Origin of the sequence: Amycolatopsis sp. NPDC023774 (genome assembly GCF_040639695.1) — a bacterium.
Taxonomy (GTDB): Bacteria; Actinomycetota; Actinomycetes; order Mycobacteriales; family Pseudonocardiaceae; genus Amycolatopsis.
In genome coordinates this window covers 111,281-156,725 of sequence record NZ_JBFAAJ010000014.1, presented here as the reverse complement: position 1 = coordinate 156,725, position 45,445 = coordinate 111,281, and the positions used below count along the sequence as shown (strand labels likewise).

The 45,445-nt window shown below is 71.3% G+C and carries 48 protein-coding genes, 3 pseudogenes and 1 riboswitch (1 of these 52 only partly in view); of the genes and pseudogenes, 32 read left to right on the top strand and 19 right to left on the bottom strand.

All coding sequences use genetic code 11. The features are described from left to right. Window positions 1–124 precede the first annotated feature (124 nt). From AB0F91_RS26975 to AB0F91_RS26955, 5 genes and pseudogenes are all read right to left on the bottom strand, one after another. Entirely contained in the window at window positions 125–568 is a 444-nt protein-coding gene (locus AB0F91_RS26975) for a MarR family transcriptional regulator (RefSeq protein WP_360601710.1), read from the bottom strand. Window positions 569–781: 213 nt separating this feature from the next. Further along, window positions 782–1,875 (bottom strand): annotated as a pseudogene (locus AB0F91_RS26970) (GTP-binding protein). Further along, window positions 1,872–2,018, bottom strand: a pseudogene (rpmF, locus tag AB0F91_RS26965) (50S ribosomal protein L32); the annotation flags it as partial. The pseudogenes AB0F91_RS26970 and rpmF, both read right to left, overlap by 4 nt. Window positions 2,019–2,028: 10 nt before the next feature. Beyond that, a complete protein-coding gene (locus AB0F91_RS26960) occupies window positions 2,029–2,292 on the bottom strand; it encodes a type B 50S ribosomal protein L31 (protein ID WP_360601708.1) in 264 nt (87 codons plus the stop codon). Continuing rightward, window positions 2,289–3,548, bottom strand: coding sequence for a GTP-binding protein (locus AB0F91_RS26955; protein WP_360601706.1), 1,260 nt, complete (start codon window positions 3,546–3,548; stop codon window positions 2,289–2,291). The genes AB0F91_RS26960 and AB0F91_RS26955 overlap by 4 nt, the downstream gene beginning before the upstream one ends. A 78-nt stretch (window positions 3,549–3,626) precedes the next feature. Between AB0F91_RS26955 and rpmB the strand changes: the two genes are divergently transcribed. From rpmB to cobA, 6 genes are read left to right on the top strand one after another with little or no spacing between them, the layout of a single operon-like run. Further along, window positions 3,627–3,863, top strand: a complete 237-nt coding sequence (gene rpmB, locus AB0F91_RS26950; protein ID WP_360601704.1) for a 50S ribosomal protein L28 — start codon at window positions 3,627–3,629, stop codon at window positions 3,861–3,863. Next, on the top strand, window positions 3,864–4,031 hold the full coding sequence (rpmG, locus tag AB0F91_RS26945) for a 50S ribosomal protein L33 (RefSeq protein WP_360601702.1): 168 nt from the start codon (window positions 3,864–3,866) through the stop codon (window positions 4,029–4,031). Next, a complete protein-coding gene (rpsN, locus tag AB0F91_RS26940) occupies window positions 4,031–4,336 on the top strand; it encodes a 30S ribosomal protein S14 (RefSeq protein ID WP_360601700.1) in 306 nt (101 codons plus the stop codon). Before rpmG ends, rpsN begins: the two co-directional genes overlap by 1 nt. 5 nt (window positions 4,337–4,341) lie before the next feature. After that, window positions 4,342–4,578, top strand: coding sequence for a 30S ribosomal protein S18 (gene rpsR, locus AB0F91_RS26935; RefSeq protein ID WP_360601698.1), 237 nt, complete (start codon window positions 4,342–4,344; stop codon window positions 4,576–4,578). Between the two features lie 49 nt (window positions 4,579–4,627). After that, a complete protein-coding gene (locus AB0F91_RS26930) occupies window positions 4,628–5,020 on the top strand; it encodes an ankyrin repeat domain-containing protein (RefSeq protein ID WP_360601697.1) in 393 nt (130 codons plus the stop codon). Between the two features lie 28 nt (window positions 5,021–5,048). Further along, window positions 5,049–6,275, top strand: coding sequence for a uroporphyrinogen-III C-methyltransferase (cobA, locus tag AB0F91_RS26925; RefSeq protein WP_360601695.1), 1,227 nt, complete (start codon window positions 5,049–5,051; stop codon window positions 6,273–6,275). 10 nt (window positions 6,276–6,285) lie between these two features. On the opposite strand, the gene AB0F91_RS26920 is transcribed toward cobA, so the two are convergent. Next, on the bottom strand, window positions 6,286–7,161 hold the full coding sequence (locus AB0F91_RS26920; protein WP_360601693.1) for an alpha/beta fold hydrolase: 876 nt from the start codon (window positions 7,159–7,161) through the stop codon (window positions 6,286–6,288). A gap of 113 nt (window positions 7,162–7,274) precedes the next feature. Between AB0F91_RS26920 and AB0F91_RS26915 the strand changes: the two genes are divergently transcribed. Further along, entirely contained in the window at window positions 7,275–8,117 is an 843-nt protein-coding gene (locus tag AB0F91_RS26915; protein WP_360601691.1) for a crotonase/enoyl-CoA hydratase family protein, read from the top strand. A 34-nt stretch (window positions 8,118–8,151) separates the two neighbouring features. Further along, the gene (locus AB0F91_RS26910; RefSeq protein ID WP_360601689.1) at window positions 8,152–9,876 is read left to right on the top strand and encodes an AMP-binding protein; all 1,725 of its coding nucleotides are present in this window, start codon (window positions 8,152–8,154) and stop codon (window positions 9,874–9,876) included. 27 nt (window positions 9,877–9,903) lie between these two features. On the opposite strand, the gene AB0F91_RS26905 is transcribed toward AB0F91_RS26910, so the two are convergent. After that, window positions 9,904–10,410 carry a hypothetical protein gene (locus tag AB0F91_RS26905; protein WP_360601687.1) on the bottom strand — a complete coding sequence of 169 codons (507 nt, stop codon included), beginning with the start codon at window positions 10,408–10,410 and terminating at the stop codon, window positions 9,904–9,906. 322 nt (window positions 10,411–10,732) lie between these two features. On the opposite strand from AB0F91_RS26905, the gene AB0F91_RS26900 reads away from it, so the two are divergent. From AB0F91_RS26900 to AB0F91_RS26875, 6 genes are all read left to right on the top strand, one after another. Beyond that, entirely contained in the window at window positions 10,733–10,978 is a 246-nt protein-coding gene (locus AB0F91_RS26900; protein ID WP_360601685.1) for a hypothetical protein, read from the top strand. Window positions 10,979–11,212: 234 nt separating this feature from the next. Continuing rightward, entirely contained in the window at window positions 11,213–11,806 is a 594-nt protein-coding gene (locus AB0F91_RS26895) for a CDP-alcohol phosphatidyltransferase family protein (RefSeq protein ID WP_360601683.1), read from the top strand. A gap of 46 nt (window positions 11,807–11,852) precedes the next feature. Beyond that, window positions 11,853–12,236 (top strand): glycine cleavage system protein GcvH, encoded by a 384-nt coding sequence (gcvH, locus tag AB0F91_RS26890; protein WP_360601681.1) that lies wholly within the window; start codon window positions 11,853–11,855, stop codon window positions 12,234–12,236. A gap of 133 nt (window positions 12,237–12,369) precedes the next feature. Further along, window positions 12,370–12,837 (top strand): glycogen accumulation regulator GarA, encoded by a 468-nt coding sequence (garA, locus tag AB0F91_RS26885; protein WP_033287853.1) that lies wholly within the window; start codon window positions 12,370–12,372, stop codon window positions 12,835–12,837. Further along, window positions 12,834–13,592 carry a MerR family transcriptional regulator gene (locus AB0F91_RS26880; RefSeq protein ID WP_360601679.1) on the top strand — a complete coding sequence of 253 codons (759 nt, stop codon included), beginning with the start codon at window positions 12,834–12,836 and terminating at the stop codon, window positions 13,590–13,592. The genes garA and AB0F91_RS26880 overlap by 4 nt, the downstream gene beginning before the upstream one ends. A 218-nt stretch (window positions 13,593–13,810) precedes the next feature. Continuing rightward, entirely contained in the window at window positions 13,811–14,284 is a 474-nt protein-coding gene (locus tag AB0F91_RS26875) for a bifunctional nuclease family protein (protein ID WP_005150031.1), read from the top strand. Window positions 14,285–14,329: 45 nt separating this feature from the next. On the opposite strand, the gene AB0F91_RS26870 is transcribed toward AB0F91_RS26875, so the two are convergent. After that, window positions 14,330–14,965 (bottom strand): TetR/AcrR family transcriptional regulator, encoded by a 636-nt coding sequence (locus tag AB0F91_RS26870; RefSeq protein ID WP_360601677.1) that lies wholly within the window; start codon window positions 14,963–14,965, stop codon window positions 14,330–14,332. Between the two features lie 255 nt (window positions 14,966–15,220). On the opposite strand from AB0F91_RS26870, the gene AB0F91_RS26865 reads away from it, so the two are divergent. Next, window positions 15,221–15,802 (top strand): MerR family transcriptional regulator, encoded by a 582-nt coding sequence (locus tag AB0F91_RS26865; RefSeq protein ID WP_220240879.1) that lies wholly within the window; start codon window positions 15,221–15,223, stop codon window positions 15,800–15,802. A 41-nt stretch (window positions 15,803–15,843) separates the two neighbouring features. Next, window positions 15,844–15,944, top strand: a riboswitch (glycine riboswitch). A 332-nt stretch (window positions 15,945–16,276) separates the two neighbouring features. Here AB0F91_RS26865 and AB0F91_RS26860 read toward each other — a convergent pair. Next, complete coding sequence (locus AB0F91_RS26860) at window positions 16,277–16,639, bottom strand: nuclear transport factor 2 family protein (RefSeq protein ID WP_360601675.1); 363 nt, start codon at window positions 16,637–16,639, stop codon at window positions 16,277–16,279. A gap of 181 nt (window positions 16,640–16,820) precedes the next feature. Here AB0F91_RS26860 and AB0F91_RS26855 point away from each other — a divergent pair, with 181 nt between their 5' ends. Together AB0F91_RS26855 and AB0F91_RS26850 are read left to right on the top strand one after the other, a co-directional pair. Continuing rightward, window positions 16,821–17,630, top strand: coding sequence for a helix-turn-helix transcriptional regulator (locus AB0F91_RS26855; RefSeq protein ID WP_360601673.1), 810 nt, complete (start codon window positions 16,821–16,823; stop codon window positions 17,628–17,630). Between the two features lie 102 nt (window positions 17,631–17,732). Beyond that, entirely contained in the window at window positions 17,733–18,557 is an 825-nt protein-coding gene (locus tag AB0F91_RS26850; RefSeq protein WP_360601671.1) for an aldo/keto reductase, read from the top strand. A 74-nt stretch (window positions 18,558–18,631) separates the two neighbouring features. On the opposite strand, the gene AB0F91_RS26845 is transcribed toward AB0F91_RS26850, so the two are convergent. The 4 genes from AB0F91_RS26845 to AB0F91_RS26830 all read right to left on the bottom strand — a co-directional run bounded on the left by AB0F91_RS26845 (window position 18,632) and on the right by AB0F91_RS26830 (window position 21,991). Further along, entirely contained in the window at window positions 18,632–19,333 is a 702-nt protein-coding gene (locus AB0F91_RS26845; RefSeq protein ID WP_360601669.1) for a hypothetical protein, read from the bottom strand. A gap of 255 nt (window positions 19,334–19,588) precedes the next feature. Continuing rightward, entirely contained in the window at window positions 19,589–20,218 is a 630-nt protein-coding gene (locus AB0F91_RS26840; RefSeq protein ID WP_360601667.1) for a hypothetical protein, read from the bottom strand. A 117-nt stretch (window positions 20,219–20,335) separates the two neighbouring features. Next, window positions 20,336–21,052, bottom strand: coding sequence for a hypothetical protein (locus AB0F91_RS26835; protein ID WP_360601665.1), 717 nt, complete (start codon window positions 21,050–21,052; stop codon window positions 20,336–20,338). Between the two features lie 219 nt (window positions 21,053–21,271). Beyond that, on the bottom strand, window positions 21,272–21,991 hold the full coding sequence (locus tag AB0F91_RS26830; RefSeq protein ID WP_360601663.1) for a hypothetical protein: 720 nt from the start codon (window positions 21,989–21,991) through the stop codon (window positions 21,272–21,274). Between the two features lie 415 nt (window positions 21,992–22,406). On the opposite strand from AB0F91_RS26830, the gene AB0F91_RS26825 reads away from it, so the two are divergent. Next, the gene (locus AB0F91_RS26825) at window positions 22,407–23,255 is read left to right on the top strand and encodes a 3-methyladenine DNA glycosylase (RefSeq protein WP_360601661.1); all 849 of its coding nucleotides are present in this window, start codon (window positions 22,407–22,409) and stop codon (window positions 23,253–23,255) included. 18 nt (window positions 23,256–23,273) lie between these two features. Here the strand turns inward: AB0F91_RS26825 and AB0F91_RS26820 are convergent, their stop codons facing one another. The 4 genes from AB0F91_RS26820 to AB0F91_RS26805 all read right to left on the bottom strand — a co-directional run bounded on the left by AB0F91_RS26820 (window position 23,274) and on the right by AB0F91_RS26805 (window position 27,114). Continuing rightward, window positions 23,274–24,317 (bottom strand): hemolysin family protein, encoded by a 1,044-nt coding sequence (locus AB0F91_RS26820; RefSeq protein WP_360601659.1) that lies wholly within the window; start codon window positions 24,315–24,317, stop codon window positions 23,274–23,276. After that, window positions 24,314–25,699: a hemolysin family protein gene (locus tag AB0F91_RS26815; RefSeq protein WP_360601657.1), complete on the bottom strand. Its 1,386-nt coding sequence runs from the start codon at window positions 25,697–25,699 to the stop codon at window positions 24,314–24,316. The genes AB0F91_RS26820 and AB0F91_RS26815 overlap by 4 nt, the downstream gene beginning before the upstream one ends. Window positions 25,700–25,916: 217 nt before the next feature. Then, complete coding sequence (locus AB0F91_RS26810; RefSeq protein ID WP_360601655.1) at window positions 25,917–26,498, bottom strand: TIGR03086 family metal-binding protein; 582 nt, start codon at window positions 26,496–26,498, stop codon at window positions 25,917–25,919. Window positions 26,499–26,526: 28 nt separating this feature from the next. Beyond that, the gene (locus AB0F91_RS26805; RefSeq protein ID WP_360601653.1) at window positions 26,527–27,114 is read right to left on the bottom strand and encodes a helix-turn-helix domain-containing protein; all 588 of its coding nucleotides are present in this window, start codon (window positions 27,112–27,114) and stop codon (window positions 26,527–26,529) included. Between the two features lie 184 nt (window positions 27,115–27,298). Between AB0F91_RS26805 and AB0F91_RS26800 the strand changes: the two genes are divergently transcribed. The 5 genes and pseudogenes from AB0F91_RS26800 to pip all read left to right on the top strand — a co-directional run bounded on the left by AB0F91_RS26800 (window position 27,299) and on the right by pip (window position 31,342). Continuing rightward, window positions 27,299–27,694: a hypothetical protein gene (locus tag AB0F91_RS26800; protein WP_360601651.1), complete on the top strand. Its 396-nt coding sequence runs from the start codon at window positions 27,299–27,301 to the stop codon at window positions 27,692–27,694. Next, on the top strand, window positions 27,691–28,311 hold the full coding sequence (locus AB0F91_RS26795) for a DUF3558 domain-containing protein (RefSeq protein WP_360601649.1): 621 nt from the start codon (window positions 27,691–27,693) through the stop codon (window positions 28,309–28,311). Before AB0F91_RS26800 ends, AB0F91_RS26795 begins: the two co-directional genes overlap by 4 nt. Beyond that, window positions 28,312–29,598, top strand: coding sequence for a WXG100 family type VII secretion target (locus AB0F91_RS26790; protein WP_360601647.1), 1,287 nt, complete (start codon window positions 28,312–28,314; stop codon window positions 29,596–29,598). Continuing rightward, window positions 29,595–30,344: an ESX secretion-associated protein EspG gene (locus AB0F91_RS26785; RefSeq protein ID WP_360601645.1), complete on the top strand. Its 750-nt coding sequence runs from the start codon at window positions 29,595–29,597 to the stop codon at window positions 30,342–30,344. The genes AB0F91_RS26790 and AB0F91_RS26785 overlap by 4 nt, the downstream gene beginning before the upstream one ends. 46 nt (window positions 30,345–30,390) lie before the next feature. After that, a pseudogene (gene pip, locus AB0F91_RS26780) lies at window positions 30,391–31,342 on the top strand (prolyl aminopeptidase). A gap of 100 nt (window positions 31,343–31,442) precedes the next feature. On the opposite strand, the gene AB0F91_RS26775 reads toward pip, so the two are convergent. Beyond that, window positions 31,443–32,642, bottom strand: coding sequence for a Glu/Leu/Phe/Val dehydrogenase dimerization domain-containing protein (locus AB0F91_RS26775; RefSeq protein WP_360601643.1), 1,200 nt, complete (start codon window positions 32,640–32,642; stop codon window positions 31,443–31,445). 120 nt (window positions 32,643–32,762) lie between these two features. Between AB0F91_RS26775 and AB0F91_RS26770 the strand changes: the two genes are divergently transcribed. From AB0F91_RS26770 to AB0F91_RS26730, 9 genes are all read left to right on the top strand, one after another. After that, window positions 32,763–33,689: a LysR family transcriptional regulator gene (locus AB0F91_RS26770; RefSeq protein WP_360601641.1), complete on the top strand. Its 927-nt coding sequence runs from the start codon at window positions 32,763–32,765 to the stop codon at window positions 33,687–33,689. 178 nt (window positions 33,690–33,867) lie between these two features. Next, complete coding sequence (locus tag AB0F91_RS26765) at window positions 33,868–35,130, top strand: glutamate-cysteine ligase family protein (RefSeq protein WP_360601639.1); 1,263 nt, start codon at window positions 33,868–33,870, stop codon at window positions 35,128–35,130. Further along, window positions 35,127–36,476: an ergothioneine biosynthesis protein EgtB gene (egtB, locus tag AB0F91_RS26760; RefSeq protein ID WP_360601637.1), complete on the top strand. Its 1,350-nt coding sequence runs from the start codon at window positions 35,127–35,129 to the stop codon at window positions 36,474–36,476. The genes AB0F91_RS26765 and egtB overlap by 4 nt, the downstream gene beginning before the upstream one ends. A gap of 5 nt (window positions 36,477–36,481) precedes the next feature. Further along, window positions 36,482–37,249, top strand: a complete 768-nt coding sequence (gene egtC / locus AB0F91_RS26755) for an ergothioneine biosynthesis protein EgtC (protein ID WP_360601635.1) — start codon at window positions 36,482–36,484, stop codon at window positions 37,247–37,249. Then, entirely contained in the window at window positions 37,246–38,217 is a 972-nt protein-coding gene (gene egtD, locus AB0F91_RS26750) for an L-histidine N(alpha)-methyltransferase (RefSeq protein ID WP_360601633.1), read from the top strand. The genes egtC and egtD overlap by 4 nt, the downstream gene beginning before the upstream one ends. After that, the gene (locus AB0F91_RS26745) at window positions 38,210–38,680 is read left to right on the top strand and encodes a nitroreductase family deazaflavin-dependent oxidoreductase (RefSeq protein ID WP_360601631.1); all 471 of its coding nucleotides are present in this window, start codon (window positions 38,210–38,212) and stop codon (window positions 38,678–38,680) included. Before egtD ends, AB0F91_RS26745 begins: the two co-directional genes overlap by 8 nt. Before the next feature lie 112 nt (window positions 38,681–38,792). Then, window positions 38,793–39,947 carry an EfeM/EfeO family lipoprotein gene (locus tag AB0F91_RS26740; RefSeq protein WP_360601629.1) on the top strand — a complete coding sequence of 385 codons (1,155 nt, stop codon included), beginning with the start codon at window positions 38,793–38,795 and terminating at the stop codon, window positions 39,945–39,947. Continuing rightward, the gene (locus AB0F91_RS26735) at window positions 39,944–41,107 is read left to right on the top strand and encodes a Dyp-type peroxidase (protein WP_360601627.1); all 1,164 of its coding nucleotides are present in this window, start codon (window positions 39,944–39,946) and stop codon (window positions 41,105–41,107) included. The genes AB0F91_RS26740 and AB0F91_RS26735 overlap by 4 nt, the downstream gene beginning before the upstream one ends. A 77-nt stretch (window positions 41,108–41,184) precedes the next feature. Then, window positions 41,185–42,732: an alkaline phosphatase family protein gene (locus tag AB0F91_RS26730; RefSeq protein ID WP_360601769.1), complete on the top strand. Its 1,548-nt coding sequence runs from the start codon at window positions 41,185–41,187 to the stop codon at window positions 42,730–42,732. Between the two features lie 66 nt (window positions 42,733–42,798). Here the strand turns inward: AB0F91_RS26730 and AB0F91_RS26725 are convergent, their stop codons facing one another. Then, window positions 42,799–45,445, bottom strand: partial view of an aconitate hydratase gene (locus tag AB0F91_RS26725; protein WP_360601625.1) — the 3' portion only. The gene runs 167 nt beyond the window's last position; only the last 2,647 of its 2,814 coding nucleotides appear in the window; its start codon lies beyond the right edge, outside the window — the gene reads right to left on this strand; its stop codon occupies window positions 42,799–42,801.

The following is a 45,445-nucleotide window of genomic DNA, read 5'->3' as shown; positions in this document are numbered from 1 at the left end:
GGGATCACCTCGAGTAGTCGGTGGCGTTCCTCGGTGTTGAAGCCGCTGGCCAGGGCGTGGGCGACGCGCTGGGTGCTGAGGGAACGCCGGTCGGTCTTGTGGTGGTTTGCGCGGCTGGTGGTGGTCATAGTTCGTCCGCGAGGCGTTCGAGCAGGGGGATCACCTCGAGTAGTCGGTGGCGTTCCTCGGTGTTGAAGCCGCTGGCCAGGGCGTGGGCGACGCGCTGGGTGCTGAGGGAACGCCGGTCGGTCAGGAGTTTCCGGCCGGTCGTGGTCACGGACATGAGGATGCGGCGGCCGTCGGCGGCGTCGGGGCTGCGGCTCACGAGCCCGCGTTCGACGAGCCCGGCGAGGGTCACGCCCATGGCCTGCGGCTTGACCCGCTCCTGCTCGGCCAGGTAGCCGGGCGTCGAGGGGCCGTCGCGGTCGAGGCGCGAGAGCACGGAGCTCTCCGAGAGCGTGGCCTCGCCGGCCACGTAGCCCTGCCGCATTCGCCGCACGAGCCGCCCGAGCGCGACCCTCAGGTCGGCGGCGGCCTCCACGAGATCCTTGCTGATCCGATCCGGCACATTAATCAAGCTAGGCTGATAAACCTGGGTTGATCAACCTTCGCGAAACGCCCCTAACCCCACCGAATCGCCCAGTTCACGCGTGGTGCGTGCGGCGTGGACCTCGTCCGAACGGCCTGGTTGCGCAGGGCGGTGAACGATCAACGAACTCCCGCGAACACGAAGGCCGCGCGACCGGTGTGATGCGGGTCGCGGCCTTCGACGCGTCTGTCCTCAGTGGATGTGCACAGGCTCCCAGCTGGGGAAGGGGTCCGCCGTCACCGGCTCGTCGGTGAGGCACGCGTCGAGCGCGGTCAGCAGCGGGTCGCCGGCGAGCCCGACGCCGATGAAGACCAGCTCCTGCTGCGGCGCTACGGCCACGCCCTGCGGTTCGAACCGCGCGACCGCGCCCGCCTGCGACCACAGGCCGAGCACGCCCGGTCGCGACGCGAGAGTGAAGAATCCCTTGGAGCGCGGCGCGGTGGCGAACTCGCCCGAGTCGAGGCGGGTCGTGACGAAGTCCCACAGGTGCGCCGGGTCGAACGCCCGGCCGGCGCGGAACACGACGCTGGAGATGTCGTACTCCTCGGTCTCCGGCACGTGGTCGCCGTTGAGCTCCGCGACCCAGCCCGGGGCCTGCCGCGCCCGCAGCGGGTCGTGGCGGCCGGTGCCGACCACGCGCCCGAGTGGCACCCGGCCGAACTCCGCCGTCACGACGTCGGCGCCCGGGTTGAGCCGGCGCAACGTCGCCACGAGGCGGTCGGCCTCGGTGGGGGAGACGAGGTCGGTTTGTTCAGCAGCAGCACGTCCGCGAACTCGACCTGGTCCACGAGCAGGTCGCTGACCGTGCGCTCGTCGCCCTCGTACTGATCGAGGCGGCGTTCGGCCAACGAGTCGCCGCCGGCGAGTTCCCGGCCGAAGTTCATGGCGTCGACCACAGTCACCATCGTGTCGAGCCGGGCGTCCGGCAGCGCCGGCGTGCCGTCGTCGCGGGGGAAGGAGAACGTGGCGGCGACCGGCATCGGCTCGGAGATCCCGCTCGACTCGATCAGCATGTGGTCGAACCGTCCTTCCGCGCTCAGGCGCGCGACCTCGTCGAGCAGGTCCTCGCGCAGGGTGCAGCAGATACATTCGTTGGTCAGCTCGACCAGGCGCTCCTCGGTGCGGGACACGCTGTCGCGCACGAGCGAGGCGTCGATGTTGACCTCGCTCATGTCGTTCACGATCACCGCCACCCGCCGTCCTTCACGGTTGGCCAGGATGTGGTTGAGCAGCGTGGTCTTGCCCGCGCCGAGGAATCCCGACAGGACGGTGACCGGGACGCTCACCGGTCGAGCCGCTGGAAGTGCTTGATCAGGTGGCGCGGCACGAGCTTGCGCTCGCCGTCCACCGTGATCGGCACCAGGTCGGGCACCGCCGCCTTCCACTGCGCACGGCGCGCGCGGGTGTTGCTGCGGGACTTCTTCCGCTTGGCACAGCCATCAGCGCGCCCCGCCCTTCTCGCGCCGGCCGTACCGGCGGTGGAACTTCTCGACCTGGCCCGCGGAATCGACGATCCGCTGGTTGCCGGTCCAGAACGGGTGCGACCAGGAGCTGATGTCCACGACCACGAGCGGGTAGGTGTTGCCGTCGTGCCATTCGATCGCCCGCTCGGACGTGGCGGTGGAGCGGGTGAGGAACGCGTCGCCCGTGGACGAGTCGCGGAACACCACGGGGTGGTAGTCGGGGTGGATGCCGGGTTTCACTGCGGTTCTTCCTTCCGGTTGGTGGCGTTGACGTGCCGCTCTTGGTCTTCTGCGTCGTCTTCGGTCGCCTCGCAGGGGTCTTCGTGCCACTCGCCGAACGGGTCGGGGTAGCTGCGCCAGGCAGCTTCTCCCTCGGCCAGCTCGTCGTCGGTGAGCAGTGCGACGCGCAGCGCGTCCTCGATTTCCTTCGGCGCCACCAGATCCGTGACCACCACGAGCTCCTGCGCACGGTCGCCGTGCACCGGGTGCCAACGCAGCGACGCGAGCGTGCGGCGTTCGGGGGAGACCGCGGCCCAGTCCGGGCCGTCGGGCGAGGCGAGCCACGGCCCGGCGTGCCCGATGGCGAGGCCGCCGCCCGCGGACTCGAGCCAGAACGCGATGTCGGGCTGGCTCGCGACCCACGCGCGGCCACGGGTGCGGATCACACCGCCCAGCAGCGTGTCGATGGCCTCGTGCAGGCGCTCGGGGTGGAACGGCCGCTGCGAGGTGAAGGTGAGCACTTCGACCCCGCAGTCCGCGTGCAGCGGCGGCTGGCCCCGCAGGAGCGCGCCGTGCAGGTCGATCACCTCACCGCGCCGCGATTCCGCAGGCACGGCGGCGAACAGCAGTCCGGCGTTCACGCCCTTCAGCACGACACGCGGGACCGAAGGAGCGACGCGGTCGAGCACGGCCGCGGTCTTCGCGGCGCACCACGCGTCGGGCACGTCGCCCGCGAGCACCAGCACGTCGGCGAACTCCACCTGTGCGAGCGCGACCTGCGCGACGGTCCGTTCGTCCTCGGGGCTGCCCTGAAGGCCGCGCTCCAGGAGCAGATCGTCGCCGGACACGTCGGCGAGCCAGGCGGCGCGGTCGACGGTGGTGAACACGGCTTCGATCTCGACGTCCTGGCTCACGGGCCGGTCGCCGACCAGGACGTTGGCGATCGCCCAGCTCACCGGCTCGGGCTCCATGGCCTCGTCGAGGCGCAGCACGATCCGGTCCACCTCCGGCCGCCGGGCGAGCCGGCGCAGCAGCGGCAGGAGGTCTTCGCGCAGCGTGCAGTTCACGCAGCCGTGGGCCAGTTCCAGCGCGGTGAGCTGGTCACAGGGGCCGAGGCGGATCCGCCTGCGGACGATGCCGTTGCCGATCTGCCGCAGGTCGTGGTGCACCACGGCGACGCCGGGGCCGGCGCGGCGCAGAAGTGCGGCGAGCTCGTCGTTGCCTTCGGCGGTGAGCCCGCTGACGAGCACGAGCGGGACACGCGGGTGTGGGGTCACTGAAGCTCCAGTCGACGGGACGGGGTACGGTGGCCAGCGTAATTGAAAACGAATATCACTATCAACTCGGGAGGGTTCGTGTCAGCCGTCTGCCAGGTCACCGGCCGCAAGCCGGGCTACGGCAAGCAGGTCTCGCACTCGCACCGCCGCACGTCGCGGCGCTGGGAGCCGAACCTGCAGACCCGCCGTTACTTCGTGCCGAGCCTCGGCCGGACCGTGCGGCTCAAGGTGTCGGCGAAGGGCATGAAGACGATCGACAAGCGAGGGATCGACGCGGTCGTCGCGGAACTGGCCGCGAAGGGGGTGAAGCTCTAGATGGCGAAGAGCACGGACGTCCGGCCGATCATCAAGCTGCGGTCCACCGCGGGCACCGGCTACACGTACGTGACGAAGAAGAACCGGCGCAACGACCCCGACCGGATGGTCCTGCGCAAGTACGACCCCGTGGCGCGCAAGCACGTCGGGTTCAAGGAAGAGCGCTGATGGCGAAGAAGTCGAAGATCGCGAAGAACGAGCAGCGGAAGGTGATCGCCGCCCGCTACGTCGAGAAGCGCCGGGCGCTCAAGGCCGTGATCGCCTCGCCGCACTCGTCGGCACAGGACAAGGCCGACGCGGTGGTGGCGTTGCAGCGCATGCCGCGCGACGCGAGCGCCGCACGCATCCGCAACCGCGACGCCGCCGACGGCCGCCCGCGCGGCTACCTGCGCAAGTTCGCTCTGTCGCGCGTGCGCATGCGGCAGATGGCGCACAACGGCGAGCTGCCCGGCGTCTCGAAGTCGAGCTGGTGAGCCGGATGCCGAAGCACGAACGCGTATCCCGCAAGCGGGCGAACCCGTTGCACGCGCGCGGGATCACGGCCGTCGACTGGAAAGACGTGGATCTGCTGCGGAGCTTCATCTCCGACCGCGGCAAGATCCGCGCCCGTCGCGTGACGGGGTTGACGCCGAAGCAGCAGAAGCAGGTGGCCTCGGCCATCAAGAACGCGCGGGAGATGGCGCCGCTGCGGTACCCGAACTCCGCGCGGGGCTGACGCGCCCGACCACCCGGCGTCCTGGGAGCCGGCGTGCCAGACTCGGCGCATGGCTTCCGGGACGCCGTCGGACGAGGAGCTCGACCTGTGGGCCCGCGTGTTCACCATGGCGCGGGAGGGTGACACGGAGCGCCTCGCCGCGTACGTCGACGCAGGTATCCCCGCGAACCTCACCAACGACCGCGGCGACACGCTGGTGATGCTCGCCGCTTACCACGGGCACGCGGAGACGGTGGCCGCGCTGCTGGCGCGCGGCGCGGATCCGAACCGGGTCAACGACCGGGGCCAGAGCCCGCTCGCCGGCGCCGTGTTCAAGGACGAGCCCGAGGTCGTGAAGGCGCTGGTGGCGGGTGGTGCCGATCCCCGCGCGGGCACGCCGTCGGCGCTCGAGGCGGTGACGATGTTCGGCAACACCGGGCTGCTGGCCCTGCTGCAGCGCTGAGCGGACCGGCCAGGCAGACTTCCCGGCTATGGACGACCCGCACTACCTCTCCGGACTCCAGCTTGCCGGCCGTCGCGTCGTGATGGTCGGGGGCGGCTCGGTCGCCCAGCGCCGCCTCCCGCGGCTCATCCGCGCGGGCGCGCGGGTGGAGCTGGTTTCGCCGCACACCACACCGTCGGTGAGCGCGATGGCCGACGCGGGCGAGCTGGTCTGGCACGAGCGCCCCTACGCCGAGGGTGATCTCGCCGACGCCTGGTACGCGCTCGCGTGCACCGACGACCCCGAGGTCAACGCCGCCGTGTGCGCCGAGGCAGAACGCCGGCGCGTGTTCTGCGTGCGCGCCGACGAGGGGGAGTCCGGCAGCGCCGTGACCCCGGCTTCGGGCCGCCACGGCGGGCTGTTGTTCAGCGTCCTGTCCGGCGGCGAGCCGCTGCGCTCGGCCGCGGTGCGCGACAGCATCCTCGACGCCCTGCACGCCGGCACCGTCAAGGATGCTGACGGCGCCCGCGCGCCGCGAGACACCGACACCGAGCTGCCGGGCGTCGCCCTGGTCGGCGGCGGACCGGGCGACCCGGACCTGATCACCGTCCGCGGCCGCCGGCTGCTCTCGCGCGCCGACGTGGTGGTCGTCGACCGCCTCGCGCCGCGCGAGCTGCTGGACGAGCTCGCGCCCGAGGTCGAGGTCGTCGACGCGGCGAAGATCCCGTACGGCCGCGCCGCGAGCCAGGACGTGATCAACAGCACCCTGATCGAGAAAGCCAAGGAGGGCAAGTTCGTCGTCCGGCTCAAGGGCGGCGACCCCTACCTGTTCGGCCGCGGGTTCGAAGAGGTGCTGGCCTGCGCCGAGGCGGGGGTGCCGGTGACCATGGTCCCGGGCATCACGAGCGCGTTCGCGGTTCCCGCCGTCGCCGACGTGCCGGTCACCCACCGCGGCGTCGCCCACGAGGTGGTGGTCGTCTCGGGGCACGTCGCGCCCGGTGATCCGCGCTCGCTCGTCGACTGGTCACTGCTGGCCGGCCTGCGCGGCACGATCGTGCTGATGATGGGCGTCGAACGCCTGCCCCAGTTCGCCTCGGCGCTGCTCGACGGTGGCCGCCCCGCCGACACGCCCGTCGCCATCGTCGAGGACGGCACCATGCGCACGCAGCGCACCCTGCGCTCCACGCTGGGGAAGGTGGCCGACGAAGCGGCCGCCGCGGGTGTCCGGCCGCCGGCGGTGATCGTGTTCGGTCCGGTGGCCGGGCTCGCGAAGTGATCCGGCCGGGTCAGCTTTCGTAGCAGCGCTCGGCGAAGTCGGTGATCGCCGAGGTCAGGCGCTTCGGGTCGGAGCGGAGCTCGACCGGGCTGCGTGCCTGGACGAACTCCGCGCGCGGCATGTCGGCGGCCAGGGTGTCGGCGTCGCCGAAGGGGTGGATCGGGTCGCCTTCGTGGCCGATCACCAGCGCGGGCGTGGTGATGGCCCGGCGGACCGACTTCGGCGGCGCGATTCGGCCGAACAACACGCCGTGCAGGAGCGCGGCCATCGGCTCGGGCTGCTGCGTCAGGGTGTCGGTGACGACGTCGACCCACTGGCTGCCGTGGGGCACGAGGTTGGCGGCCAGAGCGACACCGCGCACGGTGACGGGCAGGAAGCGCGCGGCGAACAGCAGCGGAGCGAACGTGAGCAGCCCGGCGACGATCGCGTTGTCCAGCACCGGCATCTCCACGACCAGCCCGCGGGCCCGGGAAGGCTGCGCGACCGCCACCTCGAGCGCCACGTTCGCGCCGAGCGACGTCCCGCCGAGCACGGCGTCGTCCAGGCCGAGGTGGTCGAGCAGTGCCACGGCCTGCTCCCCGAACGCCGGCATCGAGTAGCGCCACGATTCGGTGGGCCGGTCGGACTCGCCGTGGCCCAGCAGGTCGAAGGTGATCACGCGGAAGCCCGAGCGCGCGAGCCGGCGGGCCAGGGGCGCGTGCATGCGGCGGGTGAACATGATGCCGTGCATCAGGACCACGACGCGCTCGCCCGAGCCGTACTCGGTGTAGGCCAGGCGCTGGCCGTCGCAGGTGAACGAGCCGGACAGCTCGATCGGGCGCGAGCGGCGCGCCGGCGGAGGATCCGCCGGCAGGTCGTCGACGGCAAGAACGGGGGCCGGGCTCATGCGCCACCTTCCTCTCGTGGTCGAGGGCCGCTTCGATCTCTCGTGACCATCCCAGGAAAGCACCCCGCGACCGAATTGGCACAGCGTCAACCGGATGGTTCAAGATGACAGGCATGACCGCACCTGCCGACAAGCTGCCCGATCTCGTCTCGCTGAAGGTCGACATCGACGGCCACGTCGCCGAAGTCACCCTGCTCGGCCCGGCGAAGGGCAACGCCATGGGCCCCGACTTCTGGCGCGAGCTGCCGCTGGTCTTCGCCGCCCTGGATGCCGACCCGCGCGTGCGCGCGATCGTGCTCACCGGCAGCGGCGCGCACTTCTCCTACGGCCTCGACCTGCCGGCGATGATGGGCGGCTGGGCCCCGATGCTCGCCGGCGACGCGCTGGCCGGCCCGCGCACGGACTTCCACCGCGAGGTCCGTCGCCTGCAGGAGGCCGTGGGCTCGATCGCCGAGTGCCGCAAACCCGTGATCGCGGCCGTGTCCGGCTGGTGCATCGGCGGCGGCGTCGACGTGATCAGCGCCGCCGACGTGCGCCTGGCCAGCGCCGACGCGAAGTTCAGCGTGCGCGAGGTGAAGGTCGCGATCGTCGCCGACCTCGGCAGCCTGCAGCGGCTCGCCACGATCGTCGGCGAGGGCTACGTGCGCGAGCTCGCTCTGACGGGCAAGGACATCGACGCCGCGCGCGCCGAGAAGATCGGCCTGGTCAACGACGTCTACCCCGACTCCGACACGCTGCTGGCCGAGGCCCGCAAGCTCGCCGCCGACATCGCGGCGAACCCGCCGCTGGTCGTGCAGGGCACCAAGCAGGTGCTCGCCACCAACACCGAGCGCCAGGTCGCCGAGGGCCTGCGCTACGTCGCGGCGTGGAACTCCGCGTTCCTCCCGAGCAAGGACCTCGCAGAGGCGGTGCAGGCGTTCATGGAGCGCCGCGCGCCCGAGTTCAAGGGCGAGTAGAACAGGCACGTACGCGAGCACGAGGGAGCACGACGTGAGCAATGGCGCTTCGGGGAACCAGCAGGCCGGCGAGGCCTACCAGGTCTTTCGGGAGGCGCGGGACTACCTCCAGTCCCACCGCGAGGACTACGACACCGCCGTCCGGGAGTTCGCGTGGCCGCAGCCCGCCGAGTTCAACTGGGCGCTCGACTGGTTCGACGTGGTCGCCCGCGACCCGGCCAACGCGCAGCGGTACGCGCTGTGGATCGTCGAAGAGGACGGCACCGAGAACCGCTGGACCTACCCGGAGATGGCGGCCCGCTCGGACCAGGTGGCCACGTGGCTGCGCCGCCTCGGTGTCTCGCGCGGCGACCGGCTGATCCTCATGCTGGGCAACCAGGGCGAGCTGTGGGAGACGATCCTCGCCGCGATCAAGCTCGGCGCAGTGATCATCCCCGCCTCGACGCTGCTCGGGCCGGCCGACCTCGCCGACCGCGTGGAGCGCGGCAAGGCCAAGCACGTCATCGTGCGCTCGGCCGACGCCCCGAAGTTCGCCGACGTGGAGGGCGGCTACACGCGCATCGCCGTCGGCGAGCCGGTGAAGGGCTGGCACGCCTACGCCGCGGCGTACGCCGAGCCGGCCGGCTTCACCCCCGAAGGTGCGACGGGCGCGGGTGACCCGCTGCTGCTGTACTTCACCTCGGGAACCACGGCGAAGCCGAAGCTCGTGCAGCACACGCACGTGTCCTATCCGGTCGGCCATCTGTCCACAATGTACTGGATCGGCCTCGAGCCCGGCGACGTGCACCTGAACATCTCCTCGCCCGGGTGGGCGAAACACGCGTGGAGCAACGTGTTCGCGCCGTGGAACGCCGAGGCCACGGTCTTCCTGTACAACTACACGCGGTTCGACGCCACGGCCCTGATGGCGCAGATGGACCGCTGCGGGGTCACGAGCTTCTGCGCGCCACCCACGGTGTGGCGCATGCTCATCCAAGCCGACCTGAGCGCGCTGAAAACCCCGCCGCGGAAGGTCGTCGGCGCGGGCGAGCCGCTCAACCCCGAGGTGATCGAGCAGGTCGAGAAGGCGTGGGGCGTCACCATCCGCGACGGGTTCGGCCAGACCGAGAGCAGTGTGCAGATCGCCAACACCCCCGGCCAGGACGTGGTTCCCGGTTCGATGGGCCGGCCGCTGCCGGGCTTCGTGGTGGCGCTGGTCGACCCGGTCACGGGCGAGCGCGCCACCGAGGGAGAGATCTGCCTCGACCTCGCGCACCGGCCGGTCGGCCTGATGGTGGGCTACGCGGACGACGACGAGCGCACCTCGGCAGCCTTCCGCGGCGGCTACTACCACACGGGCGACGTCGGTTCGGTCGACGAACGCGGCTACATCACCTACGTCGGGCGCACCGACGACGTGTTCAAGGCGTCGGACTACCGGATCTCGCCGTTCGAGCTGGAGAGCGTGCTGCTGGAACACGAAGCCGTCGCGGAGGCCGCCGTGGTACCCGCGCCGGACCCGATCCGGCTCGCCGTGCCGAAGGCCTACGTCGTGCTGGCCGCGGGCCACGAGCCCACCGCGGACACCGCTCGCGCGATCCTGGCGTACGCGCGGGAGCACCTCGCGCCGTACAAGCGGATCCGGCGCCTGGAGTTCGCCGAGCTGCCGAAGACGATCTCCGGCAAGATCCGCCGCGTCGAGCTGCGCGGGCGCGAGCACGAGAACACCCGGCCCGAGGGCGAGTACCGCGAGGACGACTTCCCGGACCTCAAGGCCTGAGCCGCGCGGCCGCCGTCCCCCTCGGCTTCACTCCGAGGGGACGACGGCCGCGAACACCGTCTGCTCGCCCTTGCTGCACGTCGTGCCGCCCTGTGCCGCCGGCGGGCCCGAGGTGCAGAGCCAGCCGGACACGGTGTCGTTGACGGCGTCGTTGGATCCCGACCCCTGCCGGCCGGCGATCTTCGCGTGGAAGTCGCGCACGAGCGCCATGGCCTCGGCGCACGGCACGCCGCCCGCCCGGCTGTCGAACACGTACAGGGTCAGCCCGTTCGCGGCCGTCACGGTGCCGCAGGACCCCGGAACGGCCGGCGTGGTGCTCGGGGCCCGGGTGTGCGTGCTCGGCGGCGCCTGCGTCGGTTCAGGCGGCGGGGGAGGAACCGAGTGCGGCGACGAGGTCGTCGGCGGCGCGGTGGTCGCGGACGGTGGCGGCGGCACCGCCGCCCGGGGCTCGGGTTCGCCCGAACAGGCGGCGAGCGCCGGCAGCACGAGCCAGGCCGCGAGCAGCGGCCGCCACGCGGGCTTCGACGGGGGCACCGGGGTCCTTTCGCCAGGGTCCTCTCCGGCATTCTGGCCCGCCGCCGGCGCTGTGACCCGCACCGACACCCGGCGCGGCGGGCGGAGGTTACCGGAAGCGGGGCCTCCGCCTCGGCGGGCTCCCCCGGTGATGAGTCTATTGTGGACGGTTAAGCTGGAGTTAACGCACTGATACAGCGCGAATTCCTTCCTCACCGATCGGACGAATCTTCGCGGTGGTCGTTAACGTCCGTCGCCTTCGGACCGAAATACGTGAGGAGCGCCCAGCGCGTTCCCGTCCCCGATCACCCGCCGACCCCGAGAGACAAGAGCACCGCACAGCATGACCACCGAAACGGCCACCGAGCCCGGCATCCCGTCAGCCTCCGACCTCACCGACCCGACCGCGCGGCCCACCACGCCGCCCACGACGCCCTGCAGCGTCGTGTGGTGCTGCGGCCGTCCGTACGTCCTCGAAGGCCGAGCCGGCCGCGCCCGCTGGGTCGGCAACGACGACCGCGGCCGCCCTGAGCGCCTCAGCAACGCGGAGCTGCAGCGTCGCGGCTGGAGTCACCGCCGCGCCGGCTGACCGTCCTGCGGCCTTCCGGCTCACCGCTTGGAAGCCCGCGGTTTTCGACGCCTCGGTTTCGCTGCCCCGGTTTTCGCTGCCCAGTTTTCGATGCCCCACGGTGGCGATGCCGGGGGAGCGGCCTCGGGACGGTAAAGCCGCCCCAGCCCCGCGGTCGGGTCGCGCGCCACGAACCCGCGACCCGACCGCGTGACCACCGGCGTCGGCGCTGGTCCTCACCTCTAGGCTGAGCGAGTGACCACGGTCCCCGAGCCCAAGACGGAGCCTTCCCTGCTGCGGCAGGCGTTCAACGTCCCCAACCTCCTGTCGCTGCTGCGGCTCGCGGGTGTGCCCGTGTTCCTCTGGCTGCTGCTCGGCCCGAAGGAGGACGGCTGGGCCCTCGCGCTGCTCGTCTTCTCGGCGCTGACCGACTGGCTCGACGGCAAGCTCGCCCGCTGGCTCGACCAGATGTCGCGGCTGGGCCAGCTGCTCGACCCTGCCGCCGACCGGCTCTACATTCTCGCGACCCTCGTCGCGTTCCTCATCCGCGACATCATCCCGTGGTGGGTCGTCGTGCCGCTCGTGCTGCGCGAGGCCGTGCTCGCGGTCTGCGTGCTCGTGCTGCGCCGCGGCGGGTTCGCGCCGCCCGAGGTGACCTACATCGGCAAGGGCGCGACGTTCGTGCTCATGTACGCCTTCCCGTTCCTGCTGCTCACGCAGGGCGGTTCGACCGTGGCCGTGGTGGCGCGGCCGATCGCCTACGCCTTCATGGTCTGGGGCGGGGTGCTCTACGTCTGGTCCGGCGCGCTCTACGTCGTGCAGGCAGTGCGCGCGCTTCGCAGCCGGTGATGGAAGACTGCCCGCGACGAAGTCGGTTCGAGGAAGGGGAGGGGCGTTGACCACTCCAGAAGAGCTGCATTACACCGAGGAACACGAGTGGGTGGCCACGCGTGAGGGTGCGCTGGTCCGCGTGGGCATCACGGAGTACGCCCAGGACCAGCTCGGCGACGTGGTGTTCGTCGACCTGCCCGAGGTCGGCAGGCACGTCGACGCGGGCGACGTCTTCGGCGAGGTGGAGTCCACCAAGAGCGTCTCGGAGCTGTTCGCGCCGGTCGACGGCGAGATCGTGGCGGTGAACGCCGCGGTCTCCGATTCGCCCGAGCTGATCAACTCGGACCCGTACGGCGAGGGCTGGCTCGTGGAGATCCGCCTCGACGACCTCGCGGGGCTCGACGCCCTGCTCGAAGCCGAGGCGTACCAGGCGCTCATCACCGGCTGAGGCGGGTTCGGCCTGGCCCGGGGGTTCCGCCCGCCCAAGGGGGAGCCCCGGGGTCCCGAACCGATCAGGCACGGTACGTTGGCAGCTACACGTTCTTGGTCATAGGCAACATTGTGTGTAGAGGAGAGCTCAGGTGAGCACGAACGACGGGCCCGGCGTTCCCCCGGAGCAGTCTCCGGAGCGGACCTCTGTCTTCCGGGCCGACTTCCTGGCCGACGTCGAAGGCCAGGAGTCCGCGCCGGCCGCCGAGGCACCGGTGCAGGGCGTCGACGCCCTCCCACCGGGTTCCGCCCTCCTGGTCGTGAAGCGGGGCCCCAACGCGGGGTCGCGTTTCCTGCTGGACCGCGACACCACGAGCGCGGGGCGGCACCCCGACAGCGACATTTTCCTCGACGACGTCACCGTTTCCCGCCGCCACGCCGAGTTCCGGCGTGAGGGCGGGGAGTTCGTGGTGATCGACGTCGGCAGCCTGAACGGCACCTACGTCAACCGCGAGCCGGTCGACCAGGCCGTGCTGGCCGGCGGCGACGAGGTGCAGATCGGGAAGTTCCGCCTGGTCTTCCTGACGGGCCCGGGGCACGGGGGCCAGGGGGCACAGTGACGGCGGCCGGGCAGCCCGGTCGTTCGGAGGCCCGGCGCGACGGGTTGAGCATCGGGGCGGTCCTGGCGCAGCTGCGCGGCGACTTCCCCGATGTCACCATCTCCAAGATCCGGTTCCTCGAGGCGGAAGGCCTGGTCCGGCCGGGCCGTACGCCCTCGGGGTACCGGCAGTTCGCCCCGGCGGACGTGGAGCGGCTTCGCTTCGTGCTGTCCGCGCAGCGGGACCACTACCTCCCGTTGAAGGTCATCAAGGAACAGCTGGACGCGGCGGACTCCGGAGCGGAGCCCGCCGCGGTCGCTCCGCGCCCGCCCCGAAAGCTGGTGTCGCTCGACCCGGCCGACACCGGCGGGCTGCCCGACGCGGACGACTTCGAGACCGGTCCCGAGATCCGGCTGACGCAGGAGGAGCTGCTGGCGCGAGCCGGCATCACCGCAGCGACGCTCGCCGAGCTGCAGCAGTACGGGCTCGTGCGACCGGGTGCGGCGGGGTTCTTCGGTCCCGACGCGGTGCTGATCGCGCGCACGGTGAAGGCGATGACCGAATTCGGTATCGAGCCGAGACATCTGCGCGCCTTCCGCGCCGCGGCCGACCGCGAAGTCGGCTTGCTGGAGCAGATCGTGACCCCCGTGTATCGCCATCGTGACGCGGACGCGAAAGCGAGGGCCGACGAGGTGGTCCGGGAGCTGGCCGCGCTGTCCGTCACGCTCCACACGCTCCTCGTGAAAGCGGGGATCCGGGGAGTCAGCGGCGGTTGAACCGGACGTAACGGGCCGAACACCGGTGTGCGTCACATGTCAATGACTAAATGTTCGGGACCGTATGCCGTACCGTGAGAGACGGTTTGCGGTGCAGCGAACCGAGAATGTCCGCCACTAGCGAGCACAGCGCCCGGATGACGGGTAGCGTCGAACCCAACGGCGCGAGTACGTCGCAAGCGCTGCAGCCCGTGTGCACGAGAGGGAGGCGAAACCCGATGAGCGAGATGCGCGTCGTCGGTGTGCGGGTGGAGCTGCCCGCCAATCAGCCGATCTTGTTGCTGCGGGAAACCGAGGGCGAGCGCTACCTGCCGATCTGGATCGGCTCGGTCGAGGCCACCGCCATCGCTTTGGAGCAGCAGGGAGTACGACCCGCCCGGCCACTTACCCACGACCTCCTCAAAGAGGTCATCGGGGCGCTCGGCCGCGAGCTGGAGCAGGTCGTGATCACGGACCTGAAGGAAGGCACCTTCTTCGCCGAGCTCGTCTTCGACGGCGACATCCGGGTGTCCGCGCGTCCCAGCGACTCGGTCGCGCTGGCGCTGCGGGTCGGGGTCCCCATCCACGCCGTGGACGCGGTGCTGGAGGAGGCAGGCCTGATCATCCCGGACGAGCAGGAGGACGAGGTCGAGAAGTTCCGTGAGTTCCTCGACTCCGTGTCCCCCGAAGACTTCCGCGGCGCCGACACCTGAGCCGCCGGCGGCGGGAACGCGGTTGCGCACCACGTTCCCGCCCGTTCACCGCTTCGGAGCGGTCGCCCGCTCGAAGAGGTCGGCGATTTCCCGTCCGTAGCGGTCGAGGTCGGTCGACGGATCGGCCGCAGAGGCTGCTGCCGCTCCGTCGATGGCCTGCGCGATCGTCATCGCCATCACCTCCGGCGAGAACTCGCCGAACACCCCCTCGTCCTGACCCTGCTTGAGTTGGCGTTGCACGCCGCCGACGCGCAGCTGGTCCACGAGCACCGAGGTCATCGCCCAGCCGTCCGCGTCGTCGGCGTTCGCCGAGAGCTCCGCGAGCACCCGGACGCATTCCGGGTAGTCGCGCAGGAACGCCACCGACGTCTCGATGTGGGCCCGCAGGTTGCCCGGCCGATCGCCGGGGTCGAGGTCCTGGCTGCGTTCCTGCAAGAACATCGCCTTCGTCTCGGACACCGTGCTCAGCACGGCCTGCATGAGCCCGGCTTTGTTCGTGAAGTGGTAGGAGATCATGCGTGTGCTGCTCAGTCCCGCGCGTTCCTTGATCTTGGCGAACGTCGTGCGCGCGTAGCCGTGGTCGGCGATCGTCGCGATGGTCGCCGCGATGATCTGCGCCCGGGTTGTCGCCTCCGTGACGCTCAGTCCCAGCTCCGCTTGCGTATCGAAGTTTACTCGCATGAGTAATAAGTTACTCAAAAGAGTAATAAGTGTCAAACCCGTACGACGAACGGACCAAAGCCTCAAGACGAGCTTGAGGTGCGCCGCGCGTCGCGTTGACCGGCTCGCGGCGCGGCCTTACCGTCGAAGGCGGTAAATCGCCACGATGTGATTCTCCGACCGGAGCATGATCGTGGCGGTCTCCCCGGCCGATCCCGCTCCTGGGCTCGACCGGTGTTGTTCGCCGGCCGCCAGGTCGGGCGAAGGGAGGCTTGCGTGGTCGAGGCTGGTAGTCCGGAGAGGCCGCCCGTTCGTGCCGCCGATGGCGAGCAGGGTGAGCTGTTCCCCGACGCCTCCCTTCCGGACGAGCTCGTGGGCTACCGCGGTCCCGCCGCGTGCCAGATCGCGGGGATCACGTACCGCCAGCTCGACTATTGGGCCCGGACGAAGCTGGTCGCGCCGAGCATTCGCACCGCGCACGGTTCGGGCTCGCAGCGGCTGTACTCGTTCAAGGACATCCTCGTCCTGAAGGTCGTGAAGCGGCTGCTGGACACCGGGGTCTCGCTGCAGAACATCCGGGTCGCGGTGGAGCACCTGCGCGTGCGCGGCGTGCGCGACCTCGCGAAGGTCACCCTGTTCTCCGACGGCACCACGGTGTACGAGTGCACCTCGCCCGAAGAGATCGTGGATCTGCTCCAGGGCGGGCAGGGGGTGTTCGGCATCGCCGTGAGCGGCGCGATGCAGGAGATCAGCGGCACGATCCACGAGTTCCCCGCCGAACGCGCCGACGGCGGCGTGATCGAATCGGTCGTGCCGGACGAGCTCACCCAGCGCCGCAACTCCCGTCGCACCGGGTGATCACCGCCCGCGAGGGCAAGGTATTCTGAGCGCGCGGTCGAAGAACCCGCGCGGGAGAGACCGAGCCGGCATCCACGAGCTCGGCGCCGAAGGAGCAAGTCCTCCCCGGAACCTCTCAGGCACCCTGGACCGCGCGGACGAGACGCCTCTGGAAAGTGGGCCCGCTGGACACCACCAGCCGGTTCCGCCGACGGTGCAAACCCGGGTATCCACGCGGGTGAAACTCTCAGGCGCCCCACGGGGTACGGACAGAGTGGGGAGGACCTCGGATCCGGTGCTCATCGGGTCCGAGCCGGGTGGTTCAGACCTCTGAGATTCCGTTCCCTGGCTTCGCGGTGGTGCGGACTGTCGCGGGCTGCGGGATTTCCCGCGGCCGGCGCGTCTTTCTTGTGATCCATGCCTCATCGGCCGTCCACTGTGGAGCAGCGGCGGACCCGTCCGATCGCGAGTCCGCCGCGCTCGTGCTCCACGACCTCAGCCCGGGATCTTGTCCAGGAACCCGTGCACCTTGGCGATGCGGCCATCGGTCAGCTCGACGACGTCGAATCCGATGGCGATCGGCTCGTCGGCACCCGGCGCCGTGAGGTACCACTGGAACCGCGCCAGGTCATGGTGGGCGTCGGGGGCCTTCGGCAGGCTGAAGGTCAGGCCCGCGAACTGCGCCTGCGCGCCGCCGATGAACCCGTCGATCCCGTCGTGGCCGGACACCGAGCCCAGGGGATCGGTCATGGACGCGTCGGGGGTGAAAACCTCGGCGACGAGGGCGCGCCGCCGTTCGGCGTCGGTCTCGTTCCAGATCGCGATGTACTGCTCGACAGTGCTCGTCACGTCGGACACGGGGAAGCTTCCTCTCCTTGGCGGACAACGGGTTCGCCGTCCTGGTGCCACCAAGACTGCTGCGCCGAAGCGCGGTTCGTCGATTACGCCGGGGGTAATGCCCGCACCCTTGCCGCGCTATCCCCGGCTTTTACTCGCGAGGTAATGGCCTGGGCGCGGGCGGACCCGTAGCGTCGGGGGCGTGACGACTACGGTGAAGGCCCCGGCACGGCGCGCGGTGGGCGAGCTCCTGCGGGAGTGGCGCGACCGGCGCCGCATCAGCCAGCTCGACCTCGCGATCGCCGCGGACATCTCCACCCGGCACCTGAGCTTCGTCGAGACCGGCCGCTCGACGCCGAGCCGGGAGATGGTGCTGCGCCTCGGCGAGCACCTCGAAGTGTCGCTGCGCGAACGCAACCACCTGCTGCTGGCCGCCGGCTACGCCCCCGCGTACGGCGAGACCGAGCTGGGCGCACCGGAGCTGACGGCCGTGCGCGACGCCGTCCGCCAGCTGCTCACCGGCCACGAGCCGTACCCCGCGGCTGTGGTCGACCGCGGCTGGCACCTCGTCGACGCCAACGCGAGCCTCGGTGTGCTGGTCGAGGGTGTGGCGCGGGAACTGCTGGCACCGCCGGTGAACGTCCTGCGCGCGACCCTGCACCCCGACGGCATGGCCCCGAACGTGCTGAACCTGGGGGAGTGGCGGGCCCACCTGCTGGGCCGCCTGCGCCGCCAGGTCGAGCAGACGGCCGACGCCGGGCTCGCCGAGCTGCTGGCGGAGCTGCGGGAGTACCCGTGCGACCAGCCGGTGCCCGAGGTCGAGGTGCCCGGACCGGGCGACATCTTCGTTCCGCTGCGCTACCGCCACCGCGGCACGGAACTCACGTTCTTCAGCACGGTCGCCACCTTCGGCACCCCGCTCGACGTCACGGTGGCCGAGCTGGTCATCGAGTCCTTCTACCCGGCGAACCCGGAAACGGCCGAGTACCTGCGCGTCCGGGCCGGCGCCTGAGCAGGACCGCTCGAGCGGGCGGCGGGGTGACGAGCCCGTGGGCCCGGGGAGTGGAAGGATCGGAAAGGTCATCCCAGGACACCGCAGTGAGGATCCGCCTTCATGGCCAACCCGCCCCTGCTCACCCTGAACAACTCCGTCACCGTCCCGCAGCTCGGCTTCGGCGTCTACCAGGTCCGCGCCGCGCAGGCCGCGAAGGTGATCGACGCCGCGATCGAAGCGGGCTACCGCAGCATCGACACCGCCGCGATGTACGGCAACGAGGCCGAGGTCGGGGCGGCGCTCCGCGCTTCGGGCCTGCCCCGGGACGAGTTCTTCGTGACCACGAAGCTGTGGAACGACCAGCACGGGTACGACAACGCGTTGCGCGCCTTCGACCACAGCGCCGCCGCGCTCGGGCTGGAGCAGATCGACCTGTTCCTCATCCACTGGCCGCAGCCGCGCCGTGACCGCTACGTGGAGACCTGGCGGGCGCTGGAGCAGCTTTACCGCGACGGGCGTGTGCGCGCCATCGGCGTGTCGAACTTCGGCGTCACGCACCTGCGCCGGCTGCTCGACGAGACCGACGTGGTCCCGGCCGTGAACCAGGTCGAGCTGCACCCGTGGCTGCAGCAGCTGCCGCTGCGCACCTTCCACGCCGAGCACGGCATCGCCACGGAGGCCTGGAGCCCGCTCGCGCGGGGCCGGCTGCTGGGCGACCGCGTGATCACGGCGCTCGCGGCGAAGTACGGCAAAACGCCCGCCCAGCTCGTCCTGCGCTGGCACCTCCAGATGGGCACGATCGCCATCCCGAAGTCGGCGACGCCGGCGCGGATCCGGGAGAACTTCGCCGTGTTCGACTTCGAGCTCGCCGACGACGACCTCGCGGCGCTGGCCGAGCTCGACAACGGCACCCGCACAGGCGCCGACCCCGACACTTTCGGCTGAGTCAAGCCGCCCAGCGAAACGGCCGGCCCCGGGAGTTCCGGGACCGGCCGTTTCGGCGTTTCAGGCGATGCGGCTCAGGACGCCCGGATGCCGGCGGCCGCGAAGTCGGCCAGCTGGGCGGGTTCCTTGAGGTACGCGCGGAAGCTCTGCGTGGCGCGCTGCTGGTTCTCGTCGGTGGCCGCGCCGCCGACGGACGACGCCGCGAGGCCCACGAACGGGTAGTCGGCGGGCGGGCCCGACCCGATCGGCATCGCCGGCGAGCCGATGAGGTCGGGCTTCGCGTTGGTCAGCTGCGTGACCCAGTACGACGAGTCGGGGACCCAGCCGTCGGGCAGGCCGCCGATGGTCGAGAGGTCGGTTTTGCCCGTCAGCGCGTCGAGCACCGCGGACGACGGCTTGGTCGTGACGTTGACCTGGAAGCAGGCGCCGTGCACCGGGGTGAGATCGGCGTCCCAGCGCTTCGCGGCGGCCTCGACCGGCTTCGCGATCTGCGGGGTGACGACGAGCCTGATGGTGGTCCGGTTCCCGCCGCAGCTGGCGGCCTGGGCCTCGGCGCGATTGTTGAGCACGCTGTCGGCCCAGTTCCAGCCGAAGACGCCGAGTGCGACCAGCACGACGAGCCCGGCAGAGGCGATGGGCCACTTGGCGATCCGGCGGCGCGGGGCCTTCGCGGCGACGATGCGGTGTGAGCCCGTCGTCTCGCTGCGGCCTTGCTGGCGTTTCGGCGGATCGAGAGGGTGCGGCACCGGCTCTTCGGCCAGTGTGTGTCGCCCCATCGTTGTCCTTTCGAGATGTGCGCACACGCGCTGCTATGCAATCAAACCGTTATCACTCTAACAGGTTAGCGACCCTCGGTGAATATTGTGACCCAGAGTTGCACGGTCTGTACACAATTCACCAGGTGCCGCCGAGCAGGTGACGGCAGAGCGCGAATCGGCGAGCCCGTGGCGGGAACGGGTCGCGGCCCGCGACGAGGTCTCGAAAGTACCCCGCCGCCGGCCGGACTTGATCAGCGGCTCACCGAACGCGCCTCAGCGGAGGCGCAGCAGGGAAGACCATGCCGAATGCGCCGGCGGGGTCCAGGCCGGGCGCTGGCCGGTGTAGCTCACCTTGGCCTGGTTCGTGATCGGGAACAGGTTGAGCAAGGCGTGGGTGGAGCAGTACACCTGCTTTGCGTGGCCAGGTTCCAGGGAGAAGGCGCCCGCCGTCTGGCACGAGGGCTCGACGCTGTCCACCACGTGGGTACCGCTGATGCCCACCGGGCCGTGGTCGGTCACGGTGATCCGCCAGTACGCCGTGGCGTCGAGCAGGCCGAGAACGCTGACCGGCGCCTGTTTCGCCCAGGGGCCCGAGCCGCCCGGCCCGCACTTCGCCGCGTTCGCCGAGGTGCAGATCTCCTTCTCGACGGTCACCACGGGGGTGCACACCGCGTCCGGCGCGACCGGGAGGGCCACCGTGTCCGAGGTGAACGTGCCGGTCGCGGTGTCGGACACGCCGCTCACGCTGCAGTCGGTTGAGATCGCCGTGCGGAAGCACACCTGCGGCGCGTCACCGGCGAAGTCGACGGCGAGCCGTGGCTGGTTGCCGCTCGCGAAGTCGGCCGAGCTCTTCAGCACGAGCGTGGTGGTCACGGTGAGCGAGGTGTGCGCGGTGGCCGACACCCCGCTCAGGTCGACCGAGCCGTCCGGGGCGAAGCCCGGGTTGGCACGACCGCACCGGCCTGGTCGACGACGGTGACCCGGGGGCGGTGAGGTCGATGTTCGCCGGTGTGATGCCGGTCAGCCGCGCCACGCCGTAGCCCTGCACGCGCCGCTGCCGCCGTCGCAGTAGAACTCGCCCGGTTCGAGCGTCACCTGGGAGCCGGAGCGCAGGCACGGTGACGCGCCGGTGGCCGGGTCCGTCGAGAACAGCGCACCGGCGTCGTCAGGGCCGATGAGGCAGCCGGTGGGGGCGTCGAAGCTGTAGCCGTAGTCCCGGGTCGCGCCGCCGGCCACGCCCGGGTGCGCGATCGGGACCGGCAGCCCGGCACACGCCGTCGCGGTGGTCCAGTCGTGGCAGATCGCCGCGCCCGCGTACGGGCCGCCCCACACCGGGAGGTGACTGCGCTGGTGGCCGGCGCGGTCGGTGACCACCTCGGGGTTGAACGCGAGCACGTTGCCCGGGAGGTTCGCCATCGTGGCCGGGGTGGCCAGTGGTGAGCCGTCCAGGGCGAAGCAGGTGGTGACGTCGGTGTTCCCGTTGGTCGTCGAGCAGACGCCGGCCGGCGTGCCGTCGGTGCCGAACGCGGTGTAGGCGTTGGAGGTGTAGTTTCCGGCCGGTCCGGTCGGGCGGGGGCTCGTCCAGCCCGCGCGGGCCGCCTTCGTGGCCGGGTCGAAGCAGCCCAGATCCGGCTGCCCGAGGCCGGGGTAGGAGGATGCGAAGACCTTGCCGGCCACGACGTCCAAGGCTCCGTAGACCAGGTCCCCGGAGCCGGGTCGGTCGCCGCTCGGGCGCACGATCGGTGCGTACGGCTGGCCGGCACACGCGGCGTGCTGGACAGCGACCAGCAGACGACGGCGCCGGTGGTGGCCACGCCGTAGAGGTTGCCGCCGGTTTCGACCAGCCCGGAGAGGCTGTTCACGGCCGACGGGGAGCCGCCGGTGGCCAGGAGCGGCCGTACCCGCAGTTCGCCGCGGCGGCGAGATCGAGGCAGCCCACGCCGATCGACGCGGCGGTCACGGCGGGGTAGTAGACCGTGGAGCTCTTGGCGGGATCAGGCACGTACTGGGGGTGCGGGTGGAGGCGATGTCCCCGATGGTGCCGGTGCCGAGCGGGCCTGGGGCGGTGTTCAACGGCCTGGGCCAGGGCCCGCCGGCACAGCGCTGGCCGGTGCCGAGATCGCTGCACACCAGCTTCGGCGTGGGGGCCCCGAGGTGGTGGAAGACGTTCCAGGCCTGGAGAGTGCCGTCCGGCGTGCGCTGCAGGATCGGGGTGAACCCGTCCCCGCCGGTGGCGGTGGCGAGCGCCTGCACGGGCGGGGTGAGCACCCCGGACGCCGAGGTGGCGTCGGGACCCGAGCGCGAGTCGACCGCCCGCACCGCGACGGTGCCCGAGGCGGGTTCGGTGGTGGTGAAGGTGCTGCCGTCGGTCGACCACGACGGTGTCCAGCCGGGTGGCACGTGCAGCGATCCCGCTTGGTAGGTCTGTCCCGCGCCGACGGGGTCGGTGATGGTGGCGGGACCGGCGGTGGTGGCCCGGTCCTCGTACGCGACGACCCAGGTCGGGGTCTCGCCGTGGCCGGCGGGGGACGACACCCCGCGCACGGATTTCGTCAGGGTCGAGCCGGTGGTTTGCGGCGCCGGATCGGCCGATGCCGAGGAGGGGAACGCGGCGGCGACCAGGAACAGCGGCAGCACCGACACCCCGAGGCGGCGCACGCGCGCGCGTCTTCGCATGAATGATCCTCGATCCGTTCCGGAAGGATTTCCAGGAAAAGTCTTTTCTGGCCGAAGGAAATCCTAGGTCGGTTCGGTGTGCTGATGGACCGGCCTCACTCGTGCTCCCGGAAAAGCGACGCGAACAGCTCAGTCGGCGTCGGACTTGTTTCTCTGACCAGCATTTCCGGGAATCCGGTTCACCTGAACGTCGGCTCACCGTCGCCCTTTGGTGGCGATAGCGGCGTATCTCGCCGGTGTTTCAAGGGGGCGTTGCTCCGCGTCGGACCAAGCGTTTCCACCGAATGCGGAAGCGAGGTGCCCGCGTTTTCGAACTCGGCGGGTCGGCGATTCGGTGCATTCCGCTTCCGGGGTACGGCATTTCCGCCGTTCGCCCACCCGTGGCGCCTCCGAATGCTCGCCGTATCCTGACCGGGTGCCGCCAGCCGAATCACCGACCGGCCTCGTCACGCTCGACGAGGCGGTGTGGCGTGCCCGCGCCGCGGCGCACGAGGCGCGCGTCACCGAGCTCACGGGCGAGCACCTGTCCCGCCGCCGCGACGGCGTGAAGCACCCGGTGCACGACTTCCTGTTCACGTACTACTCGTTCCGGCCGACCCAGCTGCGCCGGTGGTCGCCGGGCTACGGGGTCGCACTGACCGCCGGGCCGGCGCCGGTCGCGGCCGCGGACGTGGTGGCCCGCCGCGAGCGCATCGACGGCATCCACGCGCTGCTGGCGGCCACCGCGGGCCGCCCGGCGAACTTCGGCTGTTTCGGTTTGCACGAGTGGGCGATGGTCTACGGGCTCACCGAGGACCGGGTTCGTCACGCGACGTACCCCCTGCGCCTCGGGACCGCCGGCACCGACCGGGTGGTGCGGGGGCACCGGATCGCGTGCTCGCATTTCGACGCGTTCCGCTTCTTCACCGCCGCGGCCCGCCCGCTCAACACGCTGAGCCCCGCCGCGCACGACCGGCCCGCCTTCGAGCAGCCCGCGTGCCTGCACGCGGGCATGGACCTCTACAAGCACGCGTTCCGGCTGGCGCCGCTCATCCCGTCCGAACTGGTGGCCGACTGCTTCGAGCTGGCCCGCGACATCCGGGTGCTCGACATGCGGGCTTCGCCCTACGACCTCGCCGATCTCGGCTACGAGGCCGTGCGGATCGAGACGGCCGAGGGCAAGCAGGAATACGCGGCCGCCCAGCGCGCATTCGCCGAGCGCGGTGCCCCGCTGCGGCGCCGGTTGATCGAGCAGTGTGAGCGGCTGCTCGCGGTCACGGCCTGACCTGGCCCCGCGGCCCGGTCAGGCCGTCACGTGCGTGCCGTCGCGCACGGTGCCCACGTACTCCTCGACGAGGTCCTCCAGCGCCACGACACCCACCGCCTTGCCGGCGGCGTCGAGCGCCCGCGCGAGGTGGCTACCTTCCTTGCGCATGGCTGAGAGCGCCACGTCGAGCCGCGCGTCGGCGCGCAGCTCCGTGAGCGGCCGGGTCTTCGAGACCGGCACGCTCGTGTCCGGGCTCTGGCCGACCAGGTCGAGCACGTCCTTCACGTGGACGTACCCGGTGAGCGTGCCGTCGTCGGTGCAGACCGGGAACCGCGAGAACCCCGTCGAGGACACCGCGCGCTCCACGTCGCCGAGTGTCGGTCCACAAGGGAGGGTGGTCAGCTGTGCCGTGGGCACGAGGACGTCGGACACCGTCTTCGCGACCGACGACAACGTCTGCGAGAGCCGTTGGTGCTCCGACTGTTCGAGCAGACCCTCGCGCCGCGACTCACTGAGCAGCTCGGCCAGCTCGTCGGAGGTGTAGGCCGTCTCCAGCTCGTCCTTCGGCTCCACCTTCACCAGGTGCAGGAACGAGTTCGCGACCAGGTTGAGGAACCAGATCACGGGGCTCGCGAGTTTCACCCACGCCACGTGCGCCGGCACCAGCCACAGCGCGAGCCGTTCGGGCTCGGCGATGGCGAGGTTCTTCGGCACCATCTCGCCGATCAGCACATGGAGCATCGTGATGAACGCCAGCGCGATCGCGAACGAGATCGGGTGCAGCAGCTGCTCGGGCAGGCCGAACAGATCGAAGAACCCGGAAAGCCGGTGCGCCACGGCGGGTTCGCCCAGCCGGCCGAGCAGCAGCGAGCAGATGGTGATCCCCAGCTGCGCGCCCGCGAGCATCCGCGAGACGTGCCGGCTGGCGTTGATCACGATTCGCGCGCGCGTCTTTCCCTGCTCCAGCAACGCTTCCAGGCGGTCGCGCCGCGAGGAGATCAGGGTGAACTCGGCGCCGACGAAAAACGCGTTGGCGAGCAGCAGCACCACGACCAGGGCGATGTTCAGCCAGTCGTTCACGCGACCACCTCGCGTTCGGTGACCGGCCGCGGCGCGGAGGCAGGGTCCTGTTCGGTGTTCTGGCCCGGGCCGGGTTCCACGGGCCGCACCTCGACCTCGGCGATGCGGTGGCGGTCCATGCTCGTGACGGTGAGCCGCCAGCCGTCGACGACGGCGGCGTCACCCTCGGCGGGGATGCGGCCGAGGCGTTCGAGGATCAGGCCGGCGATCGTCTCGTAGTCACCGTCGGGCATGCGGAAGCCGGTGACCTCGCTGACCTCGTCGGGGCGCAGCTGGCCGGACACGAGCCAGCTGTCGGAGCCGACCTGCTGCGACGCCGGGGCTTCGCGGTCGTCGTGCTCGTCCCGGACGTCGCCGATGATCTCCTCGACGACGTCCTCCAGCGTCACCAGTCCCGCCGTGCCGCCGTACTCGTCGACGACGATGGCGAGCTGGTAGCGGGAGTCACGCAGGCGGTTGAGCAGGTCGTCGCCCGAGAGTGACTCGGGCACGGTCGGCACCGGGCGCATGACCGAGCCGATGCGCACCGTGGCGCGCTCCTCGCCGGGCACGGCGAAGGCCTGCTTCACGTGCACAGCGCCCTGCACGTCGTCCAGGTCCTCGCGGTAGACGGGAAACCGCGAGAAGCCGGTGCGGCGGGAGATCTCGATGAGGTCGTTGATCGTGTCGTCCACGGTCAGCGACTCGACCTGCACGCGCGGGGTCATGAGCTCGTCGGCGGTGCGTTCGCCGAAGCGCAGCGAGCGGTCCAGCAGCTCCGCTGTGGACGTGTCGAGCTTCCCGCTCTCGGCGCTGGAGCGCACGATCGAGCCGAGCTCCTGCGGCGAGCGGGCGGACCGCAGCTCCTCCTGCGGCTCGACGCCGAACTTGCGCACCAGGAAGTTGGCGCTGTTGTTCATGAGCGTGATGAGCCAGCGGAACAGCGCGGAGAACCGCGAGTGGTAGCCGCTCACCGCACGGGCGGTGCGCAGCGGGCGCGCGATCGCGATGTTCTTCGGCACCATCTCGCCGAGGATCATCGACAGGAACGTGGCCAGCACCAGCGCGACGGCGATCGACGCACCGGCCACGACGGCTTCGGACAGGCCGAACGCGTCGAAGAGCGGCCGCACGAGCTCGCCGATGAGCGGCTCGGCGAGGTAACCGGTGATCAGCGTGGTGAGGGTGATCGCGACCTGGGCACCCGAGAGCTGGAAGCTCAGCGTGCGGTGGGCCTTCTGCACCGCGAGCGAGCGGCGGTCGCCCACCTGGCGCACGTCGGCGTCGACGGTGCTGCGCTCGAGGGCGGTCAGCGAGAACTCGGCGGCGACGGCGAGGCCGGTGCCGATCGTGAGGAGGATGAAGGCCAGCACCCCGACCACGGAGAGCAGCACGTGGATCATGCCGCACCGGCCGGGACGGGGGAGGGGGTGCGGGAGGCGGTGGACGCTAGCGGGCAGCCGGGTCGTCGACCCGGCCCGGTACTGTCACCGGGCGATTGCGCGGCGCGCACGTATGGAGTCACTCCTAGCAAGGGAATCGGCTTGTACTGCGACGATGCCGACAATCTTAACGTGCTCCGCACGCCGGACAGGTGACAGCCGGGTGAAGCGGCGCGGCTCAGCGGGGCTGCCGGCCCAGGAGCGCCACGAGCCGCGTCGCGTCGTCCGCGGAGCGCCCGACCGCGACCGGTGGGTCGAACAGGCCGATGCCCTGCCAGTCGTCGACCCACGGGCGCACGACCTCCAGCAGGTGGGCAGCCAATTCCGCTGGAATGGGGTTCGGCTTGCCGAGCGCCATCGCGAGGTCCCAGGCGTGCACGGCGAAGTCGATCGACATCTGCCAGCAGTACTCCTCGGCCGGGATCAGCCCGAAGGAGACGTGGACGGTGCGCTGCGGCACGCCGGGGGCCAGCCACGCCTCGCGCGCCGTGGCGGCCGACGTCTCCCAGGCGGCGACGGGGTCGTCGCCGAGCCGGTCGCCGTCGAAGCGGTCGCCGACGTCGTCGAGGGTGGCGCCGTCGAGCAGCGGCGGAACCCACAGCTGTTCGACGACGAGGTGGTTCACGAGGTCGCGCACGGACCAGGCGGCGCAGGGGGTGGGGCGACCCCAGTCACCGGGTCCGATGTCGTGCACGGCCCGGTCGAAGAGGGCGAGGGACTGTCCGTGCGCGTCGAGGATCTCCACGGCAACATTCAACACGAAAGTGACCGCGGCGCACGGTGAGCAGTTAGCGGATGGCCCCGGGCCGGTGGCGCCGGACGGTCTCCTCGACCAGGTCGAGCACAGGGCCGAGGTCGTCACCGGGCAACCCCATCGCGAGGTGGGAGACCAGGCCTTCCAGCACCAGCTCGAGAAACGCGGTGAGCACGTCCACGTCCACGTCGTCACGCAGGTTGCCGGCCTCGCGCTGGCGCATGAGCCGTTCGCGCGTCGCGGTGGTCAGCTGCTCGGAGCGCTCGGCCCAGCGGCCGCGGAACTCCGGGTCGGTGCGCAGCCGCCGCGACACCTCGAGCCGCGTGCCAAGCCAATCGGCGGGGTGTTCGCTGTCGCCGGCGAGCAGCTCGCGCATGACCTGCACGAGGCCTTGTTCGGCGACGACGTCGGCCATCCGCACGGCGTCGTCCTCCGCCAGAGCGAGGAACAGCGACTCCTTGTCGCGGAAGTGGTGGAAGATGGCTCCGCGGGACAGGCCCGTCGCCTCCTCGAGCCGGCGGACTGTGGCACCCTCGTAGCCGTACCGGGCGAAGCACACGCGCGAACCGTCGAGGATCTGGCGCCGGCGTGCGTCGAGGTGATCCTGGCTGACCCGTGGCATCCTGGAATCCTGGCATCTGGGACGGGGTTCTCGCAATCCGTACGTACGTACTGTGACGTGGAGTCGCCGGAACCGACAGCCGCTTTTCTTCGTCTCACCTCAGCCGCGTTCGGCTGACACGGACGTGGCCGGTGACTACGCTGTCCGCCATCACGGTGAGTGAGACTGGGGAGAGGAACGGGCCTTGATCATCGGCGAAGCGGGCCGCGCGGCCCAGACCGTCTTCGGCGACGTCTCCAGCCGTGGCCCGGTGTACGGCGGCGGGGGCGGGGGCGGCGGGGCGTTCGAGATGGAGCCCGCCGAGCTCGACGCAGTGATCAACCTGTGGGAGGACCAGCTCACGAAGATCACGGCCGACGGCGTGAAGATCGGCAACATCGTCACGGCGCTCAGGGCTCCGGGGACCGACGCGGCCAGCACCGGGTTCGTCTCCAGCGGCGCCGACTCGCTCTCGGCCCTGCAGGACCAGAACGACTCGATGCGCAAGTACGTGCAGGGCTACCTCACGAAGCTCAAGGCCGCCCGGGACAAGACGGTCGCGACCGACCAGGCGAACGCCGAGCTCGGCAAGACGCGATGACCGCCAAGCCCCGTGGCGCGGCCGTCCTGGCCGCGGCCGCCGTTGTGGTGACCGGGTGCTCCGCGCCGGCCGGCGGGACGGCCGAACCCGCGCCGGGTCCCGCGTCGAGCAGCGCCGCCGGGGACCCGCGCGCGCCGAAGGTCGCGCAGCCGCTCGACCCTGCCGCCTACCTCGGCAAGCCGTGCTCGCTCGTGCCGCAGAGCGCGCTCACGCCGCTGCACTACTCGGGTCCCGGCGAGGCGACCCTTGCGGGCTCCGAGTTCGCCGGCGCGGGGCCGGGCTGTGCCTGGACGATCGGGGCGGAAGGCCTGAGCGTGCAGATCGTCATCGGCACCGGCAACCGCGATCAGGGCATCGGCGGCCTCGCGGGCATCTACCGCGCGCAAGACTCGGGGCAGCTGGGCTTCGTGGACCCGGCGCCGTCGGTCGACGGGTACCCCGCGGTGTTCAGCGACCTGACGGACCGGCGGGCGCGCGGCAACTGCAACCTGTGGGTCGGTCTGGCCGACGACCTCGCGTTCGCCGTGGCGGCTCAGGGGTACCAGGGCGAGCAGGATTCGTGCCAGGTCGCGGAAACCGTGGCGGGTGCAGTCGTCGGAACACTCAAGGGGGCTTAGGTGGACGGCAAGCAGATCTACGAGAACTTCAGAAACGGCAACACCTCGGGGCTGCGGACCGCGGCCGCGCAGGTGCAGGAGCTGTCGTCGGCCTACCTGGAGCGGGCTCAGAGCATCAAGGACCTGCAGGACCGCATGGCGAAGTCGTGGACGGGCAACGGCGCCGACGCCGCCAACGCGGGTGCCGGGCCGCTGGAAAAGGCGTTCGCGGACACGGCGGACCCGCTCGACATGACCAACGCGTCGGTGGAGACGCAGGCGAGCAGTTTCGAGGACTCGAGCCACGCCGTGGTCGAGGTGCCGCCGAAGCCGGACAAGCCGAGCCCGTGGACGACGGGACTGAAGGCGGCGATCCCGATCGCGGGGCCGTTCATGGCGGCCCATGACGAAAACTCGTACCAGGACAAGCTCAACAAGTACAACGCCGCCAACGACACCAACGTGCGCGTGATGGACCAGTACAACGGCGCCACCACGAGCACGAAGTCGGTGCTGCCGACGCAGTACGGCACGCTGGAGTCCGACGGCGCGGCGATCCGGCTGTTCACGCCGGCGCCGCCGGGGCACGTGAGCATCCCGGGGTCGCTCGGGAGCACGACGCCTGGCGGGACGACGAGAACCGGGACCGGCGGGTACACCCCGGCCACCGGTTTCCACGGCACCGGCGAGCAGGTGACCACGGGCGGCCACACCGGCACAGGGCACGCCGGCGGGACGGGCGGCACCGGGGGAACCGGGGGGACGGCTGGCACCGGGGGGACGGCTGGCACCGGGGGGACGCACCACCCGGCGGACACGACGACCACGCAGAGCAGCACCGGTGGCACGAACACGGTGGTCCCGCCGGCCACCTCCACCCTGCCGGACCCGGGCCGGGGCAATCCGGGGTCCGTGCCGGGCTACCCCGGCCAGACCCCGGCGGCCGGCCCGACGGGCCTCATCGGCGGCGACTCCGGAGGCACCCGGGGCAGGGGCGCCTCCGGCGGCCGGTTCGCGGGCGGCACCGGCGGCGAAGCCGGTGCGGCTGAAGGTCGTGCGCTGCGGGGCGGTGCCGGTGCGCGGTCCGGCTTCGGTGGCCTGAACGCCGTCGCGGCCGAAGAAGCCGCCGCCGCGCGAGGCTCCGCGGGCAACCGCGGGACGGCGATGGGACCAGCGGGCGCCGCCGGCCGTCGCGGGGCAGAGGAGGAGGACGCCGAGCACCGCCGTCCCGACTTCCTCGTCGAGCCCGACCCCGACGCCCTCTTCGGCACCGACCAGCGGACGATCCCGCCGGTCATCGGCGAGTGACGGCCGTGGCCGGACGGGTCGACGTGCCGCTGGAGGCACTCGCGGCGCTCGCCGAGCGCGAGCAGGTCGGCTCGTTGCACGTGACGCTGCGCCCCGAACCGGTGTGGCTGTCGGACCTCGAACGCGACGAGGCCGCCAAGCGGATCGACGACGCGCTCGCCGTGGCGGGCCTCGTCGACCGGCGCGGGCGCGCGACCGTCGACTTCCTCGACTGGCTGCCGCTGCTGTCGCGGCCGGCGGAGGAGTACTACGGCTGGGTCGCCACGGGCGGGCACACCTACGGCGTGCTCGTTGCCGCGAGCGGTCTGCAGGCGGTGCTCGCCGTGTCCGACGGCGAACACGTCGGCGTGCAGGAGATCGACGGGCAGAGGCTGGTCGAGACCCTCGTAGAGCAGCTCCCGGCCGTCGGTGCCGGTGGCGGCGTCCCGCGTTCGGTCCGCGTCTCGGACCTCGCGGACGCCGCGCGCCGCGGCGAGGACGCGTACCCGCTCGAACCCGAACTGGCCGACGTCGTCAGCCTCGTGCAGCGCCCGGTGCACGGCAGCGGTGAGCTGTACGTCGCGCGCCGCGACGAAGTCGGTCGCCGCCAGTGCGTGGCCGAACCCCTGCACTACGCCGACACCGACTGGGGCCGCTACCTCAGCCACACCGCCGGCACCGGCGCCGACGCCGTGATCCACCTCGGCCCCGCCACGCCTGCCCAGCTGTGCCGCGCGCTGCGGGAGCTCGCCGCGCACCTGCTGTGACCCGCCGGAAGGAACCGCCGGAGGGCCCCGTCGAAGAGGACGTGCCGTGCCTGGACTGCACCCCGAGACCACCCCGTACCGCACCGGAACGCTCGACGTCGGCGGCGGCCACGCCGTGTACTGGGGGGGAGTGCGGCAACCCCGCCGGAAAGCCCGCCCTCGTCGTGCACGGCGGCCCCGGCGGCGGCTGCCTGCCGGCGCACCGGCGGTTCTTCGACCCCGATGCCTACCGCGTGGTGCTGTTCGACCAGCGCGGCTGCGGGCGCAGCACCCCGCACGCGGGCGAGCCCGTCGCCGACCTGTCGGCCAACACCACCCCGCACCTGCTCGCGGACATGGAACTGCTGCGGGCCACGCTCGGCATCGACACCTGGCTGCTGTTCGGCGGGTCCTGGGGGTCGGCCCTCTCGCTGCTGTACGCCGAGCGCCACCCGTAGCGCGTCAGCGAGCTTGTGCTCCTCGGCCTGGCCACCGACCGGCAAGCCGAACTGGACCTGCTCACGCGCGGGCTCGGCGCGGTGTTCCCGGCCGCGTTCGCGAAGTTCCGCGACGGCGTGCCGGAGGCCGATCGAGACGGTGATCTCGCCCGGGCCTACCACCGGCTGCTGATGGATCCCGACCCCGCCGTCCACGAGGCCGCCGCTCGTCGTTGGTGCGAGTGGGAAGACGCGATGCTCTCGAGCGAACCGGCTTCCTCGTGGTTCACCGACCCCGCGTACCGGCTGGCGTTCGCACGGCTCGTCACGCACTACTTCGCCAACGGCTGCTTCAGCGAGGACGGCGCCATCCTGCGCGACGCCCACCGGCTCGCCGGGATCCCGGCGGCGCTGGTCCAGGGCTCGCTCGCTCTCGGCAACCTGGTCGGCACGCCGTGGCTGCTGGAACGGGCTTGGCCGGGCGCGCAGCTCCTGCTCGTCGGCGACTCCGGGCACACCACGGCCACGGGCTCGATCAGCGAGGTCCTCGTCGGGGTGCTCGACCGGTTCGCCCGGTCCTGAGCTCACTGAAGCCCTGAAGGGCAGGGAAGATCCGCGCGGTGCCCCGCCTCGCCCCGGGGCGGGGCACCGCGCGACCCCCGGTCTCGAGGGCTCCGGCCGGTTACGGGATGAGAAGGGCAGGCGCGCCCTCGTTCGCCTGCGCCTCCGCCGCCCGGGCGGCGCGAGTGGTCTCGGCCAGCCGCAGGCCGGTCACGCGCGGCGGCACGCGGTCGAGGTGCCACTCCGTGAGCAGCAGCGCCACCTTTGCCTGCATCTCCGTGCGCAGCCGTAGGAACGAGTCGGCCGGGTCGGCGCCCACCTCACCGAGCAGCAGCCACCACGCCCACGCGGCGGCACCCGCGTTCGCGACGAAGTCCGGGATCACCGCGACACCCCGCGCGGACAGCGACGCCTCGGCCTCGGACGTCGTCGCCGCGTTCGCGGCCTCCACCACGACCTTGGCCTTCACGAGGTTCTCGTTGTCCACACGCAGCGCGTAGGAGATCGCGGCCGGCACGAGGATGTCGGCGTCGGTCGCCACGACCGCCTCGCGCGGCAGGGTGCGCACACCCTCGGGCAGCCGCGAGCGGTCCACCTCGCCGAAGCGATCGCGCAGGTCGAGCAGCGCGGGCACGTCGAGGCCCTCAGGGTCGTACAGCGTGCCCGCGGCATCGGCCACGGCGACGACCTTCACCCCGGCTTCGTGCAGGTACCAAGCGGCGCCGCCGCCCATGGTGCCGATGCCCTGGATCGCGACGGTCGTCTCGGCCGCCTCCCAGCCCCACGCCGAGGCGGCGCCCAGGCAGGCCTGCGCCACGCCGTAGCCGCCGATCACGTCACCCAGCAGCAGCCCGCCGGGCACGGGCGCGTTGAGCCCGGCCTGCACGCGCCGCAGCGTGCGCTCGGGATCCGTCGAACGGTGGATCGCGGCGTGGTACGACTGCTCCAGCCCGAGCTTCTCGAACACGGAGTCGATGAGGTGCTGCGGCACGCCGAGGTCCTCGGCGGTCACCCAGCTGGCGTCGAGCCACGGCCGCAGGAACTCGCAAAACCGCGTGAGCACCCCGAAAGCCCGCGGGTCCTTGGGATCGAAGTCGAGCCCGCCCTTGGCACCGCCGACGGGGAGGTTGAACGTGGCCGTCTTGTTCGCCATCCCGCGGGCGAGGTCCTCGACCTCACCCATGGTGCAGCCCGCCCGCATCCGCGTGCCGCCCGTGGCGACGCCGGACACCAGGCTGTGCACGACCAGGTAGCCGTGCGCGCCGGTGACGGGGTCGGTCCACGTCAGCCTCATCAACGGTTCGGCGTTCTGCGGAAGCATCGGGCCATTCACCTCCAAGAGTCGGGGGCGGCCCTGCTCGGCCGCCGCATTCGAGGGTGCGGTCGCGACCGTCTTCGCGTCCAGTTAACGAAGCTGCACGAAGTTGTTTAGGGTTCCTGTATGGAGCTTTCGTTGCACCGCCTGCGGATGCTCCGGGAGCTGCGGCGCCGGGGGACGGTGACCGCTGCCGCGGTGTCGCTGCACTACACGGCTTCGGCCGTGTCGCAGCAGCTGGCGCAGCTCGAACGGGACGTGGGCGCGAAGTTGTTCGAACGGCTGGGCCGTCGCGTGCAGCTGACCGAGCTCGGCGTGCTGCTGACCGAACACGCCGAGGAGATCCTGGGCTCGGTCGAGCGCGCGACTCTCGCGTTGGAGGAGGCGCAGGGCTCGATGTCGGCGCGCCTGGTCGCGGGCGTGTGGGCGTCGGTGGCCTCCGGGCTGCTGCCTTCGGCGCTGACCGCGCTCGCCGCCGAGTACCCGGGGATCCAGCTGAAGACGCGCGAGCTCGCCCCCGAGGACACCGCGGAGGCGGTGCGCGACGGCACGCTCGACCTGTCGTTCGTCATCGACTACTCCGACGCGCCGACGCGGTGGGACAACGGGCTGGATCGCGCGGTCGTGGCGGTCGAACGGCTGCACGCTGCTGTACCTGCCGGTGCGTTCCCCGCCGGTTCGGTGTCGCTCGACGAGCTGGCCGAGCATCCGTGGATCCTCGCGAGCCCGAAGTCGCACTTCGGCCGGGCGATGCGCATGGCGTGCCACCGGCACGGCTTCTCGCCGAAGATCAATCACGAGGTCGAGGAGCAGTCCACGGCCATGGCCATGGTGGGCGCCGGCCTCGGGGTCACGCTCGTGTCGGATCTCGGGCTGCGGCTGCTGCGGCCGCCGGGCATCGACGTGGTTACGCTGACGACGCCGCTGCTGCGCACGGTGTCGATCGCCTACCGGCGCACGGAGATCCGGCGCCCGGCGTTGCACCTCGTGATCGGCGCCGTGCAGTCCGCGGCCGCGGAGCTCGGATTGGGCACCGAACCTGCCCTGCCGTGATCATCCGGACGGAGCAGCGCGGCGGAACTTCTGGACAAACACCCAGGTCAGGAGTCCTTACGAAAGTCTTGCGAATCTCGCGCGCGCTCGCGGGCCCCTGATTTTGTCGGGCCCTCCGTGTAGCGTCCGAAGGCGAGAGGTCCCACCCCGCGGACCTCCCTGACTCGGACGGCGAACGATGACTGCGGTGCACGATTTTCCGGAGAAGTCCGGAAGTGCGTCGAACCTCACCGCGCGGGTGCTTTCGGACCGCGCGGCCGGGGAGGCGTACGTCGCCTCGGTGTGTTTCAAGCACGGCCCACCGAGACTGCTGGGGGTGGAACTCGAGTTCACGGTGCACCACACCGAGGACCCGGCCCGCCCGCTCGACCCCGATGTCCTGGCCACGGCGCTCGGCCCGCACACCCCGCGGACACTGCGCCCCGACAGTCCGGCCACCCCGCTCCCGGCAGGCTCTCCCGTGAGCCTCGAGCCCGGGTGCCAGGTGGAGATCTCCGCTCTTCCTCAGGCCTCGCTGCCCGATCTGCAGGCAGCCGTCTCGGCCGACCTCTCCCATCTCGTCAGCCTGCTGGCCCGGCACGGACTCGTGCTCGGCGAGTCGGGCATCGACGCCCACCGCCCGCCCCGGCGCGCCCTGCGCACTCCTCGCTACGCCGCGATGGAGCGCCGGTTCGAGCCGATCGGTGAAGGCGGGATCACCATGATGTGCAGCACCGCCGGGCTGCAGATCTGCGTCGACACGGGAGAAGCCGACCAGATCGCGGCGCGCTGGGAGGCGGCCCACGTGATGGGACCGCCTCTGCTCGCCGCGTTCGCCAACTCCCGGATGCATGCCGGCCGCGACACCGGACTTCAGTCCGCGCGCTGGCTCGCGGTGCTCGAGACGGAGCCGGTCCGGACCCGTTCGGCCGAGCCCGGTCCGGACCCCGCCGCGGACTGGGGCCGACGGATGATGGACACGCCGTTGATGGTGCTGCCCCGCGGCGAGCGGCCGTGGGACGCGCCGGACGGGCTCACGTTCGCCGACTGGATCGACGGCCGCGGTGCGGCCGGGGTGCTGCGCCGGCCGACGGCGGAGGACCTCGACTACCACCTCACCACGATGTTCACCCCGGTGCGGCCCCACGGGTACCTGGAGATCCGGTACCTCGACGCCCAGCCGCCGGGCGAGTGGCTGCCCCCGGTCGCCCTCGTCTGGGCCCTGTTCGCCCGTCCGTCCACAGTGGACGAGGTGCGCCGGTTGTGCGCGCCGGTGGCGGGCCGCTGGGTCGAAGCCGCCACCCGGGGCCTCGCCGACGACGCCATCGCCGCCGTCGCGCGCAAGCTCGTGGAGCTCGGCATCGCCGAGCTGTCCGCCACGGGCCTGCCGGCCGCAACCATCACGGAGATCACCGAGAGCGTGCGCACACGCGTGAACGGATCGAGGAGTCAGGAGCGATGAGCGTTACCCCGGAGCACAACCCGCTGCTGGAGCTGAGCCCGCAGAACCTGCGGGCCCACGCGGCCGAGGCCCTCACCCGGGCACGGGCGCGCAGCGTCGTCCTCACCGACGCCGTCGACGACGAGGACCTGGTCCGCCAGCACTCGAAGCTGATGTCGCCGCTGGTCTGGGACCTCGCGCACATCGGCAGCCAGGAAGAGCTGTGGCTGATCCGCGACGTGGGCGGGCGCGAGCCGCTGCGCCCCGACATCGACGACCTCTACGACGCGTTCCAGCACGCGCGCGCCGACCGGCCGGCCCTGCCGCTGCTCGGCCCGGCCGAGGCCCGCGCGTACGTGCGCGAGGTCCGGGAGAAGGCGTTCGACGTGCTGGAGACCGCGCCGCTGGAGGGCAGCAGGCTCACCGAGAGCGCGTTCGCGTTCGGCATGATCACCCAGCACGAGCAGCAGCACGACGAGACGATGCTGGCCACCCACCAGCTGCGCAGGGGCGAGCCGGTGCTGCACGCGCCGGAGCCCCCGGCCGCGCGGGCGGGCCGGTTGCCCGCCGAGGCCTTCGTGCCGGCCGGCCGCTTCACCATGGGCACCACGGCCGAGCCGTGGGCGCTGGACAACGAGCGCCCGGCCCACGAGATCGACGTGCCGGCGTACTTCCTCGACACCGGCGCGGTCACGTGCGGGGCCTACGTCGAGTTCCTCGAGTCCGGCGGCTACGACGAGCGGCGGTTCTGGAGCGAGCCCGGCTGGGCGTATCGGCAGGAGCACGACATCACGGCGCCGCGCTTCTGGCACCGCGAGCCGAACGGCTGGTGGCGCACGCGGTTCGGCGTCGAGGAGCCGGTGCCGGTGACCGAGCCCGTGGTGCACGTTTCGTACTACGAGGCCGAGGCGTACGCCGCGTGGGCGGGCAAGCGGCTGCCCACCGAGGCGGAGTGGGAGAAGGCCGCGCGCCACGACCCGGTGACGGGCCGTTCGCGGCGCTTTCCCTGGGGCGACGAGGAACCGACGGCCGAGCACGCCAACCTCGGGCAGCGCCACCTGCGCGCGGCCGAGGCCGGCGCGTACCCGGCCGGGGCGTCGCCGCTGGGCGTGCACCAGCTGATCGGCGACGTGTGGGAGTGGACGAGCACCGACTTCCACGGCTACCCGGGGTTCGCGGCGTTCCCGTACCGCGAGTACTCCGAGGTGTTCTTCGGCCCGGAGTACAAGGTGCTGCGCGGTGGTTCGTTCGGCACCGACTCGGCGGCGATCCGCGGCACGTTCCGCAACTGGGACTACCCGATTCGGCGGCAGATCTTCTCCGGCTTCCGCTGTGCCCGTGATCCCCGGCCCGGCGAGGTGAGCTGAACGGCATGTGCCGGCACCTCGCGTACCTCGGCGCGCCGATCTCGCCCGCCGAGCTCGTGTTCGCGGCGCCCCACGCGCTGCTCGTACAGTCGTACGCGCCGCTCGACATGCGCGGCGGTGGCTCGGTCAATGCCGACGGCTTCGGCCTCGGCTGGTACGCCGAGCCCGGTGGCGCGCCGCAGCGCTACCGGCGCGCGGCTCCACTGTGGACGGACCAGACATTGCCCGCGCTGGCCGCCTCGGTCCGGGCCACTGCGTTCGTCGCCGCCGTCCGCAACGGCACCACCGGGATGCCGGTGACCGAGGCGGCCGCGGCGCCGTTCACCGACGGGCGGTGGCTGTTCAGCCACAACGGCGTGGTGCGAGGCTGGCCCGGTTCGATGGCCGGGCTGGCGAAGTCCCTCGACGTCACCGAGCTGCTCACGCTCGAGGCGCCGACCGACGCGGCGCTGCTGTGGGCGCTGCTGCACGCCCGGCTTCGTGACGGAGCCGACCCGCTGGCCGCGGTCACCGACCTGATCGCCGAGGTCGAGGCCGCCGCCCCGGGTTCGCGGCTGAACTTCTTGCTGACCGACGGCACCACACTGATCGGCACCACGTGGACGCACGCGCTGTCGGTGCGGTCGGTGGCCGGTGGTGTGGTGCTGGCGTCCGAGCCGTGCGACCCGGACCCGGCCTGGACTCCCGTTCCCGAGCACCACGCCGTGCGCGTCACGGACACCCGAGTCGTCGAACTCCTTCCCCTGACCCTCGATCGGAGCACCACCTCATGACGGAAGTGGACCTCGAAAGCCATCGCCGGGACGTCGCGGGCGAGCTTCGCGCGGACGTGCGAGCGGGCCTGACGGCGGAGCAGAAGTGGCTGCCGCCCAAGTGGTTCTACGACGCCGAGGGCAGCGAGCTGTTCGAGAAGATCACCGAGCTGCCCGAGTACTACCCGACCCGCAGCGAGCGCGAGGTGCTGGCCGCGCGGGCCGGTGACATCGCCCGGCTCACCGACGCGCACACGCTCGTCGAGCTGGGTTCCGGGTCGAGCGAGAAGACGCGGCTGCTGCTCGACGCGCTGACCGACCACGGCACACTCGAGTCGTTCGTGCCTCTGGACGTGTCGGAGTCGGCGCTGGCCGAAGCCGCCGAGGCGATCGCGGCGGACTACCCGAAGCTGGAGGTGCGCGGCGTCGTCGGCGACTTCACCCAGCACCTGAACCTGCTGCCGGGGACCTCGCCGCGCGTCGTGGCGTTCCTCGGCGGGACGATCGGCAACTTCCTGCCCGACGAGCGCGCCGTGTTCCTGCGCTCGGTGCGTGACGTGCTCGACGAGGGAGAGTGGCTGCTGCTGGGTACCGACCTGGTGAAGGACCGCGAGACGCTGGAGCGCGCCTACGACGACGCGGCCGGGGTTACCGCCGCCTTCAACATCAACGTGCTGCGGGTCATCAACTCCCGGCTCGGGGCGAACTTCGACCTCGACGCCTTCGAGCACGTCTCGCACTGGAACGCCGAGGACGAGTGGATCGAGATGTGGCTGCGCGCGCGGCGCGAGGTCACCGTCGACATCCCGGGCGCCGACCTGCAGGTGCGCTTCGCGGCGGGCGAGCACATCCGCACGGAGATCTCCGCGAAGTTCCGGCGCACGGGGGTCGAGGCGGAGCTGGCCGCCGCCGGGTTCGCCGTCGAACGCTGGTGGACGGACTCCCACGAGCGATTCGGGGTGAGTTTGGCAAGATCTGTGCGTGCGTAACCCCCTCGAGCCCTTAGCTCGCAAGCTCGGCACCCGGCCCGTCGTGATGACGCTGTCGCGCGGCATCATCTGGACCGACCAGAAGCTGCACCGCGTCTTCGGCGGGCGGGTGAGCCTGGTCGGCATCGCGGGCCTCCCGTCGCTGCGGCTGACCACGACCGGGCGCAAGACCGGGTTGCCGCGCAGCACGAACCTGCTGTTCTTCCCACACGGCGACGACTTCGTGCTCACGGGCTCGAACTGGGGCCGGCCGAACAACCCGGCCTGGACCTACAACCTTCGCGCGGATCCCAAAGCGACGGTCGGGATCCGCGCGAAGGTTGTGGAGGTCAAGGCCCGCGAGCTCGAAGGCGCCGAGTACGACCGAATGTGGTCCGAGCTGCTCGCGTTCTGGCCGGGTTACGAGATGGAACGCGTCGCGGCCGGGCGGCCGTTGCCGGTGTTCGTGCTGTCGCGAAGGTGACGGCGTAGGACAGACCACGCCCCAAAATCGGGCATAACGGGGCAGAGCTCTTGTCAGGTGTGTGCGGATACGTGAAAGTGTTCGCCAGAAGTTCACCTGAGGGGAGTTGCCGGTGCGGCGGTGGCGCTGGGCGGCGATGGCCGGCCTGGTCGTGGTCGCCGCCGGCGTCGTGGTGGTCGCCGTCGACCCGGCCGGACCGGACACGGAGGCCGACGCGGGACCGATCGTGGTGTCGCGGTCCGGGTGCGGTGCGGGCTGGGTGGCGCCCCCGCCGGGCCCGCAGACGCTGCAGGTACGCAACACCGGCGCGGTGACGATGGAGGTCGAGCTCGTCGACCCCGCCACCGGCACCGTGTTCGGCGAGCTGGAGGGCGTGGGGTCCGGCACCACGCGAGCTCTGCCGGTGAACTTGGCCGACGGCGCGTACGCACTGCGGTGCGCGCCGGAAGACGGCACTCCGTTCGTCGGGCCGACGGTCCGCGTCAGCGGCGGCGCGCGGCGGCCCGGGCCCGCGGTGGTGCCCGTGACCAACGCCGACCTGCTGGAACCGCTCAAGAAGTACCACCAGTACGTGGCCGAAGGGCTCACCACGCTGGCCGGGCAGACGGCCGCGCTCGACAACGCCGTCCACAGTGGAGACCGCGAGGCGAGCGAGCGGGCCTGGCTCGCCGCACACCTGACCTACGAACGTCTCGGCGGGGCCTACGACGCGTTCGGCGACGCCGACGGGGCCGTCAACGCCACCACGGCGGGCCTGGCCGGCGGCGCCGCGGATCCGGGGTTCACCGGGTTCCACCGGCTCGAGAACGGCTTGTGGCACAACGAGGAACCGGCCGCGCTGGAGCCGGTGGCCAGGCGGCTCGACGCGGATGTGCGGCAGCTGCGCACGGCGTTCGGCGACGCGCAGGTCGACCAGAACGACCTCGGCCAGCGCGCCCACGAGATCATGGAGAACACCCTGCAGTTCGAGCTCACCGGCCGCACCGACTACGGCAGCGGGAGCACACTCGCGACGGTCCAGGCGAACATCACCGGCACGCGCGCCGTGCTCGACGTGCTGCGGCCGTTGCTCGTCACCCGCTTCCCGGGGCTCGCGGACCTCGACGTGTGGCTCGACCGCACCGAACGCGATCTGCGCACGGCGCCGGGCACTTCTCTGGCGAACTTGACTCAGGCCCGGCGGGAGAAGATCAACGCCGACGTCGCCGAGCTCACCGAGCGCCTCGCGCCGATCGCGGCGATCGCGGAACCGAGGAGGATCTCGTGACGCTCGGGCGGCGGGCGTTCTTGCGCGGGGCCGCGGCCGCCGGAGCCGGCGGGGGGCTCGCGGGCCTCGCCGGGAGCGCGTCGGCGACCGGGCCGGCGTCGGCGCCGTTCCACGGACCGCGCCAGGCCGCGGTGCTCGCCGAGCCGGCGCGGCATTCGATCGTTGCGGCGTTCGACGTGGTGGCGGAGAACCGGCAGGAGCTGACCGGGCTGCTGCGCGAGCTGACCGATCGCGCCGCGTTCCTCACCGCGGGCGGAGCACCGGCCGCGCTCGGGATCACCGGCCCGCCCGCCGACTCCGGAGTGCTCGGGCCCGCGGTGCCGGCGGGGGAGCTGACGGTGCTGGTGGGCGTGGGCTCGTCACTGTTCGACGACCGCTACGGCCTCGCCGCCCGAAAGCCGGCAAAGCTCAAGCCGATGCCGGTGTTCCCCGACGACGCCCTCGACCCGCGGTGGTGCCACGGGGACCTGAGCCTGGTCCTCACCGCGGCCGAGCCCGACACGGTGCTGCACGCCCTGCGCGACCTCACCCGGGCCACGCGCGGCGGCATGCAGGTGCGCTGGAAGATCGACGGTTTCACCTCACCGCCGCGACCGGCCGGCACACCCCGTAACCTGCTGGGGTTCAAAGACGGCACCGCCAATCCGCGGCCGCCTGAACTGGACCGTCTGGTGTGGACGGACGCCGGCGGCAGTTACCAGGTCGTGCGGCTCATCCGGATGCTCGTGGAGTTCTGGGACCGGGTCTCGCTCTCGGAGCAGGAGAACATGATCGGCCGCCGCCGCGACACCGGCGCGCCGCTCGACGGCGCCGGCGAGCAGGACGTGCCGCGCTACGCGGAGGACCCAGTCGGCACGGTGATCCCGTTGACCAGCCACATCCGCCTCGCCAACCCGCGCACGCCGGGGACCGACGGCGAGCGGATCCTGCGGCGCGCGGTGAACTACGACCGCGGGGTGGACACCAACGGCAACCTCGACATGGGCCTGGTGTTCACCTGTTACCAGCGGGACCTCGAGAGCCAGTTCGAGGCGGTGCAGAAGCGGCTCGAAGGCGAGCCGCTCACGGACTACGTCTCGCCGTTCGGGGGCGGGTACTTCTACCTGCTCCCCGGCGTGGCGGATCCGGCCGACCACTACGGCCGGGCGTTGCTGGGATGAGCGGGAAGGGGCAGGTCGTGGGCAGGAGCAGGAGGAGGACCACGCTGGCGGCCGGGGCGCTGGGCACGGCCGTGCTGATGGCGGCGGCGTGCGCGAGCAGCTCGGCGTCGCCGGCGGTGCCGGACAAGGCGGTGGACGCGGCGAGTTTCCCGACCGCGACACCGATCAAGCACGTCGTGGTGATCTTCGGCGAGAACATCTCGTTCGACCACTACTTCGGCACCTACCCCGACGCCACCAACGAGAACGGCACCCCGTTCCACGCGGCGCCGCACACGCCGAAGGTCAACGGCCTGGACCACAAGCTGCTCACCGACAATCCCAACGCCTACAACCCGAAGCGGCTCGGCCCAGACCAGGCGCTGACGTGCGACCAGGCCCACGACTACAACAAGGAACAGGCCGCCTTCAACGGCGGGAAGATGGACAAGTTCGTCGAGAACACCGAGAAGGACAAGTGCACGGGCCAGCCCGTGCTGTTCGGTGAGCCCGGCCTGGTGATGGACTACTTCGACGGCAACACCGTCACCGCGATGTGGAACTACGCCCAGCACTACGCGCTCAACGACAACTCGTTCGACGCCGTCTTCGGCCCCTCCAGCCCTGGCGCGATCAACCTGATCTCCGGCCAGACCCACGGCCTGCAGCCCGTGGACTCGGTCACGGGCGAGCCGAAAGTCGACCCGAACACCGCCGCCTCGCCGGACGAGCACGGCGTCGGCACGATGATCACCGACCCGGACCCGGCTTTCGACGACTGCTCCGACAAGAACCACACCGCGACCGACAACCTCGGTGCCTTCCAGGGCCGCAACGTCGGTGACCTGCTCAACGCCAAGCACGTCACGTGGGGCTGGTTCGAAGGCGGCTTCAAGCCCACCGGCGCGGCCGGCGGCTACGCGGTCTGCGGTACGCAACACGCGAACGTCGGGGAGCAGGCGGTCGTCGACTACAGCCCGCACCACGAGCCGTTCCAGTACTACGAGTCGACCGCCAACGCGAAGCACCTGCCGCCGAGCTCGTTGCACGCCGTGGGCCAGACCGACCAGGCCAACCACCAGTACGACGTGAGCGACTTCGACGACGCGCTGCGCACCGGCACCATGCCCGCGGTGAGCTTCCTCAAGGCACCGTCCTACCAGGACGGTCACGCCGGCTACTCCGACCCGCTCGACGAGCAGGCGTTCGTGGTCTCGGAGATCAACCGCATCCAGACCTCGCCGCACTGGCGCGACACCGCGATCGTGCTCGCCTACGACGACTCCGACGGCTGGTACGACCACGTGCCCTCGAAGATCGTGAACGGTTCGCACGCCTCCGCGCAGGACTCGCCGGTGTGCACCTCGCACCCGGTGCGCCTGGGCGGCTACGCCGACCGCTGCGGCTACGGCCCGCGCCTGCCGCTGCTGGTGATCTCGCCCTACAGCCGGGCGAACCACGTCGACCACACCATGACGGACCAGACGTCGGTGCTGCGGTTCATCGAGGACAACTGGCATCTCGGCCGCATCGGCGACGGCTCGTTCGACGCCCTGGCCGCGCCGCTCGACGGAATGTTCGACTTCACCCACCCGAAGGCGAAACCGCTGAAGCTCGATCCGAAGTCCGGCGCCGTCGTGCGGTAGTCCGCCTGAACAACGGCGAAGGCCGCCCGGGAGTCCCGGAGCGGCCTTCGCGCGTGTTCTTGCGGATCAGGCGTTGGTCATCTTGCGCAGCACGTACTGCAGGATGCCGCCGTTGCGGTAGTAATCGGCCTCGCCCGGGGTGTCGATGCGGACGTCGGCGTCGAACTCCACCTTGGTGCCGTCTTGCTTGGTGGCGGTGACGTGCACGGTGCGCGGGGTCTCGCCGTCGTTGAGCTTCGTGATGCCGGAGATGTCGAACGTCTCCGTGCCGTCCAGCTTCAGCGACGCGGCCGACTCTCCCGCCGGGAACTGCAGCGGGATGACGCCCATGCCGATGAGGTTCGAGCGGTGGATGCGCTCGAATGACTCGGTGATCACCGCGCGCACGCCCAGCAGCGAGGTGCCCTTGGCCGCCCAGTCACGCGACGAGCCCGAGCCGTACTCCTTGCCGCCCAGCACGACCAGCGGGGTGCCCTGCGCGGCGTAGTTCTGGGCCGCGTCGTAGATGAACGCCTGAGGGGCGCCGTCCTGGGTGAAGTCGCGGGTGTAGCCGCCCTGCACGTCGTCCAGCAGCTGGTTGCGCAGCCGGATGTTCGCGAAGGTGCCGCGGATCATGACCTCGTGGTTGCCGCGGCGCGAGCCGTAGGAGTTGAAATCCTTGCGCTCGATGCCGTGCTCGCTGAGGTACTTGCCGGCCGGGGTGTCGGCCTTGATCGCGCCGGCGGGGGAGATGTGGTCGGTGGTGACCGAGTCGCCCAGCTTCGCCAGCACGCGCGCGCCGGAGATGTCGGTGACCGGCGCCGGCTCGGCCTGCATGCCCTCGAAGTACGGGGGCTTGCGGACGTAGGTGGACTCGGCGTCCCACTCGAAGGTCTTGCCCTCGGGGGTGGGCAGCGCCTTCCAGCGCTCCCCGCCGTCGAAGACATCGGCGTAGTCCTTGGCGAACATCTCCTGCGTGATCGAGGAGTCGATGGTCTCCTGGATCTCCTGCGGCGTCGGCCAGATGTCCTTCAGGAAGACGTCGTTGCCGTCGGTGTCCTGGCCCAGCGGCTGGTTCTCGAAGTCGAAGTCCATCGTGCCGGCGAGCGCGTAGGCGATGACCAGCGGCGGCGACGCGAGGTAGTTCATCTTCACGTCGGGGTTGATGCGGCCTTCGAAGTTCCGGTTGCCCGAGAGTACCGAGACGGCGGTGAGGTCGTTCTCCTGGATCGCGGCGGAGATCTCGTCCGACAGCGGGCCGGAGTTGCCGATGCAGGTGGTGCAGCCGTAGCCGACCAGGTGGTAGCCCAGCTTCTCCAGGTACGGCCACAGGTTGGCCTTGGTGTAGTAGTCGGTGACGACCTGCGAGCCCGGCGCCATCGACGTCTTGACCCACGGCTTCACCGCGAGGCCCTTGTCCACGGCGTTGCGCGCCAGCAGTGCGGCGCCGAGCATGACCGACGGGTTCGAGGTGTTGGTGCACGAGGTGATCGAGGCGATCACCACGGCGCCGTGGTCGAGGACGAACTCGCCGCGGTCGGCGGTGCTGACCTTGACGGGCTTGCTCGGGCGGCCCGACGCGCCGTTCGCGGCGGAGGTGGTGACCGGCGCGGCGTCGTCCTCGGCGAACGACAGCGACGGGGCGTCGCTGGCCGGGAACGACTCCTCCGAGGCCTCGTCCATCTTGGTGTGCGGCGTGAGGTCCTCGCCGTCCACGTAGTCGTGGATCGACTTGCGGAACGACGACTTCGCCTCAGACAGCTCGATGCGGTCCTGCGGGCGCTTCGGGCCGGCGATCGACGGGACGACCGTGGACAGGTCCAGCTCGATGTACTCCGAGTAGACCGGCTCGTGGGACGCGTCGTGCCAGAGGCCCTGCTCCTTGGCGTAGGCCTCGACGAGCGCGACCTGCTCGGCCGAGCGGCCGGTGAGCTTGAGGTAGCGCATGGTCTCGTCGTCGATCGGGAAGATCGCCGCGGTGGAGCCGAACTCGGGGCTCATGTTGCCGATGGTGGCGCGGTTGGCCAGCGGCACCGAGGCGACGCCCTCGCCGTAGAACTCGACGAACTTGCTGACCACGCCGTGCTTGCGCAGCATCTCGGTGATGGTGAGCACCACGTCGGTGGCGGTCACGCCGGTCGGGATCTCGCCGGTCAGCTTGAAGCCGACCACGCGCGGGATGAGCATCGACACCGGCTGGCCCAGCATCGCGGCCTCGGCCTCGATGCCGCCGACGCCCCAGCCCAGCACACCCAGGCCGTTGACCATCGTGGTGTGGGAGTCGGTGCCGACGCAGGAGTCGGGGTAGGCCTGGCCGTTGCGGGCCATGACCGTGCGCGCGAGGTGCTCGATGTTGACCTGGTGCACGATGCCGGTGCCCGGCGGCACGACCTTGAACTCGTCGAAGGCGCCCTGGCCCCAGCGCAGGAACTGGTAGCGCTCGCGGTTGCGCTCGTACTCGATCTCGACGTTGCGCTCGAACGCGTCGGCGCGGCCGAACACGTCGATGATCACGGAGTGGTCGATGACCAGCTCGGCCGGGGCCAGCGGGTTCACCTTGTCGGGGTCTCCGCCGAGGTCGGTGACGGCCTCGCGCATGGTGGCGAGGTCCACGACGCAAGGAACGCCGGTGAAGTCCTGCATGATCACGCGCGCGGGCGTGAACTGGATCTCGATGGACGGGTCGGCGCTGGGGTCCCAGCTGCCGAGTGCGCGGATGTGATCGGCGGTGATG

Bases quoted from the DNA above. Each gene is read 5' to 3' on its own strand.
- rpmG (WP_360601702.1), top strand. From the start codon at position 3,864: ATGGCGAAGAGCACGGACGTCCGGCCGATCATCAAGCTGCGGTCCACC.
- rpsN (WP_360601700.1), top strand. From the start codon at position 4,031: ATGGCGAAGAAGTCGAAGATCGCGAAGAACGAGCAGCGGAAGGTGATC.
- rpsR (WP_360601698.1), top strand. From the start codon at position 4,342: ATGCCGAAGCACGAACGCGTATCCCGCAAGCGGGCGAACCCGTTGCAC.
- AB0F91_RS26930 (WP_360601697.1), top strand. From the start codon at position 4,628: ATGGCTTCCGGGACGCCGTCGGACGAGGAGCTCGACCTGTGGGCCCGC.
- cobA (WP_360601695.1), top strand. From the start codon at position 5,049: ATGGACGACCCGCACTACCTCTCCGGACTCCAGCTTGCCGGCCGTCGC.
- AB0F91_RS26920 (WP_360601693.1), bottom strand. From the start codon at position 7,161: ATGAGCCCGGCCCCCGTTCTTGCCGTCGACGACCTGCCGGCGGATCCT.
- AB0F91_RS26915 (WP_360601691.1), top strand. From the start codon at position 7,275: ATGACCGCACCTGCCGACAAGCTGCCCGATCTCGTCTCGCTGAAGGTC.
- AB0F91_RS26900 (WP_360601685.1), top strand. From the start codon at position 10,733: ATGACCACCGAAACGGCCACCGAGCCCGGCATCCCGTCAGCCTCCGAC.
- AB0F91_RS26875 (WP_005150031.1), top strand. From the start codon at position 13,811: ATGAGCGAGATGCGCGTCGTCGGTGTGCGGGTGGAGCTGCCCGCCAAT.
- AB0F91_RS26870 (WP_360601677.1), bottom strand. From the start codon at position 14,965: ATGCGAGTAAACTTCGATACGCAAGCGGAGCTGGGACTGAGCGTCACG.
- AB0F91_RS26850 (WP_360601671.1), top strand. From the start codon at position 17,733: ATGGCCAACCCGCCCCTGCTCACCCTGAACAACTCCGTCACCGTCCCG.
- AB0F91_RS26845 (WP_360601669.1), bottom strand. From the start codon at position 19,333: ATGGGGCGACACACACTGGCCGAAGAGCCGGTGCCGCACCCTCTCGAT.
- AB0F91_RS26830 (WP_360601663.1), bottom strand. From the start codon at position 21,991: ATGCGAAGACGCGCGCGCGTGCGCCGCCTCGGGGTGTCGGTGCTGCCG.
- AB0F91_RS26815 (WP_360601657.1), bottom strand. From the start codon at position 25,699: ATGATCCACGTGCTGCTCTCCGTGGTCGGGGTGCTGGCCTTCATCCTC.
- AB0F91_RS26805 (WP_360601653.1), bottom strand. From the start codon at position 27,114: ATGCCACGGGTCAGCCAGGATCACCTCGACGCACGCCGGCGCCAGATC.
- AB0F91_RS26795 (WP_360601649.1), top strand. From the start codon at position 27,691: ATGACCGCCAAGCCCCGTGGCGCGGCCGTCCTGGCCGCGGCCGCCGTT.
- AB0F91_RS26775 (WP_360601643.1), bottom strand. From the start codon at position 32,642: ATGCTTCCGCAGAACGCCGAACCGTTGATGAGGCTGACGTGGACCGAC.
- AB0F91_RS26770 (WP_360601641.1), top strand. From the start codon at position 32,763: ATGGAGCTTTCGTTGCACCGCCTGCGGATGCTCCGGGAGCTGCGGCGC.
- AB0F91_RS26765 (WP_360601639.1), top strand. From the start codon at position 33,868: ATGACTGCGGTGCACGATTTTCCGGAGAAGTCCGGAAGTGCGTCGAAC.
- egtB (WP_360601637.1), top strand. From the start codon at position 35,127: ATGAGCGTTACCCCGGAGCACAACCCGCTGCTGGAGCTGAGCCCGCAG.
- egtC (WP_360601635.1), top strand. From the start codon at position 36,482: ATGTGCCGGCACCTCGCGTACCTCGGCGCGCCGATCTCGCCCGCCGAG.
- egtD (WP_360601633.1), top strand. From the start codon at position 37,246: ATGACGGAAGTGGACCTCGAAAGCCATCGCCGGGACGTCGCGGGCGAG.
- AB0F91_RS26730 (WP_360601769.1), top strand. From the start codon at position 41,185: ATGGCGGCGGCGTGCGCGAGCAGCTCGGCGTCGCCGGCGGTGCCGGAC.